Genomic DNA, 57,671 nt, shown 5'->3' with positions numbered 1-57,671 from the left:
CGAGCTGCCGGTAACTACATCTGATGGTATGAAGATTACGCATTGGCGCTTGCCAAACAGTGAGGAGACGGTCTTGTTCGTTGGCCGCCAGACGGTAACCAATCTGACGTGCGAGCGAGTGGCTGAAACGCTGCAGACGGCCTTGAATCTTTGGGGCGGGCAGAATCAGGATGATCAAAATCTGATTCGCGCCATCATTCAAGGACAGATCGTTCGGGCCGCCAAACTTGGTCGCCAGTACCGTTTTGAGCCTAAAAATACGCAGGCTGCCTTGATTGTCAGCTGTCCGAATGATGTTAACAAAGCTAAGATGAAAAAATGGGTTGATCAACTGACTGAGCAATATACCGACCAGCTGATCAGTGACTGGTATAATGACCAATTGATCGTATTGTTGGAAAAGACGCCTTCCTATCAAAACTGGCAGAATTGGGAAACTGACTTTAAGAAGGACGATCATCAATTGGCTGCTCAATGTGTCGTAGTCGAAGCCGCCTTGGTTGATGGCGTTGGTGGCATTCAAAGACTGTATCAGCTGGTCACTCAATACCTGCCAGCAGCCCGTACGATCTTGCCATATCGCTTGTTTTTGAATCAGGCTGATTTAGAGTTTGCGCGGGGCTGTCAAAGAGAGCTGCAGGAAGAAGGCACTGAGGTCATTCGTTGGCAAAAACGGTTGGACTCCATGCAGCATAATCTGGTAGAAACACTAATGGCCTTTTTGCTTGACACGCCGCAGAATATAGAGCAGGCTGGTGATCTGCTTTACGTTCACCGAAATACGATCAAATACCGGCTGAATAAGATCAGCAATCGATTTGGCTTTGTTCCCGGCGTCATGCCTGAATCGTTCGAGCTCTACCAGGCTCTAGGCGTCCATCGGCTTTTGCGCGGCAATGATGACCCAGGCGAATTAGGCGAATAAAACAAGTGCAATGGAAAATTTTAGTTGACATGCCTAATGACAAGCAATGATTTTATTCGTATAATATTACGTATAGTTAGAAATCTATCTGCGAACGAAGACTTCTAATTAGTTGTCAGCGTCGGCAAGCGCTGGCACACTTCAAATTTTCCTAATTCCGAGAGCGAGTGACTTTTTTGGCGGTCATTCGCTTTTTTTAGTGGCTGCAAAAAAAAGGTCAACAGAAACATGCTGCTGAGCGATTCACTAGATTAAAGCATTCGACGACCAGCCGTTTTAATTTTTGCTGAAAAGTGAGTTGCGACTCACTTTGACGTCCGCTATAATGAGTGCATACTCACTTCATGAAAAGAGGGAAACAATGGAAAATACGATTGCAATTACCGACCTCCAGATTGGCTATCAGCAAAAACCCGTAGTCAAAAACATCAATCTTATCGTTCGTCCTGGTGAGATTCTTGGGCTGCTTGGTCCCAGTGGTTCGGGTAAAACCACCTTGATTAGGGCAATTATGGGGATGATCAAGCCAATGAGCGGCACGGTACGCGTTTTTGGCCAAGCCATGCCGAATCGACACCTGCTGGAAAAGATTGGCTATATGGGACAGACGGATGCTCTATACGATACGCTTACAGCCCGTGAAAATCTTCAGTTCTTTGCCAGCCTGCGCAAAATGCCGCATCAGCAGACTGTTGCAGAGATTGAGCGAGTTGCGCGGGTGGTTAGTCTGCAGTCGTTTCTGGATCGACGCGTGGCTGACTTTTCTGGCGGTATGAAGCGGCGGCTTTCATTGGCAATTACGCTGTTGGGAACCAGTGAGCTTTTGATTTTGGATGAACCGACCGTGGGGATTGACCCCGAGCTGCGGATCCAGATCTGGCAGGAGTTAAAGCAGCTGGCAGCAGCCGGCAAAACGATTCTGATGACAACGCATGTAATGGAGGATGCTGAACAGGCCACGCAGCTTTTGATGATTCGAAATGGTGAGGCGATTGCTGCCGGCACACCGCTTGATCTGAAACAGCGGTATGCCGTTGATAACGTTGAAGAAGTATTCTTAAAAGCAGGGAGGATTCAAGATGCGCATCTTAGCAGTCTTTAAGCGAGTTGTTTTGGAAATGCTGCGTGATCGGCGTACGCTGGCTTTAATGATGTTTGGACCGTTACTGATGCTGTCTTTGATCTGGGCCATCTTTCAGACCAATGCCACGCAAACGACCGTCCTGGCGACACAGAATGTTGATGCCTCATTGGTTAAGGCGGTTGACGGCACCAAACATCTCAAAGTCGTTAAGATTAAAAAGAACAAAGATCAAACGGCCCGCCAGCTGATCAGAAAACATGACTACGCTGGTGTTTTAAAAGAAGAACACGGTCGCCTGACATTGACGCTGGCAAACAGCAACCCATCGCAAAGTAAGCTGATTCGCCAAGGCCTCAGTCTGGCAAAGATCAAACTGGCACTGCAGAACCAGACACGAATAATCAAACAGCAGCAGGCAATGCTCCAAACACTGCTTGCTCAACTACCGGCGACAGGCAGGCAGCTGTCAGTTGGCAGTCAGTCAACGGCCGAGAAAAAAGTTGCGGTCAAGTATCTATATGGCAGTGCCGATTCGACTTATTTCGATGCGATTTTTCCAATTATGATCAGTTTTGTCGTGTTCTTCTTTGTTTTTTTGATTTCAGGAATTGCACTGCTCAGAGAACGGACGCGCGGCACGCTGGATCGGGTCTTGGCAACTCCGATTCGTCGCGGTGAATTGATCGGCGGCTATATCCTTGGCTATGGCACGTTTGCGATCGTGCAGACCTTGATTATCGTTGGCTTTAGCATCTGGATTTTTAAAATGCAGGTTTTGGGCAGTCTTAGCGGCGTCTTTTTAACCAATATTCTTGTTGCGTTGGTTGCGCTCACCTTAGGCCTTTTGATCTCGGCATTTGCTCAATCAGAATTCCAGATGATGCAGTTTGTACCAATCATCGTTATTCCACAGATTCTGTTTTCTGGGCTGATTCCGTTTGATACCATGCCGCACTGGCTAAAGCTGATTGGCTATTGTGCGCCGCTTTATTATGGCTCAACGGCAATGACCAACCTCATTGAAAAAGGTGCTGGTCTTTTGCAGGTTGGCAGTGAGCTGGGCATTCTGGTTGGCTTTGCAGTTTTGTTTATCATTCTTAATGTGTTATCGTTAAGAAAATATCGTCCAGTTTAAAGGAGCTGTTGAGATGGCTGAAGATATTTTTGAAAACATGCTGGCTAAGATGGATATAACCCAGCGTCAGCAGGCGGTTTTGCGTGCCAGTATGGAGCTGTTTGCCACCCAGGGCTTTAACCAGACCAGTACGCGGCAGATTGCCCAAAAAGCCGGTGTTGCTGAAGGAACGGTCTATAAGCAGTTTAAGACCAAACAAGAGATTTTGACGGCAATTCTAACGCCAGTCCGTGAATTCGTAATTCCCCAGGTTACGACTGAGTTTACACAGGAGATCTTGGTACGTCAATATCCAGGATTAGGCGATCTGGTTCACGAGATGATTTTGAATCGGCTGCAGCTGGTCGACAACAATCGCAACTTTGCTCGGTTAATGTGTGGATCGTTTTTAGAACAGCCACGTCTGCGTCAAGAGGTGGCTGCTGCCTTTACCAAACAGGTTGCCGCACCGTTTTTAAAGATTTTTGAATTTTATCAAAATCGAGGACAGATCAGAGCAGACCTGGCAACTCAAAGCATCGTCCAGCTGATGATCTCGACGCTTTTAGGCTATACGGCCAGGATGGTTCTGCTTGACCAGCATTTTGATCTGCAAACGGCAGCTGATGAAGGAACGAGTCTGGTCATGCACGGCATCGCCAATTCCTAGCTGTTATTGCTACTGATTAATGGCCGTATTTGAAATCAGACCAGATAATGAAAACCGCCCGTTTCTTAGCAAAGAAGCAGGCGGTTGAATGTATCATTAATATTAGAAAAAAGCATCACCTGACAATAACGTCAAGTGATGCTTTTGACTTTAATTGATAGTTTTAGCGCGGTGCTGTGTCAGATAGACCAGCAAAAAGTCCAGCAGCAGGGTACAGCCGGTAATGGCAAAGACGGCTGAATAGCTGAACAGGCCAGAGATGGTTGAGCCAAGCAGCGCGCCCAAGACAGAGCCGGCAGCCTGGAATGATTGATTATAGCTGAAGATGCGCCCAAACGCCTCGGTTGGCACTTCCAACGTCAGAATCGTCTGCGCAGCCGGCATTAAAGCAGCATTGGCAAAACCAAGCAAGAAGCGCCAGAACGCAAGCATCCAAGGCGAATTGGTCAAAGTCATCGGGATAAAAAGCACGGCCGCGACAATCAGTCCAGTCGTCAAAACTTTTTTGGGGCCGATTCGATCCATGGTATGACCGACTTTAGAAGCAGCCACCAGATTTCCCAGTCCGGGCGTGGCAGCAACGATACCGGCAACAAAAGCAATATTGCCGGTATCATGCATCATTTCCTTGACATAAAGCGATACGATCGGGTTGATCGACATCACTGATGATTGTACCAGCATGGTTGTGATAAACATAACCACGATCAATTGGCGGTTGTCGATTTGGCCCATCAATGCCTGCATTGGCTTCATGTTCTCTTTTTTGATCGGCGTAAATTTTTCCTTGACTAAAAATGAAGTAGCGATAAAAACGCCAAACATCAATCCGCCGGTAATAAAAAACGGGATTCGATAGCCCCAGGCGCCAGACAAGGCTCCACCCAAAAGCGGTCCAATCAGGTTGCCGGTAACCCCGGCCGTCGTCATAGCCGACATTACCCAGCCTGATTTGCTGTGCGGGGTCTCACCGGCCATCAGCGCGATCGAATTATTAATATATCCAGAGAACGCGCCCTGTAAAAAGCGCATGCCGATAATCATCCAGACGTTGACCGAAAGCCCAGTAATAAAAATCGTGCATGCCATGACGCCGGAAGCCCGCATACACATCAGCTTGCGGCCTTTGCGATCGGCAAGACTGCCCCAGTATGGCGAGACGATTGCCTGGGAAATAAACGTGGCGGCAAATGCCATTCCTGAATACAAGTTGAGCTCAAAACGGGAGAAATTTCCCAGCTCATTGATAAAAAGCGAGATAAACGGCATTGTCATCGAGTATCCCATCCCGGTAACAAAACAGCCCAGCCAAAGCGTATAAAAGGTCTGGTGCCATTTACTGGGTAATTCGTGATGGGTACCGATGTTTGAGTCTTCCAAAAGATCACCTTCCAATCAGATTATAGCTAAATCAATGAGCAGGCTTAGATCCGCTGATGCTTCTGCCAGCTAAGGTAGCGATAAAAGATCACCAACATTAAAACAGCCAGAACAACGGTTACCCACATGGCAGCTCGAACGCCCATCGTCAAAGAAGCCGGTAAACCGGAGATAACGACCAGAAGCGTGACTGAAGCTGCCCCGCAGGCTTGCCGCAGCGTATTGTTAAGAGCCGTTCCGTGACTGTTTTCTTGAGGTGCCAGCTGCGAGAAGGCTTCGGAAAGAGCGGGGTTGAACAAAAATGAGTTGCCGATCAATCGAATCATATAGGCAACGGTCAAAACCCAGACTGGCATGTGGGCACTGACATGAACCAGCGGAATCGAAGCCAAAAGCGTCAAGATGCCGCCAGTCGTTATCAGCCATTTAGGACCGTATTGATCGTAGAGCCGACCAGCAATTGGCGCAAACAAAGCATTACAGATGGCGCCAGGCAGCAGAATCAAGCCGGATTCAAAGCTGCCGATATGCATCACGTTTTGGGTAAAGATCGGCAACAGCTGCTCGGTTCCCAGCAGAATCATAAATGCGCAGCAGCCGACTGCCGTCATCATTCGAAATGAAGGGTAGCGAATGATCTGGACTTTCAGCATTGGATCGGCCATTCGCAGCTGGCGTTTAATAAAGAACCAGATAATGATCAGCCCAATCAGCAGCATCGCCAGGCCAATCAGCAAGTTGAGCTCAAAGACGGTCAGACTGCCCAAAATCAGTGATGATCCGATTAATGAGATCAAGACCGACACCAGATCGATCTTGATGGGGCGTGGTTGAGAAAAGTTGGGCATCTTAAAGAACGCGCCCAGCCAGACCAAAATCATTAATGGCAAGACAAAAATAAAGATATAGCGCCATGAGAAGTATTCCAGAATCAGTCCCGATAAAGAAGGTCCCAAAGCTGGTCCAGAAGCAATCACCAGACCAGACATTCCCAAAACGGAACCGCGCTTTTCAGGTGGATAGATGGTAATCATCGTCGTCATCTGAAACGTCATTAAGATTCCGCCAGCGCAGGCCTGAACCAAGCGTGCCAATAGCAGCAGCCAGAAATTATTTGCAAAGCAGCCAATCAGCGTGCCGATGATGAAGGTCCCAACCGTTGATAAAAAGACGCTGCGGTTGGTAAAGCGTTCATAGATGTTTGACGATAATGGCGTGATAACCCCGATCAAGAGCGTATAGCCGGTCGTCAGCCATTGAGCGGCATTTAGCGAAACGTGCAGATCGTTTTTAATCACTGGCAAGGCGGTAACCATCATAGTTTGACTTGCCAGACTGATGAAACTGGCAACCAGCAGGATGATCGTTACGCTGCGGCGAGTGCGCGCGTCGATATTGGTTGCGGACATAACAGACTTCCTTTCATAAAATATCAAGCAACAAAAGTAGATTAAAGATATAATTTCATACCAATCTAGTCTAGCATTGAAAGCGTCATGCAAAACAAGTCCACCAGGATGATTTTTCGATTTTTTTGCTCAGAGGTCAGTCAGGTTTGATATGATTGTTCTTGTGAATAAATAATGAGGTGACATGATGAGCAAGCGAATCGCGGTATTTTCCGACGTGCACGGCAATCTGCATGCTTTACAGGCAATGTATGCTGACAGTCTGCGCCATAGTGTTGATGAATATTGGTTTATTGGCGACCTGTTGATGCCCGGCCCAGGCGTAATGGAGATCTGGCGTCTGATTAAAAAAATGCAGCCAAGCGTAATGGTACGCGGCAACTGGGATGATTTAACGGTCAAGGGCGTGCGGGGACAGATGGATCTTGAAAAGCCCTCGCGAATCTATTTTGCTCGTTTGGCACAGTACGTTGGCGAGCATGTTTCCGCCGCTGTGATTGATGAGATTGCCAGTTGGCCGCTGCATGTTCAAAAGCAGGCTGGCAAATTAACGTTTGGCATTTCGCATAATCTGCCGACGCTCAACATGGGGCAGGCGCTGTTTCCCACCAATCCAGTCGAGCATTTTGACCAGCTGTTTGAAAATTTCGATCAGCAAGACGTGGCGATCTATGCTCACGTTCATCACAGTCTGATGCGCTATGCCAGTGATGAGCGCTTGATCTTGAATCCGGGATCGGTCGGGGAGCCGTTTAATGGCTGGTGGCCGCTGCAGCACGATACGCGGGCTCATTATCTGATCTTGGAGGTTGACGATGATGGGATTGCCGAATTAGACTATCGGCACGTACCTTATGATCGTGAATCAGAGTATGAGTTGGCTGTTGAATCAGATATTCCTTACCTGGAACTTTATAAGCGGACGCTTGAAACTGGCCGAGTCAATACGCATGATCAAGAGCTGCTTGATCAGATCAATCGCAAATGGGACTATCTGGCTGAGTACCAGGCTTATGCCAAACGAGTTAAGAAGCGTTCCTGACATATTGACCAACTAATGGTCGCTTTTTTGCCAGATTCCCATTTAATCTGATTTAATTACAAAAAGTAAGGCAAAAAATTTGCATTCAAAAACGCAAATTGGCATAATAACCAACGAATGACTATGCAAATGTAAAAATCTTATTTTTAATCAAAATCTACATTAAATATGGAGGGTAGAAAATGGCAAAAAAGTCTAAGATTGCCAAGCTCAAGCATCAAGAAGCGCTGGTCGAAAAGTACGCGGCCAAGCGTGCCGAACTGAAAGCCGCCGGTGACTATATTGGTCTGTCCAAGCTGCCGCGCAATTCGGCACCGGTGCGCCTGCATCACCGTGACCGCTTGGATGGCCGTCCGCATGCCTATATGCGTAAATTCGGCTTGTCACGGCTGAACTTCCGTGAGTTGGCACACAAAGGTCAGCTGCCAGGCGTCAAAAAAGCCAGCTGGTAGCTAAAAAGGTCCATGGTCTGAAATCGTCAGCCATGAACCTTTTTATTTTTGCAAACATGCTGTTATCAGCCGGTTCGCGTTATACTAAGTCTAAACAATCTTTTAAGAAGTGAAGTGAAGCTATGCTGAACAGATTAGTGGAATGGACGGTGCGTTTCAATCAGCGCTCTTTTATAAAAATTACCCGGCAGACATTGATGCTGCTGTTTCCAATCGCCTATGTCGGGACCTTGGCAGTGATGCTGAAAAAAGCCTTCTTTGCCACAGATAGTTTTTTCTTTAATGTTGCCGATCTGGGCGACATCATGCCAGACTGGCTTTGGACTGGTATTACGGGGCTCACGGGCGGTCTGGCCAAGATTACGTTTGGGATGTTTGGCGTGATGGCTGCCTATGCTGCGGCCCGCTATACTGCCAAACTTTATCATCAGGATGCACCGATGGCAGGGATGACCGGTTTTGCCACCATGCTTTTGCTGGCCTTTCGCTATACGCGTACAAGCAATCCCAACATGATCTCATTTGACTGGAATCTTTTGAGCGTGCGCAGTGTGTTGTTTGCGCTGATCGTTGGCTATGGTGTTGGGCAGGTCTATCGTTGGCTGGGAAAAGGCGGCGAGCCCAGCGATCAGACGATTGAGACGCTGGAAAAAATGCAGCAGCGTGCTCTGAATGCTATCCGTCCGCTGTTTTTTTCGCTGGCAGTCGGCGCGGCCTTAGGAGCATTGTTCAACTGGCTGACGTTAAGTTCCTGGCTGGATCTTGCCTATACCTGGTTGGAGAACTTTGGCCAGGGTAATCAGTCGCTATGGGTGGCCCTTCCTTTGATTGCCGTTTCGTTATTGATGAGCTGGCTGGGCATTGGCGGACCAACGATCAACACGGTTGCTCAGGGATTGACCGGCGCGGCGGCAGCCAATCTGAACTACGCCTTTCAGCATGGCTCAAGCTGGAACGTGCCATACAAATGCCTAACTTCTACGCTTTACAGCTCATTTGCCAACTTTGGCGGTGATGGAGTCATGCTGGCTTTAGTGATTGCCCTGATCATCGTTGGTCGGCAGCCGGAAATTCAGCGGTTGGCACGTTGGAACCTATTGCCGACCCTGTTTAACAGCGGTTATGGCTTGATGACCGGTCTGCCAGTAATCCTAAATCCCGTCTTCTTGCTGCCTTATCTCCTGCTGCCTTTGGCTAATCTTTTGTTGGGCGCTTTGGCAACCTTAATGCATCTGATCCCGGCAACGCCCTATCCACTGCCAATGGGGACTCCTGGGCCACTGGCGGCATTTATCGGTTCCAATGGTGATTGGGAGGCACTGCTGTTTTCATTGGTGCTGCTGATTTTTGATGTCTGGGTATATATCCCATTCGTTCGGTTGGCGCTTGGTGCTGAACTTAAAACACAACAGATCGAGGCGGTGGCATAATGCTGATTATTAATGATAAAGAGCGCCGACGCAGCATGCGCTTATTGATTTTTGTCGTAGTCTTGCTGATTGTCCTGGCGTTTCCGGCCTACTTTTGGATGAAAGACAACAACCACTATCTGGCACAGCGCAGCAAGGCTCAGATGTCGCCGGTCATTATGATTCCAGGCAGTTCGGCAACCAAGAATCGCTTTGATGAAATGGTGACGCTGCTTAATAAAGACACCAGTCACAAGCACAGTCTATTAAAGCTGGAGGTCTACAACAGCGGTAAGATTACATATACTGGCAAGATCAGCAGTGGCGACAATGAGCCGATTATTGTCGTGGGTTTTCAAAACAATCATGATGGCTATGACAACATCAAGAAACAGGCCAAAATGTTTGATGAAGCCTTTAACGAGCTGATTGATCAATATAAGTTCAATAATTTTAAAGCATTTGGTCATTCCAACGGTGGCTTGATCTGGACCCTCTGGCTGGAAAAATACTACTCAGATTATTCAGACTATGTAAAGATCAAACGGTTGATGACGGTTGGCTCGCCATTTAATCTTAATGAAAGCTCAACCAGCAATCCGACGCAGATGTACACTTACTTTTTGAAGCATCGTGATCAGCTGCCGTCCAGCCTGGATGTCTATTCAGTTTCTGGTGCCGATACCTATACTGAAGACGGCATCGTTAAATTAGGCAGCGTAAGAGCGGGGCGCTATATCTATCAAAAACAGGTTAAGCACTATACCGAGATGACGGTTACCGGCAGCAAGGCGCAACACTCATCACTGCCGCAAAATCGCCAGATCATTAATTTGATTGAGGAATATTTACTGGACAGTGATCAGCCTAATGCCGTCAATAGTAAAAATAAACGGGTAAGTCACAGCTCTTCAGTTTCCAATCCATAAATTATGTTTGCAAAATCTCTCTGCAAAAGGTTATTCTAAATGTGACGTGCAGACTGGATACGCATAGTCTGGCACCGAAATAAACAGGGGGATAACAATGAAAAGACAACAGCGTTTTGTCGAGATCATTCTATTATTGTTGCTAGCTTTAGTGGTTTCGTTTTGGGGGTATCGCGGCTATCGATTTATGCAGGCGCATCCGTTGGTCAATCGCGTCTATCGCTATCAAGCATCATCTGCAGCCAAAGCAGAACTGACCAGCACGTCAAATGACTACCAGTATGTGGTATTTGGCGCTGGCAGATATCGGGGAAAATATATTAGGGTCGATAATCAAAAGCAGCTGCGCCGAATTTTAAATCATCGGCAAGCCTATCAAGCAGCTTTTGATCAAAATGGAACTCGCTACTTGGTTCGTCACCATCAGCTGCAGCTTGATCTGGGAAATGTCTCGGCTGGCGAGAGCTATGTTCAGACAAACAAGCAGGCTTGGGTGGCTCAATCAGATCGGCATGATTTAGGGCCGACAGTAAACGATTCGTTAAAGCTGACCTCAATGCATGCTACTAAACAGGCAGTCAGCTGTCTGCCATAGGTTTGGGTAACACTTACTGTACAAAACTAAATAACTATACTAAGCATCTGAATCTTTCAGGTGCTTTTTATTTTTTGTATAATAATTCGCAAATTCATGGCTTATTTGCAGAAATTGAATTGATTAATTTACGTTTCGTACATTAGGTAGGAATACTAAATATTATTTTTTTAACGTTGACTGTTTGCATATATTCATTTAAGAGGCTAGATTATTTGCATATATTAAAATAAAATTAAAATCATAAAAGCTGATTTTATTAAAAAAGCTTTTCAATTGACAGATGAATTTAGAAGATTTTGAATTCAGTACGCGTTTTTTGATGCAGGGTAAAAAAACACAATATACCAGTGATGCTTTGGTATACCAAGAAGCCATCGCCAAGGCCCGCCCTTTCATTCGGCACCAACTGCGGGCACGGCAGGTACAGCGGCCACGGCACCAACTGCGCCGACCGCACCAACTGCGCCAACCGCGCCGACTGCACCGACTGCGCCAACTGACTCTGGCTGCAAGCGGGTAGTGGTTGTCATCGTTGTTCATGTTCATTACTCTGGCTGGTATGGCTACAACTACTGCCAAAGCCGGTCCATGCATTGGCTGCCATGCGTACACCACGGCTGGCACTCATTTTATGGATGCTACTGCTAAAAAAACTCGTCTCAAAGGGCATAACAGCCGCTTGAGGCGAGTTTTTAAATGGTGATGGCTTTTCAATCAATGAAGGAGAGCTGGAACGGATTTAAGCCGATCGCTGCCAATCCGGCTAAAAGATGTTTTTAAACAAAAAGAACACCAGCGGTCCCAATAAGGATGGCAGCATGTCCAGCGTCTTGAACTCCTTGATTTTTAACAGCGAGAAGCCAGACGCGGCAATCAGAAAGCCGCCAACGATTGATTCCTCAACCACGAAGGCATTGGAAAAGAAACTGGCGGACAGAAACTTGGCGATTAAATAGATGCCGCCAAACCAGACTAAAACGATCGGCGTTTCCAAAAGCATCCCCCAGCCAAAGCCGGTCCCAAAAATAATGCCGCAGACCAGCGTCAGCATGGCGTTGGTATAAAGCATCGTCTGATTGCCATTGGTTGCGGCAACGACTGGTCCTAAGATCCCTAAAGCACCAATGCAGTCTAAAAAGCTTGCCGTGGCCACGCCTTCGCCAAGCTTAGAGGAAAAACGCGTGCTGAGCCAGTGGTTGGAACGGTCATCCAGTTGCCAATAGGTGCCTAGCGGGATCCCAACTGCCAGGCTGATGATAAAAAGGACCGGGTAGCTGCTTTTAGGCATGTTGCTGATGACCGACTGCAGTCCAACGCCAAGAGCAGCAAAGCCTAATGCTATCCAGAGGGTCTCAATGTATTTTTCCTGTAAGAACTGCTTAAAAAAACAGCCGATTGCAGTACCGACAACTACCGCGCCAACGTTGGCCCAGATTCCGATCATTTAAAAAACCTCGCTTTAAGTTAATCTGCCAGACTGAGCAGCATCAGCCAGACATTTTGAACATACTTAACTATTTTAGCTTATTTAATCGTTATAAAAAAGAAATTACCACAGACTCTGAAACGATCAATTAAAGAGTCAAGAAGTTGAGTACTGATTTAAAAAAAGACTGACATGTGTGCAGGACACCGTCAGTCTTTTATCAAGATGAGATTATTTATTACAGGTTTTCATCTGTGTTAAAATTCAAAGGACAGTAATCAGTCATTTTGGTGATCAATTCGAGACTCAGCTGACGGTAGGCGTTTAAAACGTCGGTTGCGAAGTTTTCTGACTGACGCGTCAAATAGTTGGTCAGTTTGGCGCCGGCCAGACCAGCTGCCTTTTCGTCGGTTGCCTGAATCATGGCAATAGCCTTGGCGTTGCAGTCTTTTTGGACATCGCGAAGCATTGGCAGAAAATCGTGCAGGTGACTGTCGACTAAAACACTGGCATGCTTAAAGATCCAGTATGCCGAGTTGAGCTGAGCCGGCAGCTTGCCTCGCTTGTATGGTGCTGGAGTGTCGTTGATGTTGCTGAAGAATGGAACAAACGTTGATTCATTGGCGACCCCCATGGCAATCCAGTGAATGCTGTTTTTGGAGGCGCGGGACGTCTGCAGAATGTGGGCTTCCTGCGTTTTAGCCAGGCTGATGGGACGGTAGCGGTGCTTTTCTTCATCCGAACCGGTACCAATTGGATCAAACGGCGTCCCTTCATAATGGGAGCCAAGGTAGGCCTGGGCGTCAAAGATTGACAGCTTGCGTTCAGGCTTCATCAAAAACGGCAGGTCGGCAGCTTCCGGCTGTTCGTTTTGCGCAGCTTTGGGACTGAACATTTGATGACCATACCAAACGCGCGGCTCACTATAGACGGCATCTGAACGGTCAGCCGTACCAAAGATCTGGCGGAAGTTAAAGATACCAGGGTGCGGATTGAGATGATTCTTTTCGACGAATTCCTGAATTCCAGGATGGTACATGAAGTTGTCTGGATCGTTAAAATCAATCTCCTGGATGGCTAATTGATTAGCAACGACAGCATAGCAGTCATCGGGAATCCGCTGGGCAACCCAGTAGTGACCAGCGCCAGTCTCAAGATACCAGGCCTCGTCATCGTCAGCAAACAAAATGCCATTGGTTTCGCCGGTTCCGTATTTGGCAACCAGCTCGCCAAGTCTTTGCACCCCTTCGCGAGCAGTCTTGACGTATGGCAAAACAACCGTAACCATGGCCTCTTCGTTTAAGCCTTCTTTAACGAGTGGATCATAGCCTAACACCAGATCGTTGGAATAGGCGCTTTCGGTTGCACTCATGGCTACACCGTATTCATTGATGCCGGCTTCTTCAAACAAGCCGTACTTGTCGGTCCATTCTGGCGTTGCCGTATAGCGAGCACTGATCTTAGGCAGCGTCAGCTCAAGTTTGGTATCTTTAGAAACGAATTGAGATGGCATCTCGCCGCGCGCGTGAACAACCAGACGTTTTGGCCAGGCTGCCTTGGCATCTTCATTGCGGCCGATCATGATTGAGCCATCGCGACTGGCCTTTTTACCAATCAGAATGCTGGTACATGCCGATAGTTTTTGTGACATTTTCAGGTCCCCTTATTTGGATTTTGTAACTTTATGTATTTATTTTAACCCAAACAATCAATAAAATTAAACAAAAAGTGGAGGAAATTAAATAATGGAACAGCTTTCAATGTTTATTATTATGTTTTCAGCCCTGCTGATTCCAATATTGATGGCGCACTTTAAGGTTGCCAGCGTACCTACCGCGGTGGCCGAGATTATCGTGGGCATCATCTTGGGCAAAAGCGGTTTTAATCTGGTTGTGCAAACCCGTGACCTGACTTTTTTATCGAGTCTGGGCGTGATCGTCTTGATGTTTTTGTCAGGGATGGAGATCAACTTCAGCCTGTTCAAAAAGCGGCCTGGGGCACCCAAAGACAAAAAGTCGCCGGTTAATCTGGCGGTTGCCTCATTTGTCGGCATCATGCTGACGGCGTTTATTCTTGGAATGGCATTGAAGGCAACTGGAATGTTCAATGACGTTCTGCTGGCGACGATCATCTTTTCAACGGTGGCGCTGGGCGTAGTGATTGCCACGCTGAAGGAAAAAGAGATCCTCAGCCGGCCAATGGGACAGACGATTCTTTTGACGGCGGTCTTAGGCGAGGTCGTTCCCATGCTTTCGCTGACGGTATATGCCTCGATCAACGGTGGCAATGCTGAGCGCTTATGGATGATCGTGCTGCTGTTTTTGGCGGCGATTCTGCTGCTGCATCGTTTCAAGCAGCCGTTTATCTGGTTTAACAAGGTTACCAAAGCAACAACACAACTGGACATTCGGTTGGCTTTCTTTCTGATTTTTACGCTGGTGACGCTGGCGGAGACGGTGGGAGCCGAAAACATCCTGGGTGCTTTTTTGGCCGGGATGGTAATGAAGCTGCTTGAGCCCAGTGAGGCTACTCAAGACAAGCTCACCTCAATCGGCTACGGCTTTTTCATCCCGATTTTCTTTTTGATGACCGGTGTCAAGCTGAATCTGCGCACGCTGCTGACCAATCCGCGTGCTCTGGCGCTGATTCCAGTACTGGTAGTCTGCTTTATTCTGGCAAAGATTACGCCAATGCTGGTCTTTCGGCAGCGCTTCAATGGGCGGAATGCATTTGCTGGCGGTTTCCTGCTGGTTACGACGATCACCTTGGTTCTGCCAACGCTGCAGGTCGCACGCAATCTGCATGCCATTACCGCGACACAGTCAGATGCCTTTGTCTTGGCGGCAGTAATTGTCTGCATTATTGCGCCAATCGTCTTTAACTCGGTCTACCGTCTCGCACCAGAAGACAAGCTCAAACAGCGTGTCGTCTTTTTGGGTACGAACGTCTTCAGTGTTCCTGTCGCTCAGCAGTTGTCGCGTAACTGGTATGAGGTACGAATGGTTACGGACAGTCAAGACAATTATAAAACCTATGACAGTGAAGTTAAAAATCTGACCTATCTGCCGGAACTAAGCGAAGCCGCCTTAGAAAAGGGCAAGTTTTTTGACTGTGACATTATGGCGATTGACTATCTGGATGATGCCAAGAATTTCCGGCTGGCTAAACTTGCCAAAGCGCATCACGTCAACCGCGTAATCGCCGGTCAAAATCAGCGCAATCTGGATGAGGACCAGCGCAACAAGCTGCAAAAGATGGGGGTTGAGATCTTTAATGTCTACAACGTACAAACCAGTGTCTTACGGGCTTTGATTGAATCGCCATCTATTATGACGATGCTTAACAGTACCGAAGCCGGGCTTTATGAAGTCGTAGTCCGCAATCGTCGTTATACAGGTCAGCAATTGCAGGCTCTGCCGTTTATCGATCAGATGACGGTCAGTCGGATTCGCCGCGGGACGCAGTGGCTGATTCCACGGGGGACGACGGTGATCGAACCTGGCGACCACTTGATCTTTACCAGTAAAGCCAGTGATGTTGCCAATATTCGGGCTGAACTGCGCAAACGCAACTAAGCCAAATCAAAAACAGTGTCACGGCAGGCTGATGATTAAGCTTGCAATGGCACTGTTTTTTTATATTGCTGAAATCGGCTGGCAACGGGATGCTGGTTTGATTATTTCTGCTCAAATAGCAGCGCGCAGACAATCATGACGGCAGCCAGCCCCCAGGCAACTGCTTTAAAGATTCGCAGTCCCTTAGGCGTGGTCTTGATTTCTGGATGACGTTTCCAGTATATCGGCATTAAAACGGCCAGCAGCACACAGCCGGTTGCAATTATCCAAAACATATTATTCACCTCACGTATTCATAAAAAACTTTACCATATATTCAGCTGAGATTAACAATCATTAATCATCTTTTGGACAATTCGCGATTAATAAAGCCTCAGCTCAAAAGGTAGCCACCAGTTTATGGGGCAATTAATTGCACTAAACGGTGAAAATCGATAAACTAGGATACGTTTGCAAGATTTCATGCTGTGGGGGAATTTGATGGAAAAAACATATATCGTTGCTGCTCGGCGAACGCCAATCGGCAAATTTGGCAAGTCTTTGGCTGGCGTTTCTGCTGTAGAGCTTGGTGCAACTGCAATTGCCGCCGTCGTCAAAGACAGCGGCGTAACCAAAGAGGCCGTTGATCAGGTTTTAATGGGCAACGTGATTCAAGCCGGTGCTGGCCAGAATCCAGCTCGTCAGGCCGCGATCAAGGCAGGCCTAGACTATGCCACGCCAGCAATTACGATTAATGACGTCTGCGGCTCAGGTCTGTCCAGTGTCAGTCTGGCGGCCGGTCTGATTCAATCAAATCAGGCCCGCATTGTGATTGCTGGTGGGATGGAAAGCATGTCGCGAGCACCGTATATCTTAAATCAGGCTCGTGGCGGCTATCGTTTTGGTGATGGTCAGCTGATTGACGCCTTGCAAAAAGATGCCTTGATTGATGTCGAAAACGGCTATCCAATGGGAATTACCGCGGAAAACGTGGCTGAACTTGATCAAATCAGTCGTCAGGCTCAAGATGAATTTGCCTTGCGCAGTCATCAAAAAGCAGTGGCGGCACAAAAAGATCATGCCTTTGATCGCGAAATCGTCCCAGTCGAGGTTCAGACTCGCAAAGGTACGATGATCGTTAAAGATGATGAGGCACCGCGCGCGGACACCTCAATTGAAGCATTGCAGAAATTAAAGCCGTCTTTTGCCAGTGAGGGAACGGTTACAGCTGGGAATGCCTCGGGACTTAACGATGGGGCGGCGGCCGTCATGCTGGCTTCTGAATCGGCAGTCAAGGAATATGGGCTGCAGCCGTTAGCAGAGTGGCAGGCGACAACCCTGGTCGGTATTGATCCGGCATACATGGGATTGGGACCGGCCTATGCAATTGAAAAACTGTTCAACGAGACGGGGATCAGTCGTGAGGATGTTGATCTGTATGAAATCAACGAAGCCTTTGCCTCACAATCGGTTGCCTGCCTGCGCCGACTCAAGCTGGATGAACGGCGCGTCAACCCGCGTGGCGGTGCACTGGCGCTGGGTCATCCGGTGGGCTGCTCGGGAGCGCGGATCTTGGTAACGCTGATCCATGAAATGCGGGATCTTGATGCACGGACCGGGATTGCCAGTCTGTGTATTGGCGGCGGCATGGGCGTGGCCTGTCTGGTTGAAAAGGCGTAATAAGATCTTAAAACAGCCGACGCGTCTTTGACGAATCTGGCTGTTTTTTAGTTTGGCGGTCAAACGGGTGTTGACTTAGCAAAATTACGATCAGAAGGAATAATTGGCGCGGATTAGGCATTGGTAAAGGAATGAAAAAATAGTAAAATATTATCTTAGATGCAAAGTTTTGAGAGGATTTTGATTATGAAAAAGTCGCGTTGGATTGATTTTGGTGTTGTCTGCGGTTTGTTTTTTCTGGCTTTCATGTTTGCCGTTTTGCGTCATGACTCCCAGATCAAAACCATGGACCAGGCTGGGTTTGCTTTAACGATGCCAATTACCGCCATGAAAACTCGTATTATGCTTTTTATCACTGCATTAGGCTCGCCCCAGTTTTTAGGACCGGTAACGCTGGTAATGATGCTGATTTTATGGTGGAAAAAACAGCTTGGCAGCAGCATGTGGTATGGCGCCATGCAGTTTGTAGGATATCTGCTGGTGATTTTCTTTAAGACCAGCGTAATGCGGCCGCGTCCTGCTCATCGATTAGAAAAGATCGGCGGCTACAGCTTTCCCAGTGGCCATACCTTTGCAACCGTAATTTTTGTCCTAACGATTTTGGCTTTGCTTTGGCCGCACCTCAAGTCAAACTGGAGCCGACTGCTTGGCGGGATGCTTGGTGCCGGCTGGATCCTGCTGATTATGTATTCGCGCGTCTATCTGCACGTTCACTATGCCAGTGACGTCTGGGCTGGCTTGTTGCTGGCGCTTTGCTGGTGGCTGGTCGCCAACTCGCAAAAAGAGCGCTTTATGAATTGGCTTACCGAAATTCAAAAATAATTACTGATCACTCTTGTCAAATCTGTAAAAATTCGCTATACTAGTTAGCGTTGACTTATGGAGAGTTGGCAGAGTGGTAATGCACCGGACTCGAAATCCGGCGAACCCGTGTTGAGCGGGCGCGCAGGTTCAAATCCTGTACTCTCCTTTTTCAGAGACATCTAAAACTAACTAGAAACCCCAAAGCCTTGATATGATAGGTTTTGGGGTTTTAGTAATCACTCTAAATTGAAAAGTTGGGACACCTGATGGACACCTAATACAGTTGTTCAAAAGCAGGGATTGTTTTTGGGGCTATTGCAGAATTTATTCATTAATTAGTTTAAGGGCTAAAACCTGAAAGCACAGAATTGCGGAAACTTACCGCCGTTCTGTGCTTTTTTGGTCTAAAACAGAAAAACGCAATTATTCATTAGCAATAATGCAGTCTGGGCTGCTTTTTAGGACGATTTCTGCACATTTTAGTTAATCTGATTCATCAATAGACAGATCGGTAATCTGAACTTGTTCCAATATTTTGTAAGCGTTATACTAAACGTATAAACTGATGTTATCGCTTTCGCAAGGATTATTTTACACTGGAGGGGTTTTTATGTATTATTCCAACGGTAATTATGAAGCATTTGCACGTCCTCGCAAGCCTGAGGGAATCGAACAGAAACACGCCTATATTATTGGGGGCGGGCTGGCTGGTTTAGCAGCGGCCGTCTTCATGGTTCGTGATGCTCAGATGCCTGGCGAAAACATTCATATCTTAGAAGAACTGCCGGTTGCGGGTGGCTCACTGGATGGCGAGAAGCGTCCTGGCGTTGGGTATGTCATTCGGGGTGGCCGTGAAATGGAAAACCACTTTGAATGTCTTTGGGATATGTACCGCTCAATTCCTTCACTGGAGATTCCAGGCGCTTCTTATCTGGATGAATACTACTGGCTGGACAAGGATGATCCCAACTCTTCAAACTGCCGCCTGATTCATAATCGCGGCGATCGGGTACCTAGTGATGGCAAGTATGGCGTTGAGAAGTTTTCAAAATATATCGTTAAGCTGGTTTTGACCTCAGAAGATAAGTTAGAGGGCAAAACGATTGGCGACTGGTTCCCAGATGAATTCTTCGACACCAATTTCTGGCTGTACTGGTCAACCATGTTTGCCTTTGAAAAGTGGCACTCCTTGATTGAAATGCGGCGCTACTGCATGCGCTATATTCACCATATTGATGGTCTGCCAACGCTGAGTGCCCTGAAATTCAATAAATACAACCAGTATGAGTCAATGACTAAGCCAGTCTTGGCATATCTGCAGGATCATAATGTCGACATTCAATACGACACCGTGGTCAACAATGTCTTGGTTGATACCAGCAATGACAAGAAGATTGCCAAAAAGATTCTGTTGACCAAGGATGGCAAGGATGAAGAAATCGTCTTGACCGACAACGATTATGTCTTTGTTACCAATGGCTCAATTACCGAGAGTTCAACTTATGGCGATCAGAACACGCCGGCACCGATTACGCACAGCTTAGGGCCTAGTTGGAAGCTGTGGGAGAATCTTTCCTATCAGGATGCCGATTTTGGTCACCCCGATGTCTTCTGCAAGAACGTTCCTGACCGTGCCTGGTTCATCTCGGCTACGGCAACGCTCAAAGACCGCAAGCTGGCGCCATACTTTGAACGGCTGACCAAGCGCAGTCTTTATGATGGCAAGGTTAACACTGGTGGGATCATCACGGTTACCGATTCGAACTGGATGCTGAGCTTTACGATTCACAGACAGCCGCACTTTAAGGACCAAAAGCCGGATGAAACGGTTGTCTGGATCTACGCGCTTTATTCCGATACGGAAGGCAACTACATCAAGAAACGGGTCGTGGACTGCTCAGGCAAAGAGATTACTGAAGAATTGCTCTACCACCTGGGCGTTCCCGTTGACGACATCGAAGGCTATGCGGAAAATGACGTCAATACTGTACCAGTCTACATGCCTTACGTTACCAGCTACTTCCAGCTGCGTAAAAAGGGTGATCGGCCGGCAGTCGTGCCAAAGGGATCACAAAACCTGGCCTTCTTGGGCAACTTTGCCGAATCGCCAACTCGCGACACGGTCTTTACCACGGAATACTCGGTTCGGACCGCGATGGAAGCCGTCTACACACTCTTTAACGTTGATCGCGGCGTTCCTGAAGTATTTGATTCCGTCTTTGACATTCGCCAAGAGCTGAGGGCACTGTACTACTTAAGCGACAAGAAGACGTTGCCGGAGATGGATCTGCCAGTACCGAAGCTGGCTGCCAAGACGGCACTGCGCAAACTGAAGGGAACCTGGATCGAAGAAATTCTCAAAGAGCAGCATCTGCTTGAATGATTGAAGCAATTTATATAACCAGAACGTTAAAAGACCACCAGCGCTGATTTGCGGGTGGTCTTTTGCTATTGAGTAAATAAATTAAGCTAAATGATCAGACTTATGGCTGCTGATTGAGCGACTAGTCATGATGAATCAAGCGGACGCGGGTGATGGCATCGACTTGGCTTAAACGGTCAATCACTTTTTGCGCGGTTGCCGGCGTGAGGTTCGAAACGTCTAGCATCGTATAGGCATAATTGCCGCGCGAACGGTTGACCAGGTTTTCAATGTTGATGCCTTCATCGGCCATAAACGTCGAAATCTGCCCCAGCATGTTCGGGATGTTTTTGTGAATCAGCGTGAAACGATCAGGACTGGCAAAGGGGGCAGCCACATCTGGTAGGTTGACCGAGTTTTTGATGTTGCCGGTTTCCAGATAGGTCATGATTTCGTGAGCTGCAATCTGCGCACACTTGACCTCAGCTTCGACCGTTGAGCCGCCGATATGCGGCATGATGACGATATTAGGATTATTCAGGATCTGAGCCTCGCTGAAGTCAGTGTAGTACTTTTTCAGCGTGCCATCAGCCAGGGCCTTGACGGCAGCGGCATTGTCAACGATTCCCAGTCGCGAGTAGTTGAGCAAAACGGCGCCGTGCTTGAAATGCTTTAATTCTTCCGTGCCGATCAGTCCAGTGGTTTCTTCATTTTTAGGAACGTGAACCGTTACGAAATCGGCGCCTTTGATAGCATCGGCAATTGTCTGCGCGCGTTTGACCTGACTTTCCAGCTGCCAAGCCGATTCAACGGAAAGATAAGGGTCATAGCCGATGACGTCCATGCCCAGATCAACGGCGGCGTTGGCAACCAGCGAGCCAACGTGGCCCATGCCAATGACGGCGATGCGCTTGCCTAAAAGCTCAGTCCCGTTGAAGCTGGTCTTTTGCTTTTCGGTTCGCAGCGTAATATCGGCACCAGGCTTGGCATTGGCACTCCATTGAACGGCAGCGATGATGTTCCGACTGGCCATGATCATCGAGGCGACGACCAGTTCCTTAACGGCGTTGGAATTGCCGCCAGGCGTGTTGAAGACGACCGTGCCGTTTTCAAGAGCTTTGTCTAATGGGATATTGTTAAAGCCGGCCCCGCAGCGCGCGATAACTTTCAGACTCTTGGGAAATTCATGATCATGCAGATCCACGCTGCGAATCATGTAGGCATCCGGTTGAGCCTCGGGATTATTGATCTGGTAATCAGCCGTAAATTCATCAAGTCCGGCTTGAGCAATAGCGTTATAGGTTTTGATCTGGTACATGAAAGATTCCTCCTAGCGATTTTCTTTTTCGAATTGCTGTATAAAGTCACACAAAGCAACGACACCATCATATGGCATGGCGTTATAGATACTTGCCCGCATGCCGCCAACGAGTCGGTGACCTTTTAGATTCAATAGACCGTGTTCCTGGGCCTCTTTGACGAATTTAGCATCCAGCTGTGCGTCACCAGTTACGAATGGCACGTTCATGAGCGAACGATAGCGAGGATCGACATTGTTTTTGAACAGCTTGGAGTTATCCAGGCAGTCGTACAGCAATTGGGCCTTCTTGCGGTTGCGAGCGTCCATGGCCTTAAGACCACCTTGTTCATCGATCCATTTCAAAACCAGCCCGGCAACATAGATTTGGAAGACGGGCGGCGTGTTGAGCGCGGACTTTTTAGCGGCCTGCTTGGTGTAGTCGAGCATACTTGGCAGCCCCTTGACATGACCCAGCAGCGACTTTTTCAAGATTACGATCGTGACGCCAGCAGGAGCCAGATTTTTTTGCGCACCGGCATACATCAGATCGAATTTTTCAAACGGATAGTCTTGACCTAAGAAGTTGGAAGAAAGGTCGCCAACCAGCGGCGTACCGTTAGTTTCCGGCAGTTCTTGCCAAGCCGTACCCATGATGGTGTTGTTGGTCGTAATGTGTACGTAGTCATAGGTATTTTGTGGAATGGCTGGTACTTTTGGCAGGGTGGTGTAGTGATGGTCTTTAGAGGATGCCAGAATATCGGCTTCCACGCCTTTGAGCAAGCGTGCTTCTTCAACGGCGCGTTCAGACCAGTGACCAGTGTCGATATAAGCGGCGCGATGATGTTGATAGGTAAGGTTTAATGGTACGGCCGTAAACTGCGTGGTGCCGCCGCCTTGCATGAACAAAACGTCATATTCATGATCATCCAGATTCATCAATTTGTAGATGCGCGCTTTGGCATCCTCATAAACGTCGACAAACAGCTGAGAACGGTGCGAGATTTCCAGAATGCTCATACCAGAATCATTGAAATTTAACAATTCAGCTTGAACTTTTTTAAGAACTTCTTTTGGCAGCACAGCCGGACCAGCCGCAAAATTATAGACAGTCATTGTCATTCCTCCAAATCTTAAACTAAAAAAGCACCCACTTGATTAAGTGAGTGCCATCCAAATTCAGTCTCGGATTTGAATTGACCTCACTTATCGCGAAGGCCAACTCAAAATGCGGCCTTCTAAATGCGGGAAGACCGTGATGAGGAAACCATCAATGCAAAATTAAAATTATTCAGCAGCATGTTCAGTTCCCTCCTCATCAAATTATTAATTATTGTTAACAAAATTATAATCTGATTGCAAAAAAACGTCAATAATAAATTTGATTCTGGTATAATGACCAAAAACCAAAGTCGAAAGGAAAAGAATATGACCGAATTTTACATCGTTCGCCATGGCCGCACTTTTGCCAATGCGGCTGGGCTCAAGCAGGGAACCATTAATACGCCGCAGACTTATCTGACTGATGAGGGACGCGCGCAGGCACAGCTTCTGGCCCAAAATTTTGATCTGCGTGATTTTGATGCGCTTTATGTTTCGCCTTTGGAACGCACCAAGCAGACCGCGGCAATTCTAAATGAGGAGGCACAGCTGCCAGTCATCGAAGACGGGCGGTTGCTGGAGATTTCTTATGGCGACTGGGATGGCCAGCCCAATGATGAGCTGATGAATCAATATCCAGAATTGTTTTCGACGTTTGTTAAAGATGTGCGTCCTGAATATGCTGCCGTTGCCCATGGCGAGACGTTTACACATGTTGAAAAACGGGTCCAGGACTTTATTAAAGACGTTACGGCTCAGCATCCAGACGAGCGAGTCGTAGTCGTTACGCATGGCTTTACGGTCCGCTCGTTTGCGGCCAGTGCCACGCATGCGCCAGGCTTGACGATTCTGGAACCAGAAAACTGCAGCGTTACTAAACTGATTGTTGAACCCACCACGCTTGAGCAGCATCTGATCTATTACAACCGTTCCACACAAGGATTCTAAGTTATCAAAAAGACGGATCACGCGTTATGCGAGACCCGTCTTTAATTGTTTGCTGACGTTTAAGAACAGCCGTCAAGATGGTTGGCTGAACTGTTGGAAACGCTGCTAGTTCACTTTTGCATGGCATGTTTAGGCTTTTGACCAAGGTTGGCGAAAAAGTGCTCGTAAACCAGATCCGTCCAGCGCGTCAGGTGGGTCAGACTGGAATCGCCGGTCAAAGAAAGTACGAAGGCAAATCCCAGGGCAACTGCCGAAACGTGGTCAATGCCAAACAGACTGCCAAACAGCGACGCACAGACTAAAAGACCCATGATGCAGCCATAAAAGATGATGCTGCGGAATTTGTTAAGTGGATGACAGATCTGGTAGAGCACCATAAAGCCGACCGCGGCCAGAATCATGGTTGAGGCCGTTGAGATGTCTTGGCGGCTGAGGCCAAACAAGGCCCCACAAACCACAATGACGCCAACCGTAAACATATCAGTGATCCCACCAGGTAGGGCGCGACGCAAAACGTTGGGCAGAAACTTGCCATGGATGCGCTGATGATTAGTTTCCAGGGCCAGCAGAAATGAGGGCGTCCCAATCGTAAACAGGCTGATCAGCGTGATGTGAGAAGGATCGAGCGGGTAGTTGAAGGCAAAAACCAGCGTAAAGATGGATAAAAGCAGTGAAAAGATGTTCTTGACCAAAAACAGACTGGCTGATCGTTCGATGTTATTGACAACCTGCCGTCCCTGGGCTACGATTTGTGGCATTTTGGCAAAGTCAGAATCAAGCAGCACCATCTGAGCGGCATTCATGGTGGCCTCATTGCCTGAAGCCATGGCAATACTGGTATCCGCTCGTTTCATGGCTAAAATGTCATTGACGCCATCTCCAGTCATGGCAACGACTTCACCTTGCTTTTGCAGCGCGGTGACGAATTTTTGCTTTTGATCTGGCGTGACCCGACCAAAAACGGTGTAGCGCTGCAGAGCACTTTCGTATTCATCATCGGTTAAAGCAGCTGCACTGACGCAGTTTTGCGCGCCTTCGATCTGTGCCTGTTTGGCTACGCTGGCAACCGTTAATGGATCGTCACCCGAGATAACCTTGATCTTGACGCCTTGTTCGGCAAAATAGCGGAAAGTGGCTGGAGCAGTCTTACGAACGGGATTTCTCAGCAAAATGAATCCTAATGGGGTAACCGGCGCACTGAGACTGGCTTTGGTCAGCTGCCCTTGATACTGACCGAATACCAGGACCCGAAAGCCTTGCTTGGCATAGGGCTCAAACTCGCTGCTAAACATGGCGGCACTTTCTCTTAACACCATTTCCGGCGCGCCTAAGACGTAGCTTTCATTACCAAAGCCCACGCCCGAGTACTTCCAGGCTGAACTGAACGGCACGATTTGATCAGCTTGGCGTCCGCTGCCTTGCGTAAAGTATTCTTTCATTGCTTTCATCGTTGAGTTGTCGCCAGGCATGGCCGCGCAAAAATCACTGATCAGACTGCGCAGCCGATTGTCGTCAATCTGCGCCTGCTGAGCAGCAAAGAAGCGCTGGACCTGCATTTGATTTTCGGTGATCGTCCCGGTTTTATCAACGCAAAGTACCGTAACGCGGGCCAGGGTCTCAATGCTTTTCATGCTGTGCAATAAGACCCGCTGCTGCGCCAGTTTCATGGCACTTAAAGCCAGCGCAACGGTTGCCAATAGATAGAGCCCTTCTGGAATCATACCGATCAAAGCTGCTTCCATAGAAACGATGCTTTGCTTGAGCGTATTGCCGTTATGCACGTATGATTCATAAAACAGCGCGGCACCAATTGGAATGATGATGATTCCGACGAATTTGATCAGCCGATTGAGTGACTTGATCATGGCTGATTCTTCGGTCGTATCCATTTTTTGCGCCTTGGCTGTCAGCTTAGCCGCATATGAATCGGCGCCGACATGCGTCAAGCGTACGCGTGCCAAACCGGAAACGACAAAGCTGCCTGACATCAGACTGTCGCCGGGATGCTTGGCAATCTCATCAGCCTCTCCGGTCAGCAGCGACTCATTGACGTTGAGTGAGCCGGTTAAAAGCTGGGCGTCGGCTGGAATCTGCTGGCCGGTTTTCAGTTCGATGATGTCATCTAAAACTAGTTGATCAGTCGGCAGCTGAATCGATTTGCCATCACGAATTGCCGTTGCTTTGGCAGCATTTAGCACCGTCAGTTTTTCCAGCACTTTTTTGGACCGTAATTCCTGGATAATGCCAATGACGGTGTTGGCGATGATAACTGGCAGAAAAGTCATGTCCTTAAATGAACGAACCATGACCAATAAAACGGCTAAAACGACGAAAATCAGGTTAAAAAAAGTAAACGTGTTGCTGTAGATGATCTGCCGCGTGGTTTTAAAGGTTGTATTGATCGCGGTGTTGGTCAAGCCTGCCTGGGTCCGCTGCGCCACCTGATCTTTGGTTAAGCCGGTATCAGGAGCGGCATTGAAGTGCTCGACCCGTTCATCTTTAGCGGCTGCTGATTGTTGATGATGTCTGCGCATACAATCATCCCTTTCTGCTTTAATTCTAATTTTATTTTAGCATTCTTTGCGATTTGGTACGGTTACCTTTAAGATAAATTAAGAACGATTTTGAGAGGATGGTTGATATGAGCACAGAACCGACTTTTGAACGCGGCGCAATCACGTTTTTTAGCGGCCGGCTGACGCTAAAAGAAGCCGCGGCAATTTTTGCCCACATGCCATATGAATTGGATTACGTTAACAAAAATGATGAATATGTCTGGTATTCGCCCAACCCGTGGCGCGACAACGACCGACTGCAGAAACGCCTGACGCATTCGGTGCTGGGTTGTCACCCTAAGCCTGTACAGCCACTGGTCAAGCAGGTTTTAAAAGCTTTGCATACTGGCACAAAAGACGTGGTTGAATCGCCACAGGTCATGGACGGGCATCGTGTTTTGATTCGCTATTATGCAATTCGTGATGCTCAAAATCAGTACCTGGGTGCGCTACAGGTTACCGAGGACGTTGAGCGGATCTGCGAGCTTTGCGAAGCCCATGATTTTGAACATGGGATAGTTGATGGTAAAATAATTGATGGCGTATCGGCGGCTTCAATCCATGCTAATCGTTTACAAAAAGGCGAGCAGCTTGCCGACATCCAGACGCCGGACAAGACGCAGGACGCGGTTTCTGGCGCTTCAGTAGAACAATAGCAGGGGGAATTGATTTGGCTTCAAAAAAGTTTTATGCCGTGCGCCGTGGCAAAAAGCCCGGCATCTACACCAGCTGGCCGGAATGCCAAAAACAGGTTGCTGGCTTTGCTAATGCGCGCTTCAAGGGATTTATGACCAGAGAAGAGGCTTTGGCATGGCTGCAGCAGCCGGAAAAGAGCAAGCCGCGGGCCGTCAAGCATGCAACACAGACCAGTCTGGATCTATTCGGCGAAGAACAGAGCCCCCGATTTATTCCGACGATTGTTTTTTATACGGATGGCGGTTCACGCAATCGCGGCAATCGACGGGGCGATCACGTTCACCAAGATGATCTCGCAGCCTGGGCCTATCTGATTCGGTTTGAGGATGGCTTAAAAATCACCGATACGGCTGGTGAATTGGGTGCTACCAACAATCGCATGGAGGGCATGGGGCTTTTAAAGTGTCTGCAGCGTCTGCTTGAGTTAAACCTGCAAAACGAGCCGATTGAGGGTATTCTCGACTCGCAATACGTTTTAAATGCGATCAATAAAGGGTGGCTGTACAGTTGGGTGCGGCGCGGCTGGAAGACTTCTGGCGGCAAGCCGGTTGCCAATCAAGAACTTTGGGCCGAGGTGAGTGTACTCCTGCCAAAATTCAAGCAGCTGCGCTTTAAATGGACCAAGGGACATGCCAACAGTCACGGTAACGTTACGGTCGATCAGTTGCTGAATTCAACGATGGACAATCTTAAAGCTTAAATTTGATTAAAATAAAACTCGTTTGGTCGCGCGTTATGGCGGATCAAACGAGTTTTTTGCAGTTTTAATGACGAAATGCGGCGATCAAAGAGACTCAAACCAGATCGTGACCGCCAGTGCTTTTTAAGTAGCCAGGCTGAACTTGACGCAGCCTTGGACAGGGATGTTAAGCTGCACAGTCTTGCTTACGGCTTTATGCACAAAAATCGGAGCGAAGTAGGTAGTTGCAACCCTCGCAACCGCTCCAGATTTGAATTTTCACAAGTCCAGTAGGTTTGCGACCACGAGGATTTTCCTGAATTAACCTGCCAGCAGTTTGACGCTGATTATAGTTGATGGTGACTATTCAATATGTATAAATAAAAAAAGCTATCAGATAACGATTCCCCGCAGTTTAAAGAAACGGAACCGCACCAAATAGCTGGTAGTCAAGAAAGAAGTGAATGTCGGCACTCCTTACGGTTAATTATATTACTATACTGCCGTGTAAAAGAAAACCCCTAATCTGAAATTTTATAAGAAAATTCGTGAATAATTTTCATGTTTTGGTTTAAAGTTGCAATTGCAACCGATAATCGATATAATAATTGAGCAAGAAAGGGGGAAAAGCTTTGATCGATGTATTACGCGAGATGGGAATGGCATCGCGAGCTCTAGATGCCATGGCTAACGCGGAATTTAAGAAGCTGGATCTGGCACGCGGTCAATTCGTATATTTGGTTCGAATCTATGAGCACCCTGGCATTATTGCACGCGATTTGGCAAAATTAATCTTGATGGATAAAACAACGATTGCCAGAGCAGTTGCCAAACTGGAAAAAAACGGCTTGATCGTGCGACGGTCCGATCCGGCCAATCATCGTATCAAGCGAATGTACGTCACGAAAAAAGGAGCGGAATTATACCCGTTTATCATTCGTGAAAACGAGCATTCCAATGAAGTGGCTTTGCAAGGCTTTTCACCTCAAGAAGCGCAGCAGGCTCACGACTACTTGCAGCGGATGCGCCAAAATCTCGAAAAAGACTGGGATTTTGTTAAAGCAGGTGGTCAAAGAAATTATTAACGATATTTAAGAGATAATAAAGACATTAAATGAGTAAAGGAGTTTTATTATGAAACGTGTTGTAGTAGATGAAAGTTTTTGGGAAGTCTTTCCAGATGCAGAGATTGCAATTATGTACGTTGATGGGATTGATAACCATGATACGGATGAAAACAAGGCCGAACGTGCTGAATTATTAAAACAGGCAACCGCGGAATCAGCCAAGTTCACCAAAGAAGAAACTTTCCGTGATAATCCAGTCGTTGCACAGTGGCGTGAAGCCTATGCCAAGTTCCCTAAGCGTAAGGGTGCCCGAGCATCAATTGAGGCACTGCTGAAACGAGCCAGCCAAGGACACGTTTTTGAACCGATTGAGCCATTGGTTGACGTCTACAACAGCATCTCGCTGCGCTATGGCGTTCCGGTTGGCATTGAAGACCGTGACAAGATTGCCGGTGACATGCATCTGGGCAAGGCTAAAGGCGGCGAAAGCTTCCAACCGGTGGGTGCCGACAAGGATGATCCGGCTCGGGAAGGCGAGATTCTCTATTATGACGATGAGGGTGCTGTTTGCCGCAGTCTAAACTGGCGTGATGCTCAACGCACGATGCTGACCAGTGATTCTAAAAACGTGGTCATCGTTATGGAAGCAGTTAATGAGGATCAGATTCTGCGGACGCATGAGGCGATGGATGAGCTGCAAAAGCTGATTGAGCACTACTTTGGTCAAAAGCCGAGTGCACCACACTACTTGACTAAAGAAAATCCGATTGCCGATGTAGACTAGGTGAGTGCAGATGAAGATCGGAATTGATAAGATGGCGTTTGCGACAACGTCAGAATATATTGACCTGGCAGAATTAGCAAAAGTGCGCGGTGTCGATCCCAATAAATATCTAATTGGCATTGGTCAAAGCGAGCAGGCAGTTTTACCGCCTACGCAGGATATCGTGACACTGGGAGTTGCTGCTGCCGACAAAATGCTGAATGAACGTGATCGAGAGCGCATTGCCACGGTGATCGTTGCTACCGAATCAGGAATCGACAACTCCAAAGCCAGCGCAATCTATGTTAAGCGGCTGCTGAATCTGGATGACTATGTACGGACCGTTGAAGTTAAGGAAGCCTGTTATTCAGCAACGGCTGCGATTCAGTTTGCCAGAGGACAGGTGGCACTTGAGCCAGAAAAGGCGGTTTTGGTAATTGCAGCTGACGTGGCGCGTTATGGCTTAAAGACGGCTGGCGAGGTTACGCAGGGAGCAGGGGCCGTTGCCATGCTGATTACGGCTGCACCGAGGATCCTGGCAATTGAACGGACCAGCGTTGCTTATTCGCAAGACGTGATGGACTTTTGGCGGCCGCTTTATGCTACTGAAGCCATGGTTGATGGCAAGTATTCGACCAACGTCTACATTGACTTTTTCAAGCATACGCTGAGTCGCTATGAAAAATTAACGGATCGCAAGCTGGATGATTTTGCGGCAATCGCTTTTCATCTGCCATTCACTAAAATGGGCAAAAAAGCTTTGGAAGCTGTCTTGGGTGAACGGGATGATCAAACGGCCTGGCGTCTGCGCAAGGCACTGCTGGCCAGCCAAAACTACAGCCGCCGGGTCGGCAATCTCTATACCGGTTCGCTTTATTTAAGCTTGATGTCGCTTTTGCAAAATGACCCTGATCTAAAGCAAGGTGAGCGCATCGGCCTGTTTAGCTATGGATCCGGTGCGGAAGGCGAGTTTTACAGCGGGATTCTGCAGCCTGGCTATCAAGAACAGCTGAGCAACGTGGCTGGAGATCTCAGTGAACGCCAGCTGATTTCGATTGCGGCCTATGAGCAGCAGTTCAATGACCAGTTAGGAATGAATAAAGCAGATGTTGAGTACGACATCAGTGCGGATCCGGCTCGTTTCGTCTTAGCCGGTCAAAAGAATCATCAGCGCCAATACGTTGACAAGCAACGATAGCTACAACTTTTTCGCTAGCGGATGATAATCAGACCATAATAAAAAGAGATGGAAATTCCCATCTCTTTTTTTAATAGATGCTATCGCGGAAAAGCCCAACGACTTTGCCTAAAATGGTTACCCGGTCCAGGATGATTGGGGCCATTGTATCGTTTTCTGGCTGCAGGCGATAATGACCGTTTTCCTTGAAGAAACGCTTGCAGGTAGCCTCATTGTCATCATTCATGGCAATTACGATATCGCCATTTTTAGCGGTATCCTGTTTACGAACGATAACCTTGTCGCCGTTTAAGATCCCCATGTTGACCATGGAATTACCTTGAATCTGCAGCATAAACAGATCGTTATGGTCCGGAATCGAAGGCGGGATCGGGAAATAATCGGTTGCATCTTCGACAGCGAGAATCGGCTCACCGGCAGCAACGATTCCTAACAATGGAATTTTTTCCTGCTTTGGCGCAATTCCCAAGACGTCCATGCCGGCGGGCGTAATCTCTAGGGCACGCGGCTTGGAAGGATCCTTTTGCAGGTACCCCTTCTTGATAAGCCGATTGATATGCCCGTGAACGGTAGATGTAGATGAAAGGCCGACAGCTTTACAGATTTCGCGAACGGTTGGCGGATAGCCGTGAGTGGCGACCTGTTGATGAATGTAGCTGAGAACGGCCATTTGCTTGCTGGCTGCTGTTTTTACCATGTTGCCACCTCATTTTCAGATTTGGAGCAATTATATCATACTTGCCAAATATTTTCAAACATACGTTCGTTGAAACTTAACGGCGCGGATTGCTTGCTAAATAATGCGGCGTTCGCTACACTAAGTAACGTAAAAATCGTTGTTTAAGGCAGAGGGGAAGAAAATTATGGCTGATTCACAAGCACAAGAAAAGCTGCTCAAACGAATCAATGAGCTGGCACACAAAAACAAAGCGGAAGGACTGACCGTGGCCGAAAAAGCTGAACGCAAACAGCTGCGCGATCAATATCTCAAGAATTTCCGAGAGGCTTTTCGCTCAAATATTGAGATGATGCGGATCTTTGATAAGGATGGCAAAGAGGTTACACCGGAAAAAGTTCGGCAGATTCAACGCAAAAAAGGGCTGCGCGACGACTAATTCAATGATTAATTCATCGAATGCGCCTTTTATTTGACGAAGATATCGTGTAACATTAGTATCGTTATCTAAAATAAGGGGGAAACATCCATGAGTACTGGGCTTAGTATCATGTTGATCATCCTGGCGCTGCTGGTTGGCCTTTTGGTTGGCTTCTTTGGCGCTCGGAAATACATGGAAAACTACCTGCGTAACAATCCGCCGATTTCTGAAGATATGCTGCGGACGATGATGATGCAAATGGGCCAAAAACCTTCAGATCGCAAACTGCACCAAATGATGCAAGCGATGAAGGCTCAAGCGCGCAAGGCAGGCAAATAGCAATTAAAAAGGACCGGTGCACTGCATCGATCCTTTTTAATTAGTATTGATAAAGATTATCACGGGCGGCAACAGATTCTGGTGAGCCGATTGCCAGGATAAATTATAATTCAAAAATGATGAGCCTGATTAAAAGTCATCGTTTTTGGGCTTTTCTGGCATATAGTAGTGGTAATTGGGATCAAGCTCGTTATCCAGCTGATCAAACGCCGTCTGCATCTGTCGTTCCAATTCCTGCTGATTCTCATCGGTCAGCCGCATTTTACGGTCAATATAGATCGGTTCGCCAAAACTGATCTTGCGCTTTTGCCGTTTAAAGATGCCGCTTAGCTTCAATGGTCCCTGGTAGACGGCAGGCACCAGCGGCACGTTGGCCATTTTGGCGATGATCAGCGCGCCACCTTTGATCTTGCTGGAATAGCGCGAGCCGGTCGGGAAGATGATGGTTGAGCGATCACTGTTTTTCAGCAGCCTGACCGGGGTTTTGATGGCAGAGGGGCCGGGGTTCTTGCGGTTGACTGGAAAGGCGCCCAGCTTGCGCAGAAACCAGTTGGCAAAGCGCCCTTTAAACAACTCTTCTTTGGCCATGAACGTAAATTTTTTAGGATAAACGGCCAGCGCCAATAAAACCGGGTCCATCCAGGTACGATGCGGTGCGACGATAATATAGTTGCCCTCAGGAAGGCGATCTTTATGTTCAATCTGGGGGCGGCCATTGAACAGCGTCAAAAGCGGATTGACCAGATGAACCAAGAAATCATAGAGCATTTAAACAACTCCCAATTTTTAAAGTGATTTTATATATTTAGTATGACGAACCATACTCAAACATGCAAGCAAACAAACGCATAGCATAATTCGAAAACATGTTAAATCAAATAACAGCAATCAAGTGAGGGAAAATATGACAACCGTTCAGCTAAAGCCAAATGAGCGTATTGATCAGCTCAGTGCGCAAGGGGTACAAATCATTCAATCCAGCGAGGTCTTTGCTTTTTCGCTGGATGCCGTATTGTTGGCAGATTTTGTGCGTCCCAATCAGCGTCAGCAAATCAAAATCGTGGATCTGTGTGCCGGCAATGGCGCAATTGGTCTGTTTTTGCATCATAAGCTGGGGGGCCATTTTTATGAGATCGAGCTGCAGGAACGGCTAGCTGACATGGCTCAGCGATCAGTGGTCTTAAATGATCTGACGTCCCGCTATGAGGTGATCAATGATGATGTTGCCAACGTCTACCAATACGTAGCCAAGGATCGGGCCGATGTGGTGGTGTGCAATCCGCCTTATTTTAAGAACGCGCCGGCCAGTCAAAAAAATCCTAATCGCTATCTAGCCATTGCCCGTCATGAATTGACGATTGATCTGGCAATGGTCTGTGATCGGATGAGCGGCCTTTTGAAAATGAATGGACGCGGCTATCTGGTTCATCGACCGGACCGCCTACCGGAAATCTTAGCGACAATGACGGCTCATCGATTGGCGCCCAAGCGGATCAAGTTCGTCTATCCCAAACCGGGCATGGAAGCCAATATGGTGCTGATCGAGGCAATTAAAGACGGCAAGCCGAATGGGACGCGGATTATGCCGCCGTTGATCGTAGCGGGTGAAGATGGTGAGTATGGTCCGGAAGTGCAGGCGATGCTTAATGGCTCAAATGTCTGAGCAGCATTATTATTTTTACGTTCTCTATTGCGCGGATCACACGCTTTATGGCGGCTACTCCACGGATGTCTGGCGCCGGTTTGCGATGCACCAGTCTGGCAAGGGAGCCAAGTATACCAGGCCCAAGAAGCGTCACCCGCTCAAGCTTTTGTACTATGAGGAGTTTGACAATCAGCATGATGCGCTGAGTGCGGAATGGCATTTTAAACATCAGTCGCGCGCTAAGAAAATCGCATATCTGCGTGCTCATAATATTAAAATTTAATTAAAGATTCTTCCATTCAAGCAAATCTGTCTGTATAATCGGTTTTTGGAGATAAAGATTTGTTTATGTAGTGGAGGAATTTGAGATATGAAGATTATTGCGTACGGGATTCGTGAAGACGAACGCCCTTATGTCGAAAACTGGCAATGGGCCAATCCAGATGTGGAACTGGTCTGTACCGGCAAGCTGCTGGACGTTGAGTCGGCTGAACTGGCCAGGGGCTGCGATGGCGTGGTTGCCTACCAGCAGAAAAGCTACTCGGCTGATCTTTTAAAAAGGCTGCATGAAATGAACATTCACAACCTTTCATTGCGCAATGTCGGTATTGATAACGTTGACGTTGAGGCTGCTGTTAAATACAGTTTTAAGATTACCAACGTGCCGGTCTACTCGCCAGCTGCGATTGCTGAATTTGGCGTCACGCAGCTGTTGAATCTTTTGCGGCGGACCAAGGAGTACCAGGCTAAGTTTGCCAAGCGCGACTATCGCTGGGCTCCCAATATTTCTAAAGAGCTTAATCAACAGACGGTCGGCATTGTCGGGGCTGGTCACATTGGCCGGGTAATGGCGCATATCTGCCGCGGCTTTGGTGCCCGCGTGATGGTCTACAATCACCGTCCCAAGCCAGATCTGGTTAAGGCTGGCGTGTTTACTGATTCTTTAGATGAGCTGTATAAAGAGTCGACGGTGATCTCTTTGCACGTGCCAGCCGTTAAGTCAACCTACCACATGCTCAATCGGGATGCTTTTGCCAAGATGCAAAAAGGCGTCTTGATCGTAAACATGTCGCGGGGTTCCTTGATTGATGAGCAGGACTTGATTGCGGCGCTAGACAGTGGTCAGGTTGGCGGCGCGGCTTTGGATGTCTTGGAAGATGAGACCAAGATCTTTAACAAGGATATGGCCAATCAGCCGTCCAACTATCCGGCATTTGACGATTTGAATCAGCGCGAGAACGTTTTGATTACGCCTCACACTGCTTTTTATACCGATGAAGCCGTGCGCAATATGGTTGAGCAGAGCCTGGATGCCAACCGGGAGCTGATTTTAACGGGGGCCAGCGATAAAATGGTCAGTCTGGCATAACAAACGAAACACGGTGTTTTAGCGACATCGTGTTTTTTTGAGCAATCAATTCGGCTTTAATCGGGTATCTAGAAGCGTTTTCTTGGTATTTCGGACGCATTGATACGGCTTTCATAAACGATCATCAGGAAATTTGTTTACTTGTGAGCTTTTGGGGTATACTAGAGACACGATGAAAAATAACTAAGCCAATCGGAGGTATGAAATCAATGAAGATTTTAGCTTACGGTATTCGTGAAGATGAAAAACCTTTCGTTAAGGAATGGGAACAAGAAAATCCAGAAGTTGACGTTGAAATCACCGACCAGCTGTTGGATGATGAAACGGTCGCAATGGCCAAGGGCTTTGATGGCGTTGTTGTCTATCAGCAAAAGCCATACACGGACACGGTTTTTGAAAAGCTGGACTCCTATGGCATTCACAATGTCTCACTGCGCAACGTTGGGGTTGACAACATGAACCCGGCTACGGTTAAGAAGTATGGGTTTAAGGTTACCAACGTACCGGTATATTCACCAGCAGCCATCGCGGAATTTTCCGTTACGCAATTGATGAACCTGCTGCGGCGGACTAAGGAATACTTCCACAAGTTTGAACGTGGCGACTTCCGCTGGGCCCCACAGATTTCTCAAGAACTGAACCAGCAGACGGTCGGCGTTATCGGGACTGGTCACATTGGCCGCGTTGCAATCGATATCTACAAGGGCTTTGGCGCCAAAGTAATCGCCTATGACGTTTATCACAATCCTGAACTGGAAAAAGAAGGTCTCTACGTTGACACTTTAGATGAGCTCTATGCCAAGGCAACGGTAGTTACGCTGCATATTCCGCTGTTCCCATCAACCGAGCACATGCTGAACAAAGCAGCCTTCGATAAGATGCGCGATGGCGTCTTTATCGTCAATGCATCGCGTGGTCCACTGATTGACGAGCAGGCCTTGATCGATGCGCTTGATTCTGGCAAGGTTGCCGGGGCAGCATTGGATGTTTTGGAAGACGAAACCAAAGTCTTTAACCACAATATGGTGGGCAAGAACATGACCTATCCAGAATTCTGGAATCTCAATTCGCGTGAAAACGTTCTGATTTCGCCACACACGGCTTTCTACACCAACATTGCCGTTCAGAACATGGTTAAATTCAGTCTGTCAGCCAACAAGGACCTGATTGAAACCGGGACCTCTGATAAGCTGGTTAAGTTTGACTAATTCAAATAATTGAAGAAAAAAGGCTTGCGGTGGCAAGCCTTTTTTTGTATACTATCAGTCGGTGCTAAATGCCCAATTCACACCTGGCGGGATGTCAGAGGAAGTGCCAATTGGTGCCCCTGACAGATGAACGACAGGGAGGAAAAAACTATTTGGAGGTATGATTCATGTCTGTTGTTAGCATGAAGCAATTGCTTGAAGCCGGTGTCCACTTTGGTCACCAAACTCGTCGCTGGAACCCTAAGATGAAGCCATTCATCTTTACGGAACGCAACGGCATCTACATTATCGATCTGCAAAAGACGGTCAAGATGATCGACACTGCCTACGACTACATGAAGGACGTTGCTGCTAAGGGCGGCGTTGTTCTGTTCGTTGGTACTAAGAAGCAAGCACAAGACTCTGTTGAAGAAGAAGCTGTGCGTGCAGGTCAATACTACGTCAACCACCGTTGGCTGGGTGGTACCCTGACCAACTGGAAGACGATCCAATCTCGGATTGCTCGCCTGAAGGAATTGAAGAAGATGAGCGAAGACGGTACGTTCGACGTACTGCCAAAGAAGGAAGTTTCCGTGCTGACTAAGCAACGCGAAAAGCTGGAACGTTTCCTGGGCGGTATTGAAGACATGCCACGCATCCCAGACGTTTTGTACATTGTGGACCCACACAAGGAACAAATCGCTGTTAAGGAAGCTCAAAAGCTGCACATTCCAATCGTTGCCATGGTTGACACCAACACTGACCCTGACGATGTTGATGTTATCATCCCATCCAACGATGATGCTATTCGTGCCGTTCGTCTGATCACGGCTAAGATGGCAGATGCTGTCATCGAAGGCAAGCAAGGCCAAGACGATGCCAAGCAAGCCGAAGCAGTCGTTGAAGCTGCTGACGAACCAAAGGAAGTTTCTTCAGACGATCTGCAAAATCTGAAGAACAGCGTTGAAGGCAACAACTAACCAAATTAGTTAACGCTTGGGCTGTTTTGCAGTTTGGACCATTTTGGCCTAAGCGCAAAACAGCCTTTTTCATTAAAAACAACTATTTTTAAGGAGAGACGTACTCATGGCTGAAATCAAAGCTAAGCAAGTAATGGAACTGCGGAAGAAGTCCGGTGCCGGAATCATGGACGCTAAAAAGGCCCTGGTTGCCAGTGATGGCGACATGGACAAGGCAATGGACTGGCTGCGTGAAAAGGGGATTGCCAAGGCTGCCAAGAAGAGCGACCGCATCGCTGCTGAAGGTCTGACCAACATTGCTGTTGACGGCAACACGGCAGTTATCGTTGAATTGAACTCAGAAACGGACTTTGTGGCTGCCTCTGACCCATTCAAGGAATCACTGGCTGACGTTACCAAGGTGCTGCTGGAAAACAAGCCAGCTGACCTGGACGCTGCTTTGGCTTCCAAGACGGCCAACGGTACGCTGAACGATGACCTGATCTCCACGACTCAAAAGACTGGTGAAAAGGTTTCTCTGCGTCGCTTTGCCTTTGTTAACAAGGAAGACGGCGACAACTTTGGTGTTTACCTGCACCAAGGCGGTCGGATTGCTGCGCTGGTCGTTCTGCAAGGCGCTGACGAAGAAACGGCTAAAGACGTTGCCATGCACGTTGCTGCCGTTAATCCAGAATTCATGACGCGCGAAGAAGTTCCAGCTGATCGTCTGGCTCACGAACGCGAAGTCTTCAAGGAAGAAACGCTGAACGAAGGCAAGCCTGAAAAGATCGTTGACAAGATCGTTGAAGGCCGTCTTAACAAGTTCCTGTCCCAAATCTGCCTGGCAGACCAAGACTTTGTCAAGGACCCAGACGTAACGGTTGCTGAATACGTTGAATCCAAGGGTGGCAAGCTGAAGAGCTTCATCCGCTACGAAGTCGGTGAAGGTATCGAAAAGAAGCAAAGCGACCTGGCTGCTGAAGTCAAGGAACAACTGAAGTAATTCGTTAATTGACGAAATTGCGCACTGGTCGATGACATCGGTGCGCTTTTTTTGCAAAATCATGCATAGCAGGAAGGAATTTCAAATGTCTAAAGTAAAATACAACCGGATCGTTTTGAAGCTCAGTGGTGAAGCTTTGGCGGGCGAAAAAGGCTTTGGTATCAATCCACCGGTAATCAAGAAGATCGCTGAAGAAATCAAGCAGGTCTGCGATTTGGGCGTTCAAGTCTGCATCGTCTGCGGCGGTGGCAACATGTGGCGCGGCGTTACCGGCGAACAAATGGGAATGGAACGTGCTCAAGCTGACTACATCGGCATGCTGGGGACGATCATGAACGGTCTGTCGCTGCAGGATGCGCTGGAATCAGTTGGGGTGCCAACACGAGTTCAAACGGCCATTGAAATGCGTCAGATTGCCGAACCATACATTCGTCGCAAGGCCATTCGTCACCTGGAAAAGGGTCGCGTGGTAATCTTCTCTGCTGGTACGGGCTCACCGTACTTCTCGACTGACACGACGGCTGCATTGCGGGCTGCCGAAATGGATGCCGATGCAATCTTGATGGCTAAAAATGGCGTTGACGGCGTCTACTCCGCTGATCCAAACAAGGTCAAGGATGCCGTTAAGTTTGATCATCTGACGCACATGGACATTTTGGACAAACACCTGCAAGTGATGGACTCCACTGCCAGCTCGCTGTCAATGGACAATCACATTCCATTGGTAGTCTTCAATCTGAACACGCCTGGCAACATTGTGCGTGTCGTTAAGGGCGAAGAGATTGGGACCACGATTGAGGGGGAATAAATAATGGCTGATGGTAAACAAATCCTAGCAGAAGCTAAAGAAAAGATGAACAAGTCTGGTGACGCGCTGCGGCGGGCATTGGCTGACATTCGGGCCGGTCGTGCCAACGCCAGTCTTCTCAACTCGGTCAAGGTTGAGTACTATGGTGTGCCAACGCCTTTAAACCAGGTTGCTTCGATTACGATTCCAGAAGCACGACAGCTACTGATCTCGCCATACGATGAAAGTCTGCTTGGCGAAATCGAAAAGGCAATCTATGCTTCCAACCTGGGCTTGACGCCACAAAACGACGGTTCGGCAATTCGGCTGGTAATTCCACAGCTGACTGAAGAACGCCGTAAGGAACTGGTCAAGCAGGTCAAGGCGGAACTGGAAAAGGCCAAGGTTGCGGTTCGTAACGTGCGTCGTGAAGCCATGGACGATCTGAAAAAAGGCAACAAGAACGGCGACTTTAACGATGACGAATTCCACAAGCTGGAAGATAAGGTTCAAAAAGAAACCGATGAAGGAATCAAGAACCTGGAAAAGATTGCCGACGAAAAAGAAAAAGAACTAATGGAAGGTTAAGTTCTATATTCTAATTCGAAAGAGAAATCAGCGCACTTCGCGTTGGTTTCTTTTTATTTTTACTGAGGGCCGCGCTTGATCTGTTAAAATCTGGCTTAATATTATGCATAGTTGGTGACAAATGTAGAGTCAGGCCTAGATTTCTGGTAAAATGAAAAGTGTTGCAATTAAAAACAATGCGGAAATGGAGGGTTGTTCTTGTTTAACAAGAATCACCAGGCGGCAGACGAGCCGCAATTGGATATGTCCCGCATCCCAGCTCATGTCGCCATTATCATGGATGGCAATGGCCGCTGGGCGCAGGCGCGACACCTGCCTCGCGTGGCGGGTCACAAGCAGGGCATGCAGACGGTGAAGAAAGTCACGATTGCTGCCAGCGACCTTGGCGTAAAAGTACTCTCGCTTTACGCTTTTTCAACTGAAAACTGGAAACGGCCAGAAAGCGAAGTCAGCTACTTGATGGATTTGCCGATTCGTTTCTTTAATACGTTTGTGCCAGATCTGGTTAAGCATAACGTTAAGGTAACGGTTATGGGCGATATCACCAAGCTGCCAGAAAAAACGCAAAAAGCCGTTAACGATGCAATGGCAGATACCAAGGACTGTGACGGCATGATTCTAAACTTCGCGCTTAACTATGGTGCGCGTGATGAAATCAAACGGGCCGTGCAGTCAATCGCGCAACAGGCTGCAGCTGGCGAACTTGATCCTGCTTCCATCACTGAAGATACGATCAGCGGACATCTGATGTCAGCACAGCTGGGCGAGTTTGCCGATCCTGATCTTTTAATTCGGACCAGCGGCGAAGAGCGGATCTCGAACTTTATGCTTTGGCAGATTGCCTACAGTGAGCTGCTGTTCGTGCCGGAACACTGGCCAGACTTTGATGGCGAGACGCTCAAACGCTGCCTGATTGAATTTCAAGGGCGGCACCGTCGTTTTGGCGGTTTGGTAAATAAATAGAAACGGGTGAAGATTAGTGAAAACACGGATTATTACGGCGGTCGTTGCCTTGGCGATCTTTATTCCACTGATTGTCTACGGCAGCTGGCCATTAACGATTGCGGCAGTTGTCTTAGGCATGATCGCAATGGGCGAGATTCTGAGCATGAAAAAGATGTTTTTGACGTCTTTTCCAGCGATCGTCAGCTACATTGGCGTGGCAATCATGGTCCTGCCCAACAGCTGGCTGGACTTTTTGCCGAGTCACATTACGCGGCTGTTTGCCATGTACGTAATGGTGCTGCTTTTATTGCTGCATACGGTTGTGCATAAACAGCGTTTCAGCTTTGACGATGCCGGCGTCTTGGCTTTGGGCATGCTCTACATCGGCATTGGCTTTAACAATTTCTTGGCAGCCCGGGCCGTCAGCTTTACGACGCTTCTGTATGCCATGCTGATCGTCTGGCTGACTGACAGTGGCGCCTATCTGTTTGGCCGCAAGCTGGGCAAGCACAAGCTGGCACCGCGCGTTAGTCCGAATAAAACCTGGGAAGGCTCAATCTGCGGCACGCTTTTGGCCACGGTGGTTCTGGCCGTTTACCTCTACTTCTTCCCAGTTGGCTATCACAACTGGGGCTTGATGGTCTTTTTGACGCTGCTGCTCTCGATTCTGGGTCAATTCGGCGACCTGGTCGAATCAGCACTCAAGCGATTCTACGGCGTTAAGGACTCCGGTAAGATCCTGCCTGGCCATGGTGGTATTTTAGACCGGTTTGACAGCATGCTGCTGGTCATGCCGGCTCTGTACCTGCTGGGGATTATCTAAGCTGGCCGAAAGGTGAGGCGATTCTGTGATATTAACGATTATTACCTTTATTATTGTCTTTGGACTGCTGGTCTTGGTGCATGAATATGGCCACTACTACTTTGCCAAGCGGGCTGGAATTCTGGTTCGTGAATTTTCGATTGGCATGGGTCCTAAGATCTGGTGGCATCGCAAAAACGGCACGACCTATACGATCCGGATTCTGCCATTGGGCGGGTATGTCCGGCTGGCAGGTGCTGATGAGGAAGATGAGGAGTCGCTGCGTCCCGGAACGCCGGTTGCCATTCAGCTAAATGACCAGCAAAAAGTCACCAGCATCAATACCAGTGATAAAAACACGATGTTTCAAGGGATTCCGCTGCAGCTGATTGATCATGACCTAAATGAAGGATTATGGATCAAAGGGTATGTCAATGGCGATGAGAGTACGGTCAAAACATACGCTGTCGACCATGACGCTACGATTATCGAAAATGATGGTACCGTTGTTCAGATCGCGCCTAAGGACGTGCAGTTTCGTTCCGCCAGTCTGGGCAACCGGATGCTGACCAACTTTGCGGGGCCGTTCAACAACTTCTTGCTGTCTTTGCTCGTCTTTATTATTCTGGGCTTTACGCTCAGCGGCATTCCCACCAACAGCAATCGACTGGGCGCGGTTCGTTCTGACTCGGTAGCGGCTAAGGCAGGTTTGCAGACTGGTGATCGGATTACTGAGATCAATGGTAAAAAAACCAAGAACTGGACTGCTTTGGTAACTGAAATTTCGGGCAATCCCGGCAAAAAGCTGACGGTTGAGTATCAGCGCGATGGCCATCAGCATACCACGACGATGACTCCTAAAAAGGTCAAGCAGGGGAATGAGACAGTTGGACAGGTCGGCATTGTTGAAGAACAAAAAACCGATGCCAAATCAAGAATCATGTTTGGCTGGCAGCGGTTCGTCCAGGCCGGTACTCTGATTTTCAGCGTCTTAGGTCACATGTTTACACATGGCTTTAGCCTCAACGACTTAGGTGGACCGGTCGCGATCTATGCCGGCACCTCGCAGGCGACTGCATTGGGGATCAATGGCGTGCTTAATTTCCTGGCGCTCTTGTCGATCAACCTGGGAATCGTCAATTTGCTGCCAATTCCTGCTCTTGATGGTGGTAAGCTGTTATTGAACATTATCGAGGCGGTCATCAGGCGGCCGATTCCCGAAAAAGCTGAGGGGATCGTTACGATTATTGGTTTTGCCTTTTTGATGCTGTTGATGATTCTGGTTACTTGGAACGATATTCAACGCTACTTTATTCATTAAAAATCTTGGCTCCGTTTCATGAAGCCGTTCAAAGGAGTATTTTTTTAAATTATGAAGCAATCAAAGATTTTGATTCCTACCAAAAAAGAAGCACCAGCTGATGCCGAAGCGCTCAGTCATAAGATGATGGTGCGGGCTGGCTACATCTATCAGGTCTCTGCCGGGGTCTGGGCTTATCTGCCAATGGCCTACCGCGTGATTCGCAAGGTTGAAAACATCATTCGCGAAGAAATGGACAAGGCTGGTGCCGTTGAAATGATGCTGCCGGCACTGCTGCCTGCTGATCTGTGGAAGAAGTCGGGCCGCTACGAAAGCTATGGCGACAACCTGTTTAAGCTCAAGGACCGCCGCGATCGTGAATTTATCCTGGGACCAACGCATGAAGAAACGATCACCAGTATTTTGCGTGACAGCGTGCAGTCATATAAGAAGCTGCCTTTAGTCGTCTACCAGCTGCAAGACAAGTTCCGTGATGAGGATCGGCCACGCTACGGTATTTTGCGGGGTAAGGAATTCGAAATGCTGGATGGCTACTCCTTCTCTGCTGATCAAGCAGGTCTGGATGAGGCATACAACCTGCAGGCTAAGGCATACCGCAATATCTTCGACAAGATTGGCCTGGACTACAAGGTGATCCTGGCTGATTCTGGTACGATGGGAGGCAAGAACTCCCAGGAATTCTCCGCACCAGCTGAGGTTGGGGAAGATACGATTGCCTACACGGATGGAACCTATGCTGCCAACCTGGAAAAAGCCACGAGCAAGTTTGTCGGCGTACAGCAGACGGCTGATCCGGCTGAACTGCAAAAACAGGCTACGCCAGGCGCGCACAGCGTTGATGAGGCAGCCGAAAGTCTGGGGCTGGAAAGCAGTCAGATCATCAAGTCGATGCTGTACATGGCTAAGATGGATGAAGAAGAAACGGTGCCGGTACTGGTATTGATGCGCGGCAATGACGAGGTCAACGAAACCAAAGTCGAAAACGCGCTGGACTGCGAAGAGCTTAGTCTGGCCACTGAAGAAGATGCGGAAAAATACCTGGGTGCGCATCCTGGTTCGCTTGGCCCCGTTGGCGTGGGTGAAGAAGTCAAGATCCTGGCCGACAACTACGTCAAAGTTCTGGTCAACATGGCCTGCGGTGCTAATGAAGACGGCTTCCACTACGTCAACGCCAATTTGGATCGCGACTTCCGCGTTGATGAGTTCGGCGACTTCCGTAACGTTCAAGAAGGCGAAATCGCGCCAGATGGTCAGCCAATCAAGTTTACGCGTGGGATCGAGCTGGGACACATCTTCAAGCTTGGTACGCATTATTCCAAGATCTTAGGCGCGCAGGTGCTGGATCAAAACGGCCGACAAACCGATATGGTAATGGGCTGCTATGGCATCGGCGTCTCACGGCTGCTCTCGGCGGTTGCCGAACAGACGGCTGACGAACATGGGCTGGCATGGCCGGACAGCATCGCGCCATTTGACGTGCATGTAATTCCGGTTAACGCTAAAAACGAAGAACAGATGCAGATGGCCGAAAGCATCACCAAAACTTTGGAAGCAGCTGGCTATGAAGTACTGCTCGACGATCGCAAGGAACGGGCCGGCGTTAAGTTTGCCGATGCCGATCTGATTGGCCTGCCATTGCGGGTTACGGTCGGCAAGAAAGCCAGTGAAGGGATCGTTGAGGTCAAGATCCGCAAGACCGGCGAGACGATTGAGATCAAGCAGGAAGAAATTGAAAACACGGTTGGCATTTTGCTTAAGCAGCTGACGCCAGCTACCGAGACAGCCGCTGACTAATTATTGAGCGGCAGACTTTACAAAAGGTGGTTTAAAGGTAGAATAGATTCTGCTTTTAGCCGCTTTTTTTAATGAAATCAGAGAGGAGCATTGGAGTGGAGTTATCACGACATGAACTGTTTGAGCACTTGCTGGATCAGCTGAACATGGCTAAAGACGATCCTGCTTTTAAAGACGGCAAGATCAAGCAGGTAATCGTTCACCGCAAGTCCAAGTGCTGGGAATTTGATATCGTCCTGCGCAAGGTAATGCCTTATGAATTGTTTCGCCAGTTCGTCTCAGCTTTGCAGATCAGTTTTCGCGAGCTGGCGGGCGTGGATGCCAAAGTCAGAATCGATACGCCGACTGATGAATTGGATGCTAAGGCGATCGGCGACTATTGGTCATACGTAGTCGATGCCGAAGTCGGTGAATCCCCAATGGCACGCGAGGTCTGCGCCAAGACGATTCCTGAAGTCGATGGTAACCGAGTGCAGCTGCTGCTGGAAAACGAGGCCATCAAAGACTTTTTCGTCAAGAACCTTTTAAGTGCAATTGAAGAAGGCTATCAAAAAGTCGGTTTTCCACAGTTTCGGATTCATCCATTGGTCGATCAGTCAGCTTCCGAGCAAAAGATCAAGGAACTCAAGGCCAAACAGCAGCAGCAGGACCAGGAGCTGGTTAAAAAAGCCATGGAGCGCCTGCAGCAGCAAAAGACCGAAAAAAAGCAGCAGGAATCCGCGCTGCCTGATCTGGGCGATGGTCCCCTGGTCATTGGCAAGCCGATCAATCCCAAAGAGCCGGTACGACGGATGGCTGAGATTACTGAAGAAGAGCGCAACGTGGTCGTGGAAGGCTATGTCTTTTCAAAAGAAGTCCGTGAGCTGCGCAGTGGCCGGCAATTGCTGATTTTAGAAGTAACCGACTACACGTCATCGTTTGCCATTAAGAAGTTCTCCAACAACAAGGAAGACGAGGCCAAGTTTGCGGCAATCAAAGAAGGCGAGTGGATCAAGGCACGCGGTCCGGTTCAAGAAGATACCTACATGCGTGATTTGACGATCATGGCCTATGCCATCCAGCAGGTCAGTCATCCCGCCAGAAAAGATACTGCAGAAGGCGAGAAACGGGTTGAACTGCATCTGCATACTACGATGAGCACGATGGATGCCACCAACTCGATTTCTGATTACATCAAACAGGCAGAAAAATGGGGAATGAAGGCAATCGCGGTCACCGATCATGCCGGCGTCCAGGCGTTCCCCGAAGCGTTTAATGCCAGCCACGACAAAAAGGGCAATGCCAAGATCAAGATTTTATATGGGGTCGAGGCTAATGTCGTTGATGACGGGATTCCGCTGGTCTATAACGAAAACCATGATGAGCTTTTAGGCAATACCTATGTCATCTTTGACGTGGAAACGACGGGACTTTCAGCCATCTATGACAAGGTGATCCAGCTGTCGGCCGTTAAGATGCGGGATGGCGAGGTGCTGGACTCGTTTAATCAGTTTATTGACCCTGGCTTTCCGCTTTCTGAACAGACTAAGGAACTGACCAAGATCACTGATGAGGACGTTAAGGGATCCAAATCGGAAACTGAGGTCTTTCAGATGTTCCAGGACTTTTGTGAAGGCTGTCTGCTGGCTGGGCACAACGTCAGCTTTGACATGGGCTTTTTGAATACCGGTTATGAACGCGATGGCTTGCCGCGCATTACGGCTCCGGTTATCGATACCCTGCCGCTGGCGCGCTTCTTGCATCCAGAAATGCACCGGTTCACGCTGGATACGCTGAGCCGCAAGTTTAAGGTTGGTCTTGATCATCACCACCGGGCCGATCATGATGCCGAGGCAACGGGACATCTGCTGCACATCTTTTTAAGAGATGCCGAGAAGCGCTACGATGCCAAATACGTTGATGACTTGAACAAGCATATGTCAGACAATGGCGCTTATCGTCATGGCCGACCGTTTCATGCCACTGTTTTTGCCAAGAATCACACGGGGCTGAAGAATCTTTACAAACTGGTCTCGTTGGCCAACGTCAAATACTTCTATCGGGTGCCGCGGATTCCGCGCAGCGTGCTCGACCACTATCGCGATGGCCTGCTGATCGGTACGGCCTGTTCAAAAGGCGAGGTCTTTACGGCGATGATGGAAAAGGGGTATACGGATGCCAAGCAAAAAGCGCAGTACTATGACTTTATTGAAGTGCAGCCCAAGCCTAACTACGCGCCTTTGATCGAGCAGCAGATCATCTCAAATACCGCGCATCTAGAAGACATCATCAAAAACATGGTCAAGCTGGGAGCAGATCTGGACAAGCCGGTCGTGGCAACTGGCGACGCGCACTATCTTAATCCAGAAGACAAGATCTATCGTCACATTCTGATCAATTCTCAAGGTGGCGCCAATCCGCTTAACCGCACGCGCCGACCTGACGTTCCATTCCGCACGACTGATGATATGCTCAAGCAGTTTGCGTTTTTGGGCGAAGAAAAGGCGCATGAGATCGTGGTAGAAAATACCAATCGGCTGGCTGCTGAAATGGATGAGATGCGGCCAGTGCAAGACTCGCTGCACACGCCGAACATGAAGGGCGCCAACGAGGAACTGGCCAAGCGAACCTGGGATACGGCCCATGCCTGGTATGGCGATCCGTTGCCAAAACTGGTTAAGGATCGGGTCGAACTGGAGCTCAACTCAATTATCGGCAATGGTTACGCGGTTATTTATCTGATTGCCCAGCGTTTGGTAGCCAAGTCCAATAAAGACGGCTATCTGGTTGGCTCGCGGGGATCGGTCGGCTCATCAGTCGTGGCTAATCTGGCAGGGATCACGGAAGTCAATGCCTTTCCGCCGCACTATCGCTGTCCCAACTGTCAATACAGCCATTTCTACACAAAAGGTGAGTACAGCTCGGGCTTTGATATGCCTGACAAAGACTGTCCCAAGTGCGGTACTTTGATGATCAAAGATGGTCACGACATTCCTTTCCAGACCTTCCTTGGCTTTAAGGGCAATAAGGTTCCCGATATCGATCTGAACTTCTCTGGCGACTACCAGCCAATCGCGCACAACTATATGAAGGTGCTGTTCGGCGAAAAGAACGTTTATCGAGCTGGGACGATTGGAACCGTGGCCGATAAGACTGCCTATGGATACGTCAAGGCGTTTGAGCGCGACACCGAGCAGCAGTTTAGAGGCGCCGAAGAAGACCGTTTGGCAAAAGGCGCGACCGGCGTTAAGCGAACGACTGGTCAGCACCCGGCTGGAATCATCATCGTGCCTGATGACATGAGTATCTACGACTTTACGCCGGTACAGTATCCAGCCGATGATCAAAATGCGGCCTGGGAAACCACGCACTTTGATTTCCATTCGATTCATGACAACATTTTGAAAATGGATATTCTGGGACATGATGATCCGACCATGATTCGGTTCCTGCAAGATCTTTCAGGCGTCAACCCCCAAACGATACCAATGGATGATCCAGGCGTGATGAGTCTGTTCTCCAGTCCTGACATTTTAGGCGTTACTGAAGAACAGATCCAAAGCAAGACGGGAACTTTGGGGCTGCCGGAATTCGGGACGCGGTTCGTACGGGGAATGCTGGATGATACGCACCCCAAGAACTATTCGCAGCTGCTGCAGATTTCTGGCCTTTCGCACGGGACTGGCGTGTGGCTGGATAATGCCCAGGAACTGATCAAAAACGGCACGGCCACGATTGCCAACGTTATCGGCTGTCGTGACAACATCATGACCGACTTGATTCACTATGGTCTGGATTCAGAAACCTCCTTCCAGGTTATGGAACACGTGCGTAAAGGGCGCGGGATTCCAGATGAATGGCAGGAAAAAATGCTGCAGGCTGGCGTGCCGCAATGGTATCTGGATTCTTGTCTGAAGATTCAGTACATGTTCCCAAGAGCGCACGCGGCGGCATATGTCTTGATGGCGCTGCGGATTGCGTACTTTAAGGTCTACTTCCCGTTGGTTTATTATGCGGGCTACTTTTCCGTGCGGGCGGATGACTTTGACGTCGTGGCTATGGCTCATGGTAAGGATGCCGTCAAAGCACGGATGCAGCAGATCAATGACCAGGGCAATGAGGCCAGTGCCAAGGACAAGAGCCTGCTGACGATTCTGGAGCTGGCCAACGAGATGCTGGAGCGGGGCTACAACTTTGAAATGGTTGATCTGAACCGTTCCGATGCCACTGACTGGCTGATTGACGGTGATTCACTGATTGCACCGTTCAGAGCGATTCCTGGTTTGGGGGTCAACGTTGCCAAGCAGATCGTTGCTGCTCGAGCACAACGGCCATTCCTTTCCAAAGAGGATCTTTCTGAGCGGGGAAAGGTCTCGCAGACGCTGATTCAGTTCATGACGGCCAACCACGTCTTAGACGATCTGCCGGATGAAAATCAGCTTAGTCTGTTTTAGCCGCGGCTGAATCGTTGACTGCCATGGCTGGTAATCTGATCAAATAAGTTTCAGGCTGGTTTTTACGATCCTGATTTTAGTCTGATCAGTGGGCAAATGCTGCTCATGGTTGCTAAGCCAGAATAAAGATGCTATACTATCTATAGTGAATAACTCGTTAGGGAGTGAGCAGCAATGCTCGCTCTTTTTATTGCAATGAAATTGGAGGTGGCGGATTTGAGCAGTACGGTGGTTGACGCGGTCGAAAAGCTGGTTGAGCCGATCTTGACCGAGCATGACTTTGAGCTGTATGATATCGAATTTGTCAAAGAAGGACAAAGCTGGTATTTAAGAGTCTACATCGACAAAGACGGCGGCATTACGCTGGAAGACTGTGCCACGGTTAGCGATCAGCTGAGCGAGGCGCTGGATAATGCCGACCCAGACCCGATTCCCCAGGCATACTTTTTAGAAGTATCTTCACCAGGTGCGGAACGGCCTTTAAAAAAGGAAAGCGACTATCAGCGGGCACTGAACGAATATATTCATGTCTCACTGTACCAGGCAGTTGACGGCCGCAAGGTCTATGAGGGTACGATGACTGATCTGACGCCTGACAGCTTAACCTTGGATTATTTGGATAAGACGCGACACAAGACGATTACGCTGGATCGTAAAAAAATTGCCAAGGCTCGCTTAGCAATCAAGTTTTAATAAAGGAGCAGCAAAATGAGCACTAAGAAGCAAAAGCAAGCACAAGAACTGCTTGATGCCATGAACGTCCTGGAAAAGGAAAAGGGCATCAAGAAGGAAGTCGTTATCGAAGCATTGACGGATGCTTTGGAAAAGGCCTACAAGACCAACTACAACGCCAGCAACGTTGAAGTAAAGATCGATGAAAACACGGGTGAGTTCAAGGTCTTTTCTGACAAGACGGTCGTGGCCGAAGTTGAAAACCCTAAAGAACAAATCAGTCTGCACGATGCCTGGGAAAAGAGCCATGGCTACAGCCTGGGCGACACTTTCCAAGAAGAAGTGACGCCGCATGACTTTGGCCGCCTGGCAGCGCAAACGGCTAAAAACATCGTCCTGCAAAAACTGCGTGAGGCTGAACGCGACCGGGTCATCAACAAGTATGACAAAATGCTGAATGAATTGGTTGAAGGGGAAGTCTCTCGTGAAGACAACCGCTTTATCTACATTGACCTTGGCGATGGTGTGGAAGCCGGCTTGAGCAAGCGTCAGACGATGCCTAACGAAGAGTACCGGATTCACGATCGCGTCCAGGTCTACATCTACAAGGTAGCCGATGCCAAGCCAATGCAGCAGCCAGATGGCACGCAAAAGCGTCAATACCGTGGTCCGCTGGTCTTGGTAAGCCGGACGGATCCAGGCATGCTCAAGCGCTTGTTTGAAAAAGAGGTTCCCGAACTCAAGGAACAAAACGGCCCAATCGAATGGAAGGGCAGTGCACGGGAAGCCGGCGATCGTTCCAAGGTTGCCGTAGCTTCAAAAGACCCGAACATCGATCCGGTTGGTACCTGTGTTGGTCCACGAGGCGCCCGGGTTCAGGCAATCGTCAACCAACTGGGCGGCGAAAACATCGATATCATCGAATACAGCTCTGACCCAGCGATCTTCATCAAGAATGCCTTGAAGCCAGCTACGGTTGACCGCCTGGACTTTGACGACAACAACGGTGAAGAAGAGGATACGGGCAGCGTTGATCACGAAGGCAACAAGATCGTCAAGGTTCATCATGGCTGCACGGTCTACGTACCGGACGATCAGTTGTCGCTGGCAATCGGCAAGCGTGGTCAAAACGTTCGTCTGGCTGCTCAGCTGACCAAGTACAAGATTGACATCAAGCCATCCAGCGAGGCACCGGCTGTCGAAGATCAAACTGATGATTTCGCTGACGATGCTCAAAACGATGCAATGGATGGCGAATAAGACTACAATAGAAAAAGAAATTGAAGCAAGATTGAATGGAATAAATTGAGCAGCGGGGTGAAACAATGAAAAAGAGAAAAGTACCGATGCGCAAAGACATCGTTACCGGCGAAATGATGCCCAAGCGAGAGCTGATTCGCGTGGTGCGCAACAAAGAAGATGAAGTCAGCGTGGACCCAACCGGTAAAAAGGCTGGTCGCGGCGCCTACATTGCCGCGGATGTAAAGATTGCCACGCGGGCAAAGAAGGAACGCACTTTTGACAAGGCATTCGGCGTTAAGCTGGATGATGCCTTTTATGATCAGCTGATTGACTATGCTGATCACCTGCAGGAACGGATCAAGCTGTTCGGTCACGTTTAATGACAGCTTCAGAACAGCAGATCTTGAACCTTTTGGGATTAGCCCGGCGCGCCCGTCAGATTACGGCTGGGGAAGGATTGGTTTTAAAATCGATCCGCAATCATCAAGCCAAGCTGGTTTTTTTGGCAACTGACGCCGGTCATTCCACGGTCAAGCAGTTTATCAATAAGTGTAATTATTATGAAATTCCACTGATTTGTCGATTCAATAAAGCCGAGCTAAGTCAGGCGATTGGACAGGCACGAACGGTGGTTGCCGTTGAACAGGCCGGTTTTGCCAAGCGCATGATCGAACTGTCAAACGACGCTGAAGAAACAACAAAATAAATAAAGGAGCGTGATTCGATGGCCAAAGAACGAATTTACGAACTAGCCAAAGAGCTGAAAATGCCAAGCAAGGACTTGGTGGATATGGCCAAAAAGGAGGGAATCACGGTGAAAAGTCATATGTCTTCCGTGACCTCAGAAGAAGCCAACCGTCTACGCAGCATGGCCAAGGGTACCAATAAGCCAGCCGCTGCCAAGGCCAGTCAGCCAAAGCAGGAACAGCCAAAGCGCCCAGAACACAACAGCCGTCCGCAAAAAGGTCAGCAGTCTCAAAACAACAATCGCCACAATAACAACAACCGTGGCGGCAATGATGACAATGGCCGTGGCGTTCACGTTTTTAACAAAAACAAGAACAACAAGAAGAATCGTCGCAATAAAAACAACAAGCACAACAAGAATCAACGGATGCGCGAAGTGAAAAAGCAGCAGCCAACTCAGCGTAAGGATCGTCCATTGCCAGATGTTCTTGAATACACGGAAGGCATGAACGCGCAGGATCTGGCTAAGCTTTTGCACCGCCCAGCAGCTGAAATCATCAAGAAGCTGTTTATGCTTGGCGTCATGGTTAACCAAAACCAATCCCTGGATACGGACACGATTGAGCTTTTGGCTGCTGATTATGGCATCGAAGCTAAGGAAAAGGTTCAAGAAGACATTGCCGACTTGGACAAATTCTTTGATCAAGAAAACCAAAATACGGAACACATGGTATCGCGGCCACCAGTCGTTACGGTTATGGGTCACGTTGACCACGGTAAGACAACGCTTTTGGACAAGATCCGTCACTCCCACGTTACGGATTCTGAAGCCGGTGGGATCACGCAGGCAATTGGTGCCTACCAGGTTGACTACAATGGCAAGCTGATCACGTTCTTGGATACGCCAGGTCACGCCGCCTTTACCGAAATGCGGGCGCGTGGTGCCAACATTACCGACATCACAGTCCTGGTTGTAGCTGCCGATGACGGGGTCATGCCACAGACGGTTGAGGCCATCAACCACGCCAAGGCTGCCCACACGCCAATCATCGTCGCCGTTAACAAGGTCGACAAGCCAGGTGCCAATCCAAACCGGGTTATCGAAGAACTGGCCCAGTATGAATTGATTCCAGAAGACTGGGGTGGCGACACGATCTTTGTCAACATCTCAGCTAAGTTTGGCAAGAACATCGATGAACTGCTCGACATGATTCTGCTGCAGGCCGAAATGATGGAATTGAAGGCCAATCCAGATCAAAATGCCGCGGGTTCTGTTGTTGAAGCCCGGCTGGATCAAGGTCGCGGTCCCGTGGCCACGCTGCTGGTTCAACAAGGTACGATGCATGTCGGTGACCCAATCGTTGTCGGCAACACGTTTGGCCGCGTCCGGACGATGACCAACGAAAACGGTCGCCGCATCAAGGAAGCTACGCCATCTACGCCAGTTGAGATCACTGGTTTAAACGACGTGCCAGAAGCCGGGGATCGCTTCGTAGTCTTTGACGATGAAAAGACGGCCCGCGCAGCTGGTGAGGAACGGGCAAAGCGCGCCTTGGTTGAAGAACGGCAAAAGACTAGTCATGTTACGCTGGACAACTTGTTTGCCACGATGAAGAAGGGTCAGATGAAGACGCTGCCGGTTATCATCAAGGCCGATGTGCAAGGTTCCGTTGAAGCCCTGGCTCAGTCGTTGGAAAAGATCAAGGTTGACGGCGTTCGCGTTGACATCATCCACAAGGCCGTTGGTGCCATTTCTGAATCCGATGTCACGCTGGCCGAGGCTTCCAATGCCGTTATCATTGGCTTTAACGTGCGCCCTACGCCACTGGCCAAGTCCATGGCTGAATCAAACAACATCGATATCCGGCTGCACCGGGTCATCTACAACGCGATTGAAGAAGTTGAAGATGCCATGAAAGGGATGCTGGAACCTGTCTACAAGGAAGAAACGGTTGGTCAGGTTGAAGTTCGGCAAATCTACAAGGCTTCCAAGATTGGTACGATTGCCGGTGGGATGGTCATCGACGGCAAGATTACGCGTGATTCCAAGGTCCGCCTGATTCGTGACGGCGTGGTCGTTTACGAAGGCGAACTGGGCAGTCTGAAGCGTTTCAAAGACGATGTCAAGGAAGTCAAGCAGGGCTATGAATGTGGTCTGACAATTCAAAACTACAATGACATCAAGGAAGGCGACGTTATCGAAGCTTACCAGATGAAGGAAGTTCCCGTTAAGTAGCTTCTAGTCGCTAAAGGAGAAAAACATGCCAAATAAACGCTATCGGGTGGATCGGCTGGCTGAACAGATTCAGCGTGAAGTTGATGACATCCTCTTAAAGCGCGTGCGTGATCCACGAGTTCAAGACATCACGATCACGGGCGTTGACGTTACGGGCGACCTGCAGCAGGCGACGATCTACTACAGCCTGCTGTCTGACAAGGCCAGCGATGGCGAGAAGGCTCAACAAGGTCTGGACAAGGCAAAAGGGCTGATTCGCAGCGAACTGGGCAGTCGTCTTAACATTTTCAAGACTCCAGAGCTCACGTTTAAGCGTGATCCATCGGTTGCTTATGGCAGTCGGATCGACCAATTGATCAACCAGCTGCACAAGCAGGAGCGATAATCAGTTAAAAGGGAGCCCAGCTTGCGGCCCCCTTTTATTATTTCAAAAAATGAAAGCGGTGAAATTTTTGGACGGGATTATTCCATTGTACAAAGAACGCGGCATGACCAGCTTTGACTGTGTCAGTCGGTTGCGGCGAATTCTGCACACGAAAAAAATCGGTCATTCAGGAACGCTGGATCCAAACGTTGATGGCGTCTTGCCGATCTGCGTGGGTCAGGCTACCAAAGTCGTTGAGTTTTTGATGGCCTCGGGTAAGCAATATGTTGGCGAGCTTTTAGTTGGTCAGGCGACGACGACTCAAGATCTGGATGGCGAAGTCGTGGCCCAAAAGCCAGTCACGGCACCAATTGATGAAGACACGATCAAGCAGGCCATGCAGGAGCTGACCGGTGACATTGTTCAGATTCCGCCGATGTATTCGGCAATCAAGGTTAATGGCAAGAAGCTCTATGAATATGCCCGCGCTGGCGAAACCGTTGAACGTCCCAAGCGTCACGTTCACATTGCGCGCTTTGAAATGACGGCTTCCAGCTATGATGAAAAAAAGCAGCAGCAGCGGATTCGTTTTGTGGTCGACTGCAGCAAGGGAACCTACGTGCGGACATTGGCCTATGATCTGGCAGAAAAGTTAGGCTATCCTGGCGTAATGAGCAGTCTGACACGAACTAAGAGTGGCGGCTTTGAATTGGATCAGACCCTGAGTCTAAGCGATATTCAAGATGCCATGGAAGCCCAGATTATGAATCGCTATGTCTATCCAATGGACTATGCCTTGCAGAACTATCCACATCTTGAATTGACGGAAGCGCAATGGAAAAAGGTTCAAAATGGCGGCTGGCTGAGCGGTCTGAACACCCAAGAACCTGAGATCGCGCTGACTTATCAAGGCGAGGTCAAGGCACTGTATCAGGCAAAAGATCAGCTCTATAAACCGCTGAAGATGCTGTCGACAAAGTAGGTGGGATAGATGCAGGTTATTAAGATTCATCATCCATTTGATCCGGCGTTGATACCAGCTGGACCAGTTGTTTTGGCAATGGGCTTTTTTGATGGCATTCATCGTGGCCACCAGGCGGTAATCAAAACGGCGCGTCGCATTGCTGATGAAAAAGGGCTGCCGCTAGCCATCTTGACTTATGATCATCGGCCTGAGATCGTCTATCAGCAGTATCCAGCTGGCGGCGTTCATTATCTAACGCCGCTGCCGCGCAAATTGGATTTGCTAAAGCAGCTGGGAGTCGATCGCGTTTATCTGGTTAATCTTACTTCGGCACTGTCGGCTTTAGATCCGCAGACGTTTGTGGATCAATATCTGGTAGGCTTTCATACGCAGGTTGCCGTAGCTGGCTATGACCATACTTATGGAGCAGATCCCAGCGTGGCCAATATGGCGCAGCTAAAGAACTTTGCCCAGGGACGGTTTGAGGTAGTAATCGTTGACAAAATGACGCTGCAGGATAATCATAAGGTTGGTTCAACGCGTATCAGAGAGCTGCTTGAGCTTGGCGATGTGCAATCGGCCAATGAGCTTTTAGGATACTACTACCAGACTTCGGGTGTCGTCGTGCATGGCTTTGCGCGGGGCCGGACGCTGGGTTTTCCCACGGCTAACGTTGCCTGGCCTGAGTTGGAATGGCTGCCGGCAATCGGTGTGTACGTTGTTCAGCTTAAAATCGGCGAACGCTGGTATGATGGGATGGCCAGCGTAGGTCGCAACGTTACGTTTGGCGATCACAATGAGAAAACGCTTGAAATCAATTTGTTTGACTTTAATCAGCTGATCTATGGCGAAAACGTGCAGGTGCGCTGGATCAAACGACTGCGCGGCGAGGTCAAGTTTGACAGTGTGGATGACTTGATTGCGCAGATGCGGCTTGATCAGCATCATTCGGAACTGACGCTGCAAAATCTCAAGGCTCTGCCAGGTCAGATTCTGCAATAAATTAAAAGCAAACGGTGCCGCTTTTTTACCGGCACCGTTTTTTATTGCCTGCAGGCGGGTGGAATGGCTTGGAATTGATCAAAAAAGAACTGCCAATTTTAAGTCAGCAGCGTGTTAAAATAAACGCAAATCAATCGTGAGGTGATACGATGAAAATTGGCTTTATTGGAACCGGTGTGATGGGAACTGGGATGATTGCCAATCTGCTCAAGGCGGGCAATCAAGTCCAGATCTATAATCGAACTAAGGAGCATGCTCAAAAAGTTTTGGACCTGGGCGCAAAATGGTATGACACGCCGGCTTTGGCAATGCAGAACTGTGAAGTCGTGATGTCAATCGTTGGCTATCCAAAAGACGTTGAGCAGATCTATTTTGGCGAAGATGGTTTGTTGAGCGGAGCAGTTGCTGGTCAGTACCTGATTGATATGACCACCAGTCGGCCAGCTCTGGACCAAAGAATTGCCGCTGCGGCTCCAGCTGGCGTGCATATTTTGGATGCACCAGTTTCGGGCGGTGATCTGGGAGCAAAAAACGGCACGCTGACGATCATGGTGGGTGGTCAAAAGGCTGATTGCGAATATTTAACGCCGCTGTTTAAACAGATTGGTCAGGACGTCAACTGGTTTGGTCCTGCCGGCAGTGGTCAGCATGCCAAGATGGCCAACCAGATCATGATCGCGGGAACGATGACTGGAATGTGCGAGATGCTTGCGTATGCTAAGGCTGCCGGTCTGGATCTGGCAACGGTGATCAAGACGGTCGGTGGGGGTGCCGCGGCCAATTGGAGTCTGGACAACTATGCGCCCCGTATTCTTAAAAACGACTTTACGCCGGGCTTTTTCGCCAAGCATTTCTTGAAGGATCTGCGAATTGCGCTTGACGAGGCTGCGCGGATGAAGCTAGAGTTGCCGGCGACTAAGGAAGCCGCGCGTCTGTATGAAATTCTGGTTGATGAAAAACAGCTGGGCAATGATGGCACGCAGGCTTTGATCAAGTTATGGTGGAATTAGCAAAAAAATCTCAATTTATGGTTGACAATCAGTGGTGATCATTATAGTATGATTACAACGAAATTAGAAATTGCTTAGAAGAG

54 protein-coding genes and 1 tRNA gene (1 of these 55 running past the window's edge) are annotated in these 57,671 nt (G+C 48.6%); 45 read left to right on the top strand and 10 right to left on the bottom strand.

Annotated elements, in window-relative coordinates:
* From FC47_RS07555 to FC47_RS07540, 4 genes are all read left to right on the top strand, one after another.
* Positions 1–925: the 3' portion of a PucR family transcriptional regulator gene (locus FC47_RS07555; RefSeq protein WP_048345208.1), read on the top strand. 656 nt of this gene lie to the left of the window's left edge; the window shows 925 of its 1,581 coding nt (coding positions 657–1,581); its start codon lies off the left edge, out of view; it ends in the stop codon at positions 923–925.
* 361 nt (positions 926–1,286) lie between these two features.
* On the top strand, positions 1,287–2,027 hold the full coding sequence (locus tag FC47_RS07550) for an ABC transporter ATP-binding protein (RefSeq protein ID WP_006499945.1): 741 nt from the start codon (positions 1,287–1,289) through the stop codon (positions 2,025–2,027).
* Positions 2,005–3,144 (top strand): ABC transporter permease, encoded by a 1,140-nt coding sequence (locus FC47_RS07545; protein WP_056968526.1) that lies wholly within the window; start codon positions 2,005–2,007, stop codon positions 3,142–3,144. Before FC47_RS07550 ends, FC47_RS07545 begins: the two co-directional genes overlap by 23 nt.
* A 13-nt stretch (positions 3,145–3,157) precedes the next feature.
* A complete protein-coding gene (locus tag FC47_RS07540) occupies positions 3,158–3,793 on the top strand; it encodes a TetR/AcrR family transcriptional regulator (RefSeq protein WP_006499943.1) in 636 nt (211 codons plus the stop codon).
* A gap of 150 nt (positions 3,794–3,943) precedes the next feature.
* Here the strand turns inward: FC47_RS07540 and FC47_RS07535 are convergent, their stop codons facing one another.
* Positions 3,944–5,173: an MFS transporter gene (locus FC47_RS07535; RefSeq protein ID WP_039945772.1), complete on the bottom strand. Its 1,230-nt coding sequence runs from the start codon at positions 5,171–5,173 to the stop codon at positions 3,944–3,946.
* Positions 5,174–5,217: 44 nt separating this feature from the next.
* Positions 5,218–6,582, bottom strand: a complete 1,365-nt coding sequence (locus FC47_RS07530; RefSeq protein ID WP_006499941.1) for a DHA2 family efflux MFS transporter permease subunit — start codon at positions 6,580–6,582, stop codon at positions 5,218–5,220.
* Positions 6,583–6,769: 187 nt separating this feature from the next.
* Between FC47_RS07530 and FC47_RS07525 the strand changes: the two genes are divergently transcribed.
* From FC47_RS07525 to FC47_RS10925, 6 genes are all read left to right on the top strand, one after another.
* Positions 6,770–7,624 carry a metallophosphoesterase family protein gene (locus FC47_RS07525; protein ID WP_033935025.1) on the top strand — a complete coding sequence of 285 codons (855 nt, stop codon included), beginning with the start codon at positions 6,770–6,772 and terminating at the stop codon, positions 7,622–7,624.
* A gap of 182 nt (positions 7,625–7,806) precedes the next feature.
* Entirely contained in the window at positions 7,807–8,076 is a 270-nt protein-coding gene (gene rpsN / locus FC47_RS07520; RefSeq protein ID WP_006499939.1) for a 30S ribosomal protein S14, read from the top strand.
* A 122-nt stretch (positions 8,077–8,198) separates the two neighbouring features.
* Positions 8,199–9,506: a PTS sugar transporter subunit IIC gene (locus FC47_RS07515; RefSeq protein ID WP_033935024.1), complete on the top strand. Its 1,308-nt coding sequence runs from the start codon at positions 8,199–8,201 to the stop codon at positions 9,504–9,506.
* The gene (locus tag FC47_RS07510; protein WP_006499937.1) at positions 9,506–10,414 is read left to right on the top strand and encodes an alpha/beta hydrolase; all 909 of its coding nucleotides are present in this window, start codon (positions 9,506–9,508) and stop codon (positions 10,412–10,414) included. The genes FC47_RS07515 and FC47_RS07510 overlap by 1 nt, the downstream gene beginning before the upstream one ends.
* A 97-nt stretch (positions 10,415–10,511) precedes the next feature.
* Positions 10,512–11,009: a hypothetical protein gene (locus FC47_RS07505; RefSeq protein ID WP_056968524.1), complete on the top strand. Its 498-nt coding sequence runs from the start codon at positions 10,512–10,514 to the stop codon at positions 11,007–11,009.
* Positions 11,010–11,292: 283 nt separating this feature from the next.
* Positions 11,293–11,532, top strand: coding sequence for a hypothetical protein (locus FC47_RS10925; RefSeq protein ID WP_048345205.1), 240 nt, complete (start codon positions 11,293–11,295; stop codon positions 11,530–11,532).
* Between the two features lie 243 nt (positions 11,533–11,775).
* On the opposite strand, the gene FC47_RS07495 is transcribed toward FC47_RS10925, so the two are convergent.
* Both FC47_RS07495 and FC47_RS07490 read right to left on the bottom strand, forming a co-directional pair.
* Complete coding sequence (locus FC47_RS07495; protein ID WP_056968523.1) at positions 11,776–12,456, bottom strand: DUF554 domain-containing protein; 681 nt, start codon at positions 12,454–12,456, stop codon at positions 11,776–11,778.
* 220 nt (positions 12,457–12,676) lie between these two features.
* Positions 12,677–14,089 carry a C69 family dipeptidase gene (locus FC47_RS07490; RefSeq protein WP_056968522.1) on the bottom strand — a complete coding sequence of 471 codons (1,413 nt, stop codon included), beginning with the start codon at positions 14,087–14,089 and terminating at the stop codon, positions 12,677–12,679.
* 94 nt (positions 14,090–14,183) lie between these two features.
* Between FC47_RS07490 and FC47_RS07485 the strand changes: the two genes are divergently transcribed.
* The gene (locus FC47_RS07485; RefSeq protein ID WP_056968521.1) at positions 14,184–16,013 is read left to right on the top strand and encodes a monovalent cation:proton antiporter family protein; all 1,830 of its coding nucleotides are present in this window, start codon (positions 14,184–14,186) and stop codon (positions 16,011–16,013) included.
* Positions 16,014–16,114: 101 nt separating this feature from the next.
* Here the strand turns inward: FC47_RS07485 and FC47_RS10615 are convergent, their stop codons facing one another.
* Positions 16,115–16,288: a hypothetical protein gene (locus FC47_RS10615; RefSeq protein WP_155519158.1), complete on the bottom strand. Its 174-nt coding sequence runs from the start codon at positions 16,286–16,288 to the stop codon at positions 16,115–16,117.
* Between the two features lie 205 nt (positions 16,289–16,493).
* Between FC47_RS10615 and FC47_RS07480 the strand changes: the two genes are divergently transcribed.
* The 4 genes from FC47_RS07480 to FC47_RS07465 all read left to right on the top strand — a co-directional run bounded on the left by FC47_RS07480 (position 16,494) and on the right by FC47_RS07465 (position 20,859).
* Positions 16,494–17,672, top strand: a complete 1,179-nt coding sequence (locus FC47_RS07480; RefSeq protein WP_006499927.1) for a thiolase family protein — start codon at positions 16,494–16,496, stop codon at positions 17,670–17,672.
* Between the two features lie 186 nt (positions 17,673–17,858).
* A complete protein-coding gene (locus tag FC47_RS07475; protein WP_006499926.1) occupies positions 17,859–18,494 on the top strand; it encodes a phosphatase PAP2 family protein in 636 nt (211 codons plus the stop codon).
* 59 nt (positions 18,495–18,553) lie between these two features.
* Positions 18,554–18,642, top strand: a tRNA-Ser gene (locus FC47_RS07470).
* Between the two features lie 444 nt (positions 18,643–19,086).
* Positions 19,087–20,859 carry an oleate hydratase gene (locus FC47_RS07465; protein WP_056968520.1) on the top strand — a complete coding sequence of 591 codons (1,773 nt, stop codon included), beginning with the start codon at positions 19,087–19,089 and terminating at the stop codon, positions 20,857–20,859.
* A gap of 121 nt (positions 20,860–20,980) precedes the next feature.
* Here the strand turns inward: FC47_RS07465 and FC47_RS07460 are convergent, their stop codons facing one another.
* Positions 20,981–22,156 carry a phosphoglycerate dehydrogenase gene (locus FC47_RS07460; RefSeq protein WP_033935038.1) on the bottom strand — a complete coding sequence of 392 codons (1,176 nt, stop codon included), beginning with the start codon at positions 22,154–22,156 and terminating at the stop codon, positions 20,981–20,983.
* Between the two features lie 12 nt (positions 22,157–22,168).
* A complete protein-coding gene (gene serC, locus FC47_RS07455; RefSeq protein ID WP_056968519.1) occupies positions 22,169–23,251 on the bottom strand; it encodes a 3-phosphoserine/phosphohydroxythreonine transaminase in 1,083 nt (360 codons plus the stop codon).
* A 312-nt stretch (positions 23,252–23,563) separates the two neighbouring features.
* Between serC and FC47_RS07450 the strand changes: the two genes are divergently transcribed.
* Positions 23,564–24,184 carry a histidine phosphatase family protein gene (locus FC47_RS07450; protein WP_056968518.1) on the top strand — a complete coding sequence of 207 codons (621 nt, stop codon included), beginning with the start codon at positions 23,564–23,566 and terminating at the stop codon, positions 24,182–24,184.
* Positions 24,185–24,294: 110 nt separating this feature from the next.
* Here the strand turns inward: FC47_RS07450 and FC47_RS07445 are convergent, their stop codons facing one another.
* On the bottom strand, positions 24,295–26,718 hold the full coding sequence (locus tag FC47_RS07445) for a cation-translocating P-type ATPase (RefSeq protein WP_056968517.1): 2,424 nt from the start codon (positions 26,716–26,718) through the stop codon (positions 24,295–24,297).
* Between the two features lie 107 nt (positions 26,719–26,825).
* On the opposite strand from FC47_RS07445, the gene FC47_RS07440 reads away from it, so the two are divergent.
* The 5 genes from FC47_RS07440 to FC47_RS07420 all read left to right on the top strand — a co-directional run bounded on the left by FC47_RS07440 (position 26,826) and on the right by FC47_RS07420 (position 31,142).
* Positions 26,826–27,395 carry a PAS domain-containing protein gene (locus FC47_RS07440; RefSeq protein WP_109588396.1) on the top strand — a complete coding sequence of 190 codons (570 nt, stop codon included), beginning with the start codon at positions 26,826–26,828 and terminating at the stop codon, positions 27,393–27,395.
* A 14-nt stretch (positions 27,396–27,409) separates the two neighbouring features.
* Entirely contained in the window at positions 27,410–28,135 is a 726-nt protein-coding gene (locus FC47_RS07435; RefSeq protein WP_056968516.1) for a ribonuclease H family protein, read from the top strand.
* Positions 28,136–28,746: 611 nt separating this feature from the next.
* Positions 28,747–29,199 (top strand): MarR family winged helix-turn-helix transcriptional regulator, encoded by a 453-nt coding sequence (locus FC47_RS07430; protein WP_039944863.1) that lies wholly within the window; start codon positions 28,747–28,749, stop codon positions 29,197–29,199.
* Between the two features lie 49 nt (positions 29,200–29,248).
* On the top strand, positions 29,249–29,965 hold the full coding sequence (locus FC47_RS07425) for a B3/B4 domain-containing protein (protein WP_006499149.1): 717 nt from the start codon (positions 29,249–29,251) through the stop codon (positions 29,963–29,965).
* Between the two features lie 10 nt (positions 29,966–29,975).
* Positions 29,976–31,142, top strand: a complete 1,167-nt coding sequence (locus FC47_RS07420) for a hydroxymethylglutaryl-CoA synthase (RefSeq protein WP_006499148.1) — start codon at positions 29,976–29,978, stop codon at positions 31,140–31,142.
* Positions 31,143–31,212: 70 nt separating this feature from the next.
* On the opposite strand, the gene lexA is transcribed toward FC47_RS07420, so the two are convergent.
* Positions 31,213–31,839, bottom strand: a complete 627-nt coding sequence (lexA, locus tag FC47_RS07415; protein ID WP_006499147.1) for a transcriptional repressor LexA — start codon at positions 31,837–31,839, stop codon at positions 31,213–31,215.
* Positions 31,840–32,005: 166 nt separating this feature from the next.
* On the opposite strand from lexA, the gene FC47_RS07410 reads away from it, so the two are divergent.
* Positions 32,006–32,257: a DUF896 domain-containing protein gene (locus FC47_RS07410; protein ID WP_006499146.1), complete on the top strand. Its 252-nt coding sequence runs from the start codon at positions 32,006–32,008 to the stop codon at positions 32,255–32,257.
* A gap of 90 nt (positions 32,258–32,347) precedes the next feature.
* On the top strand, positions 32,348–32,578 hold the full coding sequence (locus FC47_RS07405) for a YneF family protein (protein ID WP_034540131.1): 231 nt from the start codon (positions 32,348–32,350) through the stop codon (positions 32,576–32,578).
* A 129-nt stretch (positions 32,579–32,707) separates the two neighbouring features.
* Here FC47_RS07405 and FC47_RS07400 read toward each other — a convergent pair whose 3' ends face one another.
* Entirely contained in the window at positions 32,708–33,346 is a 639-nt protein-coding gene (locus FC47_RS07400) for a lysophospholipid acyltransferase family protein (protein ID WP_006499144.1), read from the bottom strand.
* Positions 33,347–33,482: 136 nt separating this feature from the next.
* Here FC47_RS07400 and FC47_RS07395 point away from each other — a divergent pair, with 136 nt between their 5' ends.
* From FC47_RS07395 to FC47_RS07290, 22 genes are all read left to right on the top strand, one after another.
* Positions 33,483–34,241: a tRNA1(Val) (adenine(37)-N6)-methyltransferase gene (locus FC47_RS07395; protein WP_006499143.1), complete on the top strand. Its 759-nt coding sequence runs from the start codon at positions 33,483–33,485 to the stop codon at positions 34,239–34,241.
* Positions 34,234–34,506: a GIY-YIG nuclease family protein gene (locus FC47_RS07390; RefSeq protein WP_006499142.1), complete on the top strand. Its 273-nt coding sequence runs from the start codon at positions 34,234–34,236 to the stop codon at positions 34,504–34,506. The genes FC47_RS07395 and FC47_RS07390 overlap by 8 nt, the downstream gene beginning before the upstream one ends.
* 87 nt (positions 34,507–34,593) lie before the next feature.
* The gene (locus FC47_RS07385; RefSeq protein ID WP_006499141.1) at positions 34,594–35,592 is read left to right on the top strand and encodes a D-2-hydroxyacid dehydrogenase; all 999 of its coding nucleotides are present in this window, start codon (positions 34,594–34,596) and stop codon (positions 35,590–35,592) included.
* A gap of 209 nt (positions 35,593–35,801) precedes the next feature.
* Positions 35,802–36,800, top strand: a complete 999-nt coding sequence (locus tag FC47_RS07380) for a D-2-hydroxyacid dehydrogenase (protein WP_033935050.1) — start codon at positions 35,802–35,804, stop codon at positions 36,798–36,800.
* A gap of 167 nt (positions 36,801–36,967) precedes the next feature.
* Complete coding sequence (gene rpsB / locus FC47_RS07375; RefSeq protein WP_033935051.1) at positions 36,968–37,759, top strand: 30S ribosomal protein S2; 792 nt, start codon at positions 36,968–36,970, stop codon at positions 37,757–37,759.
* A gap of 106 nt (positions 37,760–37,865) precedes the next feature.
* Positions 37,866–38,741, top strand: coding sequence for a translation elongation factor Ts (tsf, locus tag FC47_RS07370; protein WP_006499136.1), 876 nt, complete (start codon positions 37,866–37,868; stop codon positions 38,739–38,741).
* A gap of 85 nt (positions 38,742–38,826) precedes the next feature.
* Positions 38,827–39,549 carry a UMP kinase gene (gene pyrH / locus FC47_RS07365; RefSeq protein ID WP_006499135.1) on the top strand — a complete coding sequence of 241 codons (723 nt, stop codon included), beginning with the start codon at positions 38,827–38,829 and terminating at the stop codon, positions 39,547–39,549.
* 3 nt (positions 39,550–39,552) lie between these two features.
* Positions 39,553–40,116 (top strand): ribosome recycling factor, encoded by a 564-nt coding sequence (gene frr, locus FC47_RS07360; RefSeq protein ID WP_048345197.1) that lies wholly within the window; start codon positions 39,553–39,555, stop codon positions 40,114–40,116.
* A gap of 192 nt (positions 40,117–40,308) precedes the next feature.
* A complete protein-coding gene (locus tag FC47_RS07355; protein WP_393959846.1) occupies positions 40,309–41,079 on the top strand; it encodes an isoprenyl transferase in 771 nt (256 codons plus the stop codon).
* Between the two features lie 16 nt (positions 41,080–41,095).
* Positions 41,096–41,884, top strand: a complete 789-nt coding sequence (locus FC47_RS07350) for a phosphatidate cytidylyltransferase (protein ID WP_048345196.1) — start codon at positions 41,096–41,098, stop codon at positions 41,882–41,884.
* A gap of 25 nt (positions 41,885–41,909) precedes the next feature.
* Positions 41,910–43,184: an RIP metalloprotease RseP gene (gene rseP, locus FC47_RS07345; RefSeq protein ID WP_056968515.1), complete on the top strand. Its 1,275-nt coding sequence runs from the start codon at positions 41,910–41,912 to the stop codon at positions 43,182–43,184.
* A gap of 51 nt (positions 43,185–43,235) precedes the next feature.
* Complete coding sequence (locus FC47_RS07340; RefSeq protein ID WP_006499130.1) at positions 43,236–44,978, top strand: proline--tRNA ligase; 1,743 nt, start codon at positions 43,236–43,238, stop codon at positions 44,976–44,978.
* 95 nt (positions 44,979–45,073) lie between these two features.
* On the top strand, positions 45,074–49,411 hold the full coding sequence (locus FC47_RS07335) for a PolC-type DNA polymerase III (RefSeq protein WP_033935055.1): 4,338 nt from the start codon (positions 45,074–45,076) through the stop codon (positions 49,409–49,411).
* A gap of 195 nt (positions 49,412–49,606) precedes the next feature.
* Positions 49,607–50,104, top strand: coding sequence for a ribosome maturation factor RimP (rimP, locus tag FC47_RS07330; RefSeq protein ID WP_006499128.1), 498 nt, complete (start codon positions 49,607–49,609; stop codon positions 50,102–50,104).
* Positions 50,105–50,119: 15 nt separating this feature from the next.
* Positions 50,120–51,343, top strand: a complete 1,224-nt coding sequence (gene nusA, locus FC47_RS07325; protein ID WP_006499127.1) for a transcription termination factor NusA — start codon at positions 50,120–50,122, stop codon at positions 51,341–51,343.
* A 65-nt stretch (positions 51,344–51,408) separates the two neighbouring features.
* Entirely contained in the window at positions 51,409–51,705 is a 297-nt protein-coding gene (gene rnpM, locus FC47_RS07320) for an RNase P modulator RnpM (protein ID WP_033935056.1), read from the top strand.
* Positions 51,705–52,031: a YlxQ-related RNA-binding protein gene (locus FC47_RS07315; protein ID WP_056968514.1), complete on the top strand. Its 327-nt coding sequence runs from the start codon at positions 51,705–51,707 to the stop codon at positions 52,029–52,031. The genes rnpM and FC47_RS07315 overlap by 1 nt, the downstream gene beginning before the upstream one ends.
* An 18-nt stretch (positions 52,032–52,049) precedes the next feature.
* A complete protein-coding gene (gene infB, locus FC47_RS07310) occupies positions 52,050–54,248 on the top strand; it encodes a translation initiation factor IF-2 (RefSeq protein WP_056968513.1) in 2,199 nt (732 codons plus the stop codon).
* Between the two features lie 25 nt (positions 54,249–54,273).
* Positions 54,274–54,633 (top strand): 30S ribosome-binding factor RbfA, encoded by a 360-nt coding sequence (gene rbfA / locus FC47_RS07305; RefSeq protein ID WP_006499123.1) that lies wholly within the window; start codon positions 54,274–54,276, stop codon positions 54,631–54,633.
* Positions 54,634–54,700: 67 nt separating this feature from the next.
* Positions 54,701–55,594, top strand: coding sequence for a tRNA pseudouridine(55) synthase TruB (gene truB / locus FC47_RS07300; protein ID WP_056968512.1), 894 nt, complete (start codon positions 54,701–54,703; stop codon positions 55,592–55,594).
* Positions 55,595–55,603: 9 nt separating this feature from the next.
* Positions 55,604–56,578, top strand: coding sequence for a riboflavin biosynthesis protein RibF (ribF, locus tag FC47_RS07295; protein WP_056968511.1), 975 nt, complete (start codon positions 55,604–55,606; stop codon positions 56,576–56,578).
* 149 nt (positions 56,579–56,727) lie between these two features.
* Positions 56,728–57,588, top strand: a complete 861-nt coding sequence (locus FC47_RS07290) for an NAD(P)-dependent oxidoreductase (protein ID WP_056968510.1) — start codon at positions 56,728–56,730, stop codon at positions 57,586–57,588.
* The last annotated feature ends 83 nt before the right edge of the window (positions 57,589–57,671 follow it).

This window comes from Limosilactobacillus mucosae DSM 13345 (genome assembly GCF_001436025.1).
GTDB classification, from domain to species: Bacteria; Bacillota; Bacilli; order Lactobacillales; family Lactobacillaceae; genus Limosilactobacillus; species Limosilactobacillus mucosae.
The sequence above is the reverse complement of the archived record's forward strand: the minus strand, read 5'-3'. Positions and strand labels throughout refer to the sequence as shown.

Excerpts from the sequence above, each read along its gene's own strand:
- FC47_RS07550 (WP_006499945.1), top strand. The coding sequence starts at position 1,287 with ATGGAAAATACGATTGCAATTACCGACCTCCAGATTGGCTATCAGCAA.
- FC47_RS07545 (WP_056968526.1), top strand. The coding sequence starts at position 2,005 with ATGCGCATCTTAGCAGTCTTTAAGCGAGTTGTTTTGGAAATGCTGCGT.
- FC47_RS07540 (WP_006499943.1), top strand. The coding sequence starts at position 3,158 with ATGGCTGAAGATATTTTTGAAAACATGCTGGCTAAGATGGATATAACC.
- FC47_RS07530 (WP_006499941.1), bottom strand. The coding sequence starts at position 6,582 with ATGTCCGCAACCAATATCGACGCGCGCACTCGCCGCAGCGTAACGATC.
- FC47_RS07525 (WP_033935025.1), top strand. The coding sequence starts at position 6,770 with ATGAGCAAGCGAATCGCGGTATTTTCCGACGTGCACGGCAATCTGCAT.
- rpsN (WP_006499939.1), top strand. The coding sequence starts at position 7,807 with ATGGCAAAAAAGTCTAAGATTGCCAAGCTCAAGCATCAAGAAGCGCTG.
- FC47_RS07515 (WP_033935024.1), top strand. The coding sequence starts at position 8,199 with ATGCTGAACAGATTAGTGGAATGGACGGTGCGTTTCAATCAGCGCTCT.
- FC47_RS07510 (WP_006499937.1), top strand. The coding sequence starts at position 9,506 with ATGCTGATTATTAATGATAAAGAGCGCCGACGCAGCATGCGCTTATTG.
- FC47_RS07505 (WP_056968524.1), top strand. The coding sequence starts at position 10,512 with ATGAAAAGACAACAGCGTTTTGTCGAGATCATTCTATTATTGTTGCTA.
- FC47_RS10925 (WP_048345205.1), top strand. The coding sequence starts at position 11,293 with ATGAATTTAGAAGATTTTGAATTCAGTACGCGTTTTTTGATGCAGGGT.
- FC47_RS07495 (WP_056968523.1), bottom strand. The coding sequence starts at position 12,456 with ATGATCGGAATCTGGGCCAACGTTGGCGCGGTAGTTGTCGGTACTGCA.
- FC47_RS07490 (WP_056968522.1), bottom strand. The coding sequence starts at position 14,089 with ATGTCACAAAAACTATCGGCATGTACCAGCATTCTGATTGGTAAAAAG.
- FC47_RS07485 (WP_056968521.1), top strand. The coding sequence starts at position 14,184 with ATGGAACAGCTTTCAATGTTTATTATTATGTTTTCAGCCCTGCTGATT.
- FC47_RS10615 (WP_155519158.1), bottom strand. The coding sequence starts at position 16,288 with ATGTTTTGGATAATTGCAACCGGCTGTGTGCTGCTGGCCGTTTTAATG.
- FC47_RS07480 (WP_006499927.1), top strand. The coding sequence starts at position 16,494 with ATGGAAAAAACATATATCGTTGCTGCTCGGCGAACGCCAATCGGCAAA.
- FC47_RS07475 (WP_006499926.1), top strand. The coding sequence starts at position 17,859 with ATGAAAAAGTCGCGTTGGATTGATTTTGGTGTTGTCTGCGGTTTGTTT.
- FC47_RS07465 (WP_056968520.1), top strand. The coding sequence starts at position 19,087 with ATGTATTATTCCAACGGTAATTATGAAGCATTTGCACGTCCTCGCAAG.
- FC47_RS07460 (WP_033935038.1), bottom strand. The coding sequence starts at position 22,156 with ATGTACCAGATCAAAACCTATAACGCTATTGCTCAAGCCGGACTTGAT.
- serC (WP_056968519.1), bottom strand. The coding sequence starts at position 23,251 with ATGACTGTCTATAATTTTGCGGCTGGTCCGGCTGTGCTGCCAAAAGAA.
- FC47_RS07450 (WP_056968518.1), top strand. The coding sequence starts at position 23,564 with ATGACCGAATTTTACATCGTTCGCCATGGCCGCACTTTTGCCAATGCG.
- FC47_RS07445 (WP_056968517.1), bottom strand. The coding sequence starts at position 26,718 with ATGCGCAGACATCATCAACAATCAGCAGCCGCTAAAGATGAACGGGTC.
- FC47_RS07440 (WP_109588396.1), top strand. The coding sequence starts at position 26,826 with ATGAGCACAGAACCGACTTTTGAACGCGGCGCAATCACGTTTTTTAGC.
- FC47_RS07425 (WP_006499149.1), top strand. The coding sequence starts at position 29,249 with ATGAAACGTGTTGTAGTAGATGAAAGTTTTTGGGAAGTCTTTCCAGAT.
- FC47_RS07420 (WP_006499148.1), top strand. The coding sequence starts at position 29,976 with ATGAAGATCGGAATTGATAAGATGGCGTTTGCGACAACGTCAGAATAT.
- lexA (WP_006499147.1), bottom strand. The coding sequence starts at position 31,839 with ATGGTAAAAACAGCAGCCAGCAAGCAAATGGCCGTTCTCAGCTACATT.
- FC47_RS07410 (WP_006499146.1), top strand. The coding sequence starts at position 32,006 with ATGGCTGATTCACAAGCACAAGAAAAGCTGCTCAAACGAATCAATGAG.
- FC47_RS07405 (WP_034540131.1), top strand. The coding sequence starts at position 32,348 with ATGAGTACTGGGCTTAGTATCATGTTGATCATCCTGGCGCTGCTGGTT.
- FC47_RS07400 (WP_006499144.1), bottom strand. The coding sequence starts at position 33,346 with ATGCTCTATGATTTCTTGGTTCATCTGGTCAATCCGCTTTTGACGCTG.
- FC47_RS07395 (WP_006499143.1), top strand. The coding sequence starts at position 33,483 with ATGACAACCGTTCAGCTAAAGCCAAATGAGCGTATTGATCAGCTCAGT.
- FC47_RS07390 (WP_006499142.1), top strand. The coding sequence starts at position 34,234 with ATGTCTGAGCAGCATTATTATTTTTACGTTCTCTATTGCGCGGATCAC.
- FC47_RS07385 (WP_006499141.1), top strand. The coding sequence starts at position 34,594 with ATGAAGATTATTGCGTACGGGATTCGTGAAGACGAACGCCCTTATGTC.
- FC47_RS07380 (WP_033935050.1), top strand. The coding sequence starts at position 35,802 with ATGAAGATTTTAGCTTACGGTATTCGTGAAGATGAAAAACCTTTCGTT.
- rpsB (WP_033935051.1), top strand. The coding sequence starts at position 36,968 with ATGTCTGTTGTTAGCATGAAGCAATTGCTTGAAGCCGGTGTCCACTTT.
- tsf (WP_006499136.1), top strand. The coding sequence starts at position 37,866 with ATGGCTGAAATCAAAGCTAAGCAAGTAATGGAACTGCGGAAGAAGTCC.
- pyrH (WP_006499135.1), top strand. The coding sequence starts at position 38,827 with ATGTCTAAAGTAAAATACAACCGGATCGTTTTGAAGCTCAGTGGTGAA.
- frr (WP_048345197.1), top strand. The coding sequence starts at position 39,553 with ATGGCTGATGGTAAACAAATCCTAGCAGAAGCTAAAGAAAAGATGAAC.
- FC47_RS07340 (WP_006499130.1), top strand. The coding sequence starts at position 43,236 with ATGAAGCAATCAAAGATTTTGATTCCTACCAAAAAAGAAGCACCAGCT.
- rimP (WP_006499128.1), top strand. The coding sequence starts at position 49,607 with ATGAAATTGGAGGTGGCGGATTTGAGCAGTACGGTGGTTGACGCGGTC.
- nusA (WP_006499127.1), top strand. The coding sequence starts at position 50,120 with ATGAGCACTAAGAAGCAAAAGCAAGCACAAGAACTGCTTGATGCCATG.
- rnpM (WP_033935056.1), top strand. The coding sequence starts at position 51,409 with ATGAAAAAGAGAAAAGTACCGATGCGCAAAGACATCGTTACCGGCGAA.
- FC47_RS07315 (WP_056968514.1), top strand. The coding sequence starts at position 51,705 with ATGACAGCTTCAGAACAGCAGATCTTGAACCTTTTGGGATTAGCCCGG.
- infB (WP_056968513.1), top strand. The coding sequence starts at position 52,050 with ATGGCCAAAGAACGAATTTACGAACTAGCCAAAGAGCTGAAAATGCCA.
- rbfA (WP_006499123.1), top strand. The coding sequence starts at position 54,274 with ATGCCAAATAAACGCTATCGGGTGGATCGGCTGGCTGAACAGATTCAG.
- ribF (WP_056968511.1), top strand. The coding sequence starts at position 55,604 with ATGCAGGTTATTAAGATTCATCATCCATTTGATCCGGCGTTGATACCA.
- FC47_RS07290 (WP_056968510.1), top strand. The coding sequence starts at position 56,728 with ATGAAAATTGGCTTTATTGGAACCGGTGTGATGGGAACTGGGATGATT.